59 protein-coding genes and 6 tRNA genes (2 of these 65 cut by a window edge) are annotated in these 57,671 nt (G+C 40.6%); 44 read left to right on the top strand and 21 right to left on the bottom strand.

The annotated features are described in order from the left end of the window. From CYO89_RS07970 to CYO89_RS07945, 5 genes are all read right to left on the bottom strand, one after another. Positions 1–680 carry the 5' end (the start) of a DUF2974 domain-containing protein gene (locus CYO89_RS07970; RefSeq protein WP_103597893.1) on the bottom strand. It extends 2,869 nt beyond the left edge of the window, so 680 of the gene's 3,549 nt are visible here — the first part of the coding sequence; its start codon is at positions 678–680; its stop codon lies beyond the left edge, outside the window. Beyond that, a complete protein-coding gene (locus CYO89_RS07965; protein WP_103597892.1) occupies positions 680–1,300 on the bottom strand; it encodes a tRNA 2-selenouridine synthase in 621 nt (206 codons plus the stop codon). The genes CYO89_RS07970 and CYO89_RS07965 overlap by 1 nt, the downstream gene beginning before the upstream one ends. Positions 1,301–1,536: 236 nt before the next feature. Continuing rightward, on the bottom strand, positions 1,537–2,190 hold the full coding sequence (locus tag CYO89_RS07955; protein ID WP_103597891.1) for a tRNA 2-selenouridine synthase: 654 nt from the start codon (positions 2,188–2,190) through the stop codon (positions 1,537–1,539). Continuing rightward, positions 2,187–2,345, bottom strand: a complete 159-nt coding sequence (locus CYO89_RS07950) for a diadenosine tetraphosphate hydrolase (protein WP_103597890.1) — start codon at positions 2,343–2,345, stop codon at positions 2,187–2,189. Before CYO89_RS07950 ends, CYO89_RS07955 begins: the two co-directional genes overlap by 4 nt. After that, positions 2,345–3,007 carry a tRNA 2-selenouridine synthase gene (locus CYO89_RS07945; protein WP_103597889.1) on the bottom strand — a complete coding sequence of 221 codons (663 nt, stop codon included), beginning with the start codon at positions 3,005–3,007 and terminating at the stop codon, positions 2,345–2,347. The genes CYO89_RS07950 and CYO89_RS07945 overlap by 1 nt, the downstream gene beginning before the upstream one ends. A gap of 316 nt (positions 3,008–3,323) precedes the next feature. On the opposite strand from CYO89_RS07945, the gene CYO89_RS07940 reads away from it, so the two are divergent. Next, entirely contained in the window at positions 3,324–4,514 is a 1,191-nt protein-coding gene (locus CYO89_RS07940) for a NifS family cysteine desulfurase (RefSeq protein WP_103594493.1), read from the top strand. A 16-nt stretch (positions 4,515–4,530) separates the two neighbouring features. Beyond that, positions 4,531–5,523, top strand: a complete 993-nt coding sequence (locus CYO89_RS07935) for an iron-sulfur cluster assembly scaffold protein (RefSeq protein ID WP_103597888.1) — start codon at positions 4,531–4,533, stop codon at positions 5,521–5,523. 87 nt (positions 5,524–5,610) lie between these two features. On the opposite strand, the gene miaA is transcribed toward CYO89_RS07935, so the two are convergent. Beyond that, entirely contained in the window at positions 5,611–6,486 is an 876-nt protein-coding gene (gene miaA / locus CYO89_RS07930) for a tRNA (adenosine(37)-N6)-dimethylallyltransferase MiaA (protein WP_103597887.1), read from the bottom strand. Positions 6,487–6,488: 2 nt separating this feature from the next. Next, a complete protein-coding gene (locus CYO89_RS07925) occupies positions 6,489–7,703 on the bottom strand; it encodes an NAD(P)/FAD-dependent oxidoreductase (protein WP_103597886.1) in 1,215 nt (404 codons plus the stop codon). A gap of 102 nt (positions 7,704–7,805) precedes the next feature. On the opposite strand from CYO89_RS07925, the gene mqnP reads away from it, so the two are divergent. The 24 genes from mqnP to CYO89_RS07805 all read left to right on the top strand — a co-directional run bounded on the left by mqnP (position 7,806) and on the right by CYO89_RS07805 (position 25,748). Next, the gene (gene mqnP, locus CYO89_RS07920; RefSeq protein ID WP_021084022.1) at positions 7,806–8,666 is read left to right on the top strand and encodes a menaquinone biosynthesis prenyltransferase MqnP; all 861 of its coding nucleotides are present in this window, start codon (positions 7,806–7,808) and stop codon (positions 8,664–8,666) included. Next, positions 8,663–9,184, top strand: coding sequence for a hypothetical protein (locus CYO89_RS07915; RefSeq protein WP_103597885.1), 522 nt, complete (start codon positions 8,663–8,665; stop codon positions 9,182–9,184). Before mqnP ends, CYO89_RS07915 begins: the two co-directional genes overlap by 4 nt. Positions 9,185–9,193: 9 nt before the next feature. Next, entirely contained in the window at positions 9,194–9,700 is a 507-nt protein-coding gene (locus CYO89_RS07910; RefSeq protein WP_103597884.1) for a DUF6115 domain-containing protein, read from the top strand. A gap of 135 nt (positions 9,701–9,835) precedes the next feature. Next, entirely contained in the window at positions 9,836–10,804 is a 969-nt protein-coding gene (gene moaA, locus CYO89_RS07905) for a GTP 3',8-cyclase MoaA (protein WP_103597883.1), read from the top strand. Next, on the top strand, positions 10,804–11,559 hold the full coding sequence (locus tag CYO89_RS07900; protein ID WP_103597882.1) for a 7-carboxy-7-deazaguanine synthase QueE: 756 nt from the start codon (positions 10,804–10,806) through the stop codon (positions 11,557–11,559). The genes moaA and CYO89_RS07900 overlap by 1 nt, the downstream gene beginning before the upstream one ends. Then, on the top strand, positions 11,559–12,140 hold the full coding sequence (locus CYO89_RS07895; protein ID WP_103598053.1) for a 6-pyruvoyl trahydropterin synthase family protein: 582 nt from the start codon (positions 11,559–11,561) through the stop codon (positions 12,138–12,140). Before CYO89_RS07900 ends, CYO89_RS07895 begins: the two co-directional genes overlap by 1 nt. Further along, a complete protein-coding gene (locus CYO89_RS07890) occupies positions 12,140–12,343 on the top strand; it encodes a hypothetical protein (protein WP_009295012.1) in 204 nt (67 codons plus the stop codon). Before CYO89_RS07895 ends, CYO89_RS07890 begins: the two co-directional genes overlap by 1 nt. Then, positions 12,340–12,741 (top strand): hypothetical protein, encoded by a 402-nt coding sequence (locus tag CYO89_RS07885; protein ID WP_103597881.1) that lies wholly within the window; start codon positions 12,340–12,342, stop codon positions 12,739–12,741. Before CYO89_RS07890 ends, CYO89_RS07885 begins: the two co-directional genes overlap by 4 nt. After that, positions 12,742–13,398, top strand: a complete 657-nt coding sequence (locus CYO89_RS07880) for a 16S rRNA (uracil(1498)-N(3))-methyltransferase (RefSeq protein WP_103597880.1) — start codon at positions 12,742–12,744, stop codon at positions 13,396–13,398. Positions 13,399–13,479: 81 nt separating this feature from the next. Beyond that, a complete protein-coding gene (rpmE, locus tag CYO89_RS07875) occupies positions 13,480–13,680 on the top strand; it encodes a 50S ribosomal protein L31 (protein ID WP_009295018.1) in 201 nt (66 codons plus the stop codon). 3 nt (positions 13,681–13,683) lie between these two features. Further along, positions 13,684–14,499, top strand: a complete 816-nt coding sequence (rsmI, locus tag CYO89_RS07870) for a 16S rRNA (cytidine(1402)-2'-O)-methyltransferase (protein ID WP_103597879.1) — start codon at positions 13,684–13,686, stop codon at positions 14,497–14,499. Between the two features lie 100 nt (positions 14,500–14,599). Then, complete coding sequence (gene rlmB, locus CYO89_RS07865; protein WP_103597878.1) at positions 14,600–15,280, top strand: 23S rRNA (guanosine(2251)-2'-O)-methyltransferase RlmB; 681 nt, start codon at positions 14,600–14,602, stop codon at positions 15,278–15,280. After that, positions 15,273–16,214 carry a phosphatidylglycerophosphate synthase gene (locus tag CYO89_RS07860; RefSeq protein ID WP_103597877.1) on the top strand — a complete coding sequence of 314 codons (942 nt, stop codon included), beginning with the start codon at positions 15,273–15,275 and terminating at the stop codon, positions 16,212–16,214. The genes rlmB and CYO89_RS07860 overlap by 8 nt, the downstream gene beginning before the upstream one ends. Next, positions 16,208–16,990, top strand: a complete 783-nt coding sequence (locus CYO89_RS07855; protein ID WP_103597876.1) for a hypothetical protein — start codon at positions 16,208–16,210, stop codon at positions 16,988–16,990. Before CYO89_RS07860 ends, CYO89_RS07855 begins: the two co-directional genes overlap by 7 nt. A gap of 9 nt (positions 16,991–16,999) precedes the next feature. Next, a complete protein-coding gene (locus CYO89_RS07850) occupies positions 17,000–18,208 on the top strand; it encodes an LL-diaminopimelate aminotransferase (protein ID WP_103597875.1) in 1,209 nt (402 codons plus the stop codon). Further along, positions 18,205–19,467 carry a homoserine dehydrogenase gene (locus CYO89_RS07845; protein WP_103573262.1) on the top strand — a complete coding sequence of 421 codons (1,263 nt, stop codon included), beginning with the start codon at positions 18,205–18,207 and terminating at the stop codon, positions 19,465–19,467. The genes CYO89_RS07850 and CYO89_RS07845 overlap by 4 nt, the downstream gene beginning before the upstream one ends. 1 nt (position 19,468) lies before the next feature. Next, positions 19,469–19,810, top strand: coding sequence for a YraN family protein (locus CYO89_RS07840; RefSeq protein ID WP_103597874.1), 342 nt, complete (start codon positions 19,469–19,471; stop codon positions 19,808–19,810). Positions 19,811–19,882: 72 nt separating this feature from the next. After that, on the top strand, positions 19,883–20,197 hold the full coding sequence (gene trxA / locus CYO89_RS07835; RefSeq protein ID WP_021092602.1) for a thioredoxin: 315 nt from the start codon (positions 19,883–19,885) through the stop codon (positions 20,195–20,197). Continuing rightward, positions 20,197–20,643: a hypothetical protein gene (locus CYO89_RS07830; RefSeq protein WP_004318021.1), complete on the top strand. Its 447-nt coding sequence runs from the start codon at positions 20,197–20,199 to the stop codon at positions 20,641–20,643. The genes trxA and CYO89_RS07830 overlap by 1 nt, the downstream gene beginning before the upstream one ends. Before the next feature lie 9 nt (positions 20,644–20,652). Next, a complete protein-coding gene (locus CYO89_RS07825; RefSeq protein WP_103597873.1) occupies positions 20,653–21,591 on the top strand; it encodes an NAD(P)/FAD-dependent oxidoreductase in 939 nt (312 codons plus the stop codon). Between the two features lie 334 nt (positions 21,592–21,925). Then, positions 21,926–22,696, top strand: a complete 771-nt coding sequence (dapB, locus tag CYO89_RS07820; RefSeq protein WP_103597872.1) for a 4-hydroxy-tetrahydrodipicolinate reductase — start codon at positions 21,926–21,928, stop codon at positions 22,694–22,696. A 272-nt stretch (positions 22,697–22,968) separates the two neighbouring features. Then, the gene (gene purF / locus CYO89_RS07815) at positions 22,969–24,306 is read left to right on the top strand and encodes an amidophosphoribosyltransferase (RefSeq protein ID WP_103597871.1); all 1,338 of its coding nucleotides are present in this window, start codon (positions 22,969–22,971) and stop codon (positions 24,304–24,306) included. Further along, positions 24,303–24,965 carry a hypothetical protein gene (locus tag CYO89_RS07810; protein ID WP_103597870.1) on the top strand — a complete coding sequence of 221 codons (663 nt, stop codon included), beginning with the start codon at positions 24,303–24,305 and terminating at the stop codon, positions 24,963–24,965. Before purF ends, CYO89_RS07810 begins: the two co-directional genes overlap by 4 nt. A 114-nt stretch (positions 24,966–25,079) precedes the next feature. Further along, positions 25,080–25,748 carry a hypothetical protein gene (locus CYO89_RS07805; protein ID WP_103597869.1) on the top strand — a complete coding sequence of 223 codons (669 nt, stop codon included), beginning with the start codon at positions 25,080–25,082 and terminating at the stop codon, positions 25,746–25,748. 155 nt (positions 25,749–25,903) lie between these two features. On the opposite strand, the gene CYO89_RS07800 is transcribed toward CYO89_RS07805, so the two are convergent. Both CYO89_RS07800 and CYO89_RS07795 read right to left on the bottom strand, forming a co-directional pair. Then, on the bottom strand, positions 25,904–27,061 hold the full coding sequence (locus tag CYO89_RS07800; protein ID WP_103597868.1) for a double-cubane-cluster-containing anaerobic reductase: 1,158 nt from the start codon (positions 27,059–27,061) through the stop codon (positions 25,904–25,906). Continuing rightward, positions 27,048–27,827 (bottom strand): acyl-CoA dehydratase activase, encoded by a 780-nt coding sequence (locus CYO89_RS07795; RefSeq protein WP_103597867.1) that lies wholly within the window; start codon positions 27,825–27,827, stop codon positions 27,048–27,050. The genes CYO89_RS07800 and CYO89_RS07795 overlap by 14 nt, the downstream gene beginning before the upstream one ends. Positions 27,828–27,978: 151 nt before the next feature. Here CYO89_RS07795 and CYO89_RS07790 point away from each other — a divergent pair, with 151 nt between their 5' ends. From CYO89_RS07790 to CYO89_RS07765, 6 genes are read left to right on the top strand one after another with little or no spacing between them, the layout of a single operon-like run. Next, a complete protein-coding gene (locus CYO89_RS07790) occupies positions 27,979–29,331 on the top strand; it encodes an MATE family efflux transporter (protein ID WP_103597866.1) in 1,353 nt (450 codons plus the stop codon). Between the two features lie 44 nt (positions 29,332–29,375). Next, the gene (locus tag CYO89_RS07785; RefSeq protein ID WP_103586454.1) at positions 29,376–30,044 is read left to right on the top strand and encodes a CsgG/HfaB family protein; all 669 of its coding nucleotides are present in this window, start codon (positions 29,376–29,378) and stop codon (positions 30,042–30,044) included. After that, the gene (locus CYO89_RS07780) at positions 30,029–30,433 is read left to right on the top strand and encodes a DUF4810 domain-containing protein (protein ID WP_103597865.1); all 405 of its coding nucleotides are present in this window, start codon (positions 30,029–30,031) and stop codon (positions 30,431–30,433) included. Before CYO89_RS07785 ends, CYO89_RS07780 begins: the two co-directional genes overlap by 16 nt. After that, positions 30,423–31,100, top strand: coding sequence for a DUF799 domain-containing protein (locus CYO89_RS07775; protein WP_103597864.1), 678 nt, complete (start codon positions 30,423–30,425; stop codon positions 31,098–31,100). The genes CYO89_RS07780 and CYO89_RS07775 overlap by 11 nt, the downstream gene beginning before the upstream one ends. 5 nt (positions 31,101–31,105) lie before the next feature. Beyond that, a complete protein-coding gene (locus CYO89_RS07770; protein WP_103597863.1) occupies positions 31,106–32,008 on the top strand; it encodes a DMT family transporter in 903 nt (300 codons plus the stop codon). After that, complete coding sequence (locus CYO89_RS07765; protein WP_021088754.1) at positions 31,986–32,408, top strand: hypothetical protein; 423 nt, start codon at positions 31,986–31,988, stop codon at positions 32,406–32,408. The genes CYO89_RS07770 and CYO89_RS07765 overlap by 23 nt, the downstream gene beginning before the upstream one ends. An 895-nt stretch (positions 32,409–33,303) precedes the next feature. On the opposite strand, the gene typA is transcribed toward CYO89_RS07765, so the two are convergent. Further along, positions 33,304–35,106, bottom strand: coding sequence for a translational GTPase TypA (typA, locus tag CYO89_RS07760; protein ID WP_004317297.1), 1,803 nt, complete (start codon positions 35,104–35,106; stop codon positions 33,304–33,306). Between the two features lie 161 nt (positions 35,107–35,267). Here typA and CYO89_RS07755 point away from each other — a divergent pair, with 161 nt between their 5' ends. The 5 genes from CYO89_RS07755 to CYO89_RS07735 all read left to right on the top strand — a co-directional run bounded on the left by CYO89_RS07755 (position 35,268) and on the right by CYO89_RS07735 (position 42,189). Beyond that, the gene (locus tag CYO89_RS07755; RefSeq protein WP_103597862.1) at positions 35,268–36,668 is read left to right on the top strand and encodes a flagellar hook-length control protein FliK; all 1,401 of its coding nucleotides are present in this window, start codon (positions 35,268–35,270) and stop codon (positions 36,666–36,668) included. An 8-nt stretch (positions 36,669–36,676) separates the two neighbouring features. After that, on the top strand, positions 36,677–37,384 hold the full coding sequence (locus CYO89_RS07750) for a flagellar basal body rod modification protein (RefSeq protein WP_012001036.1): 708 nt from the start codon (positions 36,677–36,679) through the stop codon (positions 37,382–37,384). Between the two features lie 5 nt (positions 37,385–37,389). Beyond that, positions 37,390–38,991, top strand: a complete 1,602-nt coding sequence (locus CYO89_RS07745; protein ID WP_103597861.1) for a flagellar hook-basal body complex protein — start codon at positions 37,390–37,392, stop codon at positions 38,989–38,991. 166 nt (positions 38,992–39,157) lie between these two features. Next, the gene (locus CYO89_RS07740) at positions 39,158–39,727 is read left to right on the top strand and encodes a hypothetical protein (protein ID WP_103597860.1); all 570 of its coding nucleotides are present in this window, start codon (positions 39,158–39,160) and stop codon (positions 39,725–39,727) included. A gap of 20 nt (positions 39,728–39,747) precedes the next feature. Further along, positions 39,748–42,189 (top strand): molybdopterin-dependent oxidoreductase, encoded by a 2,442-nt coding sequence (locus CYO89_RS07735; RefSeq protein WP_103597859.1) that lies wholly within the window; start codon positions 39,748–39,750, stop codon positions 42,187–42,189. A gap of 564 nt (positions 42,190–42,753) precedes the next feature. Here the strand turns inward: CYO89_RS07735 and CYO89_RS07730 are convergent. The 8 genes from CYO89_RS07730 to CYO89_RS07690 all read right to left on the bottom strand — a co-directional run bounded on the left by CYO89_RS07730 (position 42,754) and on the right by CYO89_RS07690 (position 45,510). Further along, the gene (locus CYO89_RS07730; protein ID WP_103597858.1) at positions 42,754–42,951 is read right to left on the bottom strand and encodes a hypothetical protein; all 198 of its coding nucleotides are present in this window, start codon (positions 42,949–42,951) and stop codon (positions 42,754–42,756) included. Between the two features lie 897 nt (positions 42,952–43,848). Further along, positions 43,849–43,933 (bottom strand) — tRNA-Leu (locus CYO89_RS07720). A 14-nt stretch (positions 43,934–43,947) separates the two neighbouring features. Further along, a tRNA-Arg gene (locus CYO89_RS07715) sits at positions 43,948–44,024 on the bottom strand. Between the two features lie 15 nt (positions 44,025–44,039). Next, positions 44,040–44,116 (bottom strand) — tRNA-Arg (locus CYO89_RS07710). A gap of 6 nt (positions 44,117–44,122) precedes the next feature. Next, positions 44,123–44,199: transfer RNA gene (locus CYO89_RS07705), tRNA-His, on the bottom strand. Between the two features lie 9 nt (positions 44,200–44,208). Further along, positions 44,209–44,286: transfer RNA gene (locus CYO89_RS07700), tRNA-Pro, on the bottom strand. A gap of 166 nt (positions 44,287–44,452) precedes the next feature. Beyond that, positions 44,453–44,923 carry a type II secretion system protein gene (locus tag CYO89_RS07695; protein ID WP_103597856.1) on the bottom strand — a complete coding sequence of 157 codons (471 nt, stop codon included), beginning with the start codon at positions 44,921–44,923 and terminating at the stop codon, positions 44,453–44,455. Positions 44,924–45,048: 125 nt separating this feature from the next. Then, complete coding sequence (locus CYO89_RS07690) at positions 45,049–45,510, bottom strand: type II secretion system protein (RefSeq protein ID WP_012001028.1); 462 nt, start codon at positions 45,508–45,510, stop codon at positions 45,049–45,051. Between the two features lie 147 nt (positions 45,511–45,657). On the opposite strand from CYO89_RS07690, the gene CYO89_RS07685 reads away from it, so the two are divergent. Together CYO89_RS07685 and CYO89_RS07680 are read left to right on the top strand one after the other, a co-directional pair. Beyond that, positions 45,658–46,521, top strand: a complete 864-nt coding sequence (locus CYO89_RS07685; protein ID WP_103597855.1) for a cytochrome-c peroxidase — start codon at positions 45,658–45,660, stop codon at positions 46,519–46,521. Then, positions 46,514–48,931 carry a bifunctional diguanylate cyclase/phosphodiesterase gene (locus CYO89_RS07680; RefSeq protein ID WP_103597854.1) on the top strand — a complete coding sequence of 806 codons (2,418 nt, stop codon included), beginning with the start codon at positions 46,514–46,516 and terminating at the stop codon, positions 48,929–48,931. Before CYO89_RS07685 ends, CYO89_RS07680 begins: the two co-directional genes overlap by 8 nt. Before the next feature lie 212 nt (positions 48,932–49,143). Here CYO89_RS07680 and CYO89_RS07675 read toward each other — a convergent pair. Continuing rightward, positions 49,144–49,218, bottom strand: a tRNA-Glu gene (locus CYO89_RS07675). Positions 49,219–49,283: 65 nt separating this feature from the next. On the opposite strand from CYO89_RS07675, the gene CYO89_RS07670 reads away from it, so the two are divergent. From CYO89_RS07670 to CYO89_RS07650, 5 genes are read left to right on the top strand one after another with little or no spacing between them, the layout of a single operon-like run. Further along, positions 49,284–49,754 carry a hypothetical protein gene (locus CYO89_RS07670; protein ID WP_103568727.1) on the top strand — a complete coding sequence of 157 codons (471 nt, stop codon included), beginning with the start codon at positions 49,284–49,286 and terminating at the stop codon, positions 49,752–49,754. After that, positions 49,751–50,602, top strand: coding sequence for a deoxyribonuclease IV (nfo, locus tag CYO89_RS07665; protein WP_103597853.1), 852 nt, complete (start codon positions 49,751–49,753; stop codon positions 50,600–50,602). Before CYO89_RS07670 ends, nfo begins: the two co-directional genes overlap by 4 nt. Then, positions 50,599–51,852: an OmpP1/FadL family transporter gene (locus CYO89_RS07660; protein WP_103597852.1), complete on the top strand. Its 1,254-nt coding sequence runs from the start codon at positions 50,599–50,601 to the stop codon at positions 51,850–51,852. Before nfo ends, CYO89_RS07660 begins: the two co-directional genes overlap by 4 nt. Before the next feature lie 8 nt (positions 51,853–51,860). Further along, positions 51,861–53,528 carry a fatty acid--CoA ligase gene (locus CYO89_RS07655; protein ID WP_103597851.1) on the top strand — a complete coding sequence of 556 codons (1,668 nt, stop codon included), beginning with the start codon at positions 51,861–51,863 and terminating at the stop codon, positions 53,526–53,528. Continuing rightward, positions 53,528–55,261, top strand: coding sequence for an ATP-binding protein (locus tag CYO89_RS07650; RefSeq protein WP_103597850.1), 1,734 nt, complete (start codon positions 53,528–53,530; stop codon positions 55,259–55,261). Before CYO89_RS07655 ends, CYO89_RS07650 begins: the two co-directional genes overlap by 1 nt. Before the next feature lie 1,054 nt (positions 55,262–56,315). Here the strand turns inward: CYO89_RS07650 and fliI are convergent. Together fliI and folE are read right to left on the bottom strand one after the other, a co-directional pair. Continuing rightward, positions 56,316–57,623, bottom strand: a complete 1,308-nt coding sequence (gene fliI / locus CYO89_RS07645; protein WP_004317323.1) for a flagellar protein export ATPase FliI — start codon at positions 57,621–57,623, stop codon at positions 56,316–56,318. After that, positions 57,620–57,671 carry the end of a GTP cyclohydrolase I FolE gene (gene folE / locus CYO89_RS07640; protein WP_004317386.1) on the bottom strand. Its footprint extends 521 nt past the window's final position, so 52 of the gene's 573 nt are visible here — the last part of the coding sequence; the start codon falls outside the window, past its right edge — the gene reads right to left on this strand; it ends in the stop codon at positions 57,620–57,622. Before folE ends, fliI begins: the two co-directional genes overlap by 4 nt.

Raw genomic sequence — 57,671 nt, 5'->3', positions numbered from 1 at the left:
AGTGCAGATATCTGCATAATAGCCCTAGAGGTAATAGCCATGAAACCATCATCTATAAGGTCGTTCGCCTTCATCTCCGTTCCTCTAAAGCCTATGATATAGTTTGACTTAGCACTATCATAAAACACTGTCGAGCTAAAGCCTGATTTTTGGTTTGGTATATGTTTTACTAGCTCGTAGCGATTGACAAAGAGCTTTGTGCGAGGGGAGAGGTCTTCTTTTTTGTAAAAAATGTAAGGATCTCCAACCACTTGTCCATTTTCATCTACTGGAAAGTCTATAAAATTACTTATATCATTATCCAAAGTAACATCTTTTTTACTATCTGGCTTAGTTATTTTTTTATCTTGCATAAATCTTGCTTCTATTGCTAAAGCATAAGCGGTAGGGTCACCAAATTTTTTACCGTTATTCTTTGCTTTTTCAGATAGCTCTTCTATTGCATCACCTTTAACAATATCGTCTGCATATCTCCAAACAGGATTATCAATTTCTTCTTTTTTGCACGAATTTATTGTATTTTCTGACAAATTTTCTAATCCATGCTTTTTTGATAATCTATCTAGCTCTCCTTCTTCATTCTCAAAAATGTTATGTAAAAGAGCATAAGATGCATCAGCTATATCCACATAGTCTTTAAAACAATTTATTAGCTCTTTGCTTGATTTTTTAGGTTGCATTATTTGTCCTTGCTTGCTCTTTCAAATTTGCCATTTATTATGTGAAATTCACTTCTGCTTGTCCTAGTGACAAAGTTTTGTTTGCTAAGTTTAACACCACGTCCTTCATCACCAAATAAGCCATATTTTGTTTTTACGTATGTGTAAGAAGCCCTTACTGTTATAGGTATAGCTATCCCATTGTCTTCATATAGATAAAACATTAATAACTCTGGTTTTTGCTTATTAAAATCATCCCCTATAAATTCTTTTATTTTATTTATATAAATTTCAGGGATTTCAGCTTTTTTGCCAGTTTGGTTTTCATAGTCTATCCAGCGTGTATAGTATTTTTTGCCGTTTGAGAGAGTTTGAGGGAGCTTTTTATCCATGATAGCTAGATCATCTCTTTTAAAATTTCTTTTATTATTCTTAAAGAAATCATCCATGTAATCACTTCTTTCTTTTTCACGTCTATCTATCTCCTCAACAAATGTTTGATTAAATACATAAACTCCACCATATTTAATAGCTAAATTCTCTAGCTCAGAGTTACTTATCTTATTGCTTGCTTGATTTGCAGAGCAAGCTATTAAAAATATGCTTGTTAGTAGTAGAAGTATAATGCCTATAAATTTCATCCTATATCCTTTTAGAAAATTTATTTTGCTTATTTTATTGTCTTTGAAATTATAATATTATTAATTTATTATGTTTTATTTGTAGATTGTTAAATTTTTTATTGATTAAAGCTATTGTTTAGTTTATTTCTTTTATTCTCAAAAAATATTATGTAAAAGAGCATAAGATGCATCAGCTATATCCACATAGTCTTTAAAACAATTTATTAGCTCTTTGCTTGATTTTTTAGGTTGCATTATTTGTCCTTGCTTGCTCTTTCAAATTTGCCATTTATTATGTGAAATTCACTTCTGCTTGTCCTAGTGACAAAGTTTTGTTTGCTAAGTTTAACACCACGTCCTTCATCACCAAATAAGCCATATTTTGTTTTTACGTATGTGTAAGAAGCCCTTACTGTTATAGGTATAGCTATCCCATTGTCTTCATATAGATAAAACATTAGTAACTCTGGTTTTTGTTTATTAAAATCATCCCCTATAAATTCTTTGATTTTATTTATATAAGTTTCAGGGATTTCAGCTTTTTTGCCAGTCTGGTTTTCATAGTCTATCCAGCGTGTATAGTATTTTTTACCGTTTGAGAGAATTTGATCCATATTTGGATTATTGTAAAACTCGAGCTTTAAAATTTCTCTCATTTTTTTATTTCTCTCATTTTTGTTAGGTATTGTCTTTATTCTTTCTAAAATTTCTTTTCTCTTACTATCCCTTATTTGCTCTTGCTTGTCTATCTCTTGAGCAAATTTCTCATTAAACACATAAACTCCACCATATTTACTAGCTAAATTCTCTAGTTCAGAGTTACTTATCTTATTGCTTGCTTGATTTGCAGAGCAAGCTATTAAAAATATGCTTGTTAGTAGTAGAAGTATAATTGCAACAAATTTCATCCTATATCCTTTTTATTTGGTTTATCATTTAGATCATCTAGCCCATTTCTTTCATTCTCAAATACATTATGTAAAAGAGTATAACTTGCATCAGCAATGTCAATGTAATCTTTAAAACAATTTATCAGCTCTTTGCTTGATTTTTTAGTTTGCATTACTTATCCTTGCTTACTCTTTCAAATTTGCCGTTTATTAGTATAAATTTGTTACCGCCACGTATAAAAATTTGTTCTTCGTCTTTAAATCTAATACCATGCCCCTCATCACCGAATAAGCCATATTTAGTTCTATAGTATGTGTAAGACATAGATAATTTTATAGGTGTTATTTCGTCATTATTATCAACATAAAACATTACTAAGATAGGTAAATTTGGAGATTTATTATAGTTTTCATCTCCCATAAATTCTTTTATTTTATTTATATAAACTTCAGGAATTTCAGCTTTTTTGCCAGTTTGGTTTTCATAGTCTATCCAGCGTGTATAGTATTTTTTACCGTTTGAGAGGGTTTGAGGAAATTGTTTATTGATTAAAGTCATATCAACATCATATATTGTTATAAATTTATCGCCTTGTTTTATTTTTCTAGGATTTGACCTTATCTTATCACCGAGTGCTTTGCTTAGTTCTTTTCTCTCTGCTTCCCTTTTCTCTATCTCTTCAACAAATTTTTGATTAAATATATAAACCCCACCATATTTACTAGCTAAATTCTCTAGTTCAGAGTTACTTATCTTATTGCTTGCTTGATTTGCAGAGCAAGCTATTAAAAATATACTTGTTAGTAGTAGAAGTATAATTGCAACAAATTTCATCCTATATCCTTTTAGAAATTTTATTTTGCTTATTTTATTGTCGATATATTTACGTTACTATTAATTATCTCGCGTTTAAATTTTAATCCTTAAGAAAAAGAATTAATATTAAGAGTAAAATAGGCTTTTTTAGGCGAAATTTCGCAAATGGCGTATCTGACAAATATTGATAAAGAATTTCAATATTTTTTACTATCAAAATGAACCAAATATTGAAAAAACTAAAGCATTTTTTTAAACTTGCTTTTAACTTTTTTGTTATAATATCCCATCAAAAATAAAAGGGATATTTTTTATCCGAATTAAGGTTTTAAATTTGAGAGTATATTTAGACAATAACGCCACAACGATGGTTGATCCAGAAGCTTTTGAACTTATGAAGCCGTTTTTTTGCGAAAAATACGGCAATCCAAACTCACTTCACAAATTTGGCTCAGAAACCCACCCAGCACTAAGAACAGCGCTCGATCAACTCTATGCCGGACTAAATGCAAAAGATAGCGATGACATCGTCGTTACCTCATGCGCAACCGAGAGCAACAACTGGGTTGTAAAAGGCATCTACTTTGACAAAATAGCAACTGGCGAGAAAAAACGCATCATCACAACTGCAGTCGAGCATCCAGCCATTTTGGCAACTTGTAAATTTCTAGAAAAATATGGCGTGGATCTTACGGTCTTAGACGTAAATAGCGACGGCATCGTCACTCCAGATCAGCTAAGGGCTGTCATGGACGAAAACGTCGCGCTTGTCGCCATAATGAGCGCAAACAACGAAACTGGCATGATCTTTCCTATAAAAGAGCTTGCCAAAGTTGCCCACGAATACGGCGCTTTATTTCACACTGATGCCGTGCAAGCAGTCGGCAAGATAAAGATAGATGTTCAAGACTTAGACGTTGATTTTTTAAGCTTTTCAGCGCATAAATTTCACGGACCAAAGGGCGTTGGAGCGTTATTTATAAAAAATAGCATGCCACTAAGCAGCTTGCTTCACGGCGGAGAGCACATGGGCGGACGCAGAAGCGGCACACTTGATGTACCAGGCATCGTTGGCATGGGCAAGGCGCTTGAGCTAGCAAATAAATTTATGGATTACGAGCATTCGCACGTTCGTCGTTTGCGTGACAAACTTGAAGACGCGCTATTACAAATTCCTGACGTTAGCGTCGTTGGCAAAAAAGATCAGCGCGTGCCAAACACCATCCTAGCTTCTATCAAAGGTGTCGAGGGCGAAGCGATGCTTTGGGATCTAAATAGAGCTGGCATAGCGGCCTCTACTGGCTCTGCCTGTGCAAGTGAGACGCTTGAGAGCAATCCTATCATGGAGGCGATCGGAGCTGACAAAGAGCTAGCTCACACCGCACTTAGACTATCTCTTTCAAGGTTTAACACAGAAGAAGAGATCGACTACGCGATCGAGCAGATAACAAAGGCTGTAAATAGACTAAGAGGCATCTCAAGCACATTTGCATACGCCCCAGAGTGGCATAAGAGTGGATTATAAAATTTAAAGGAAAAACATGGCAAAAAATAACTTAATCGGCGGCTCTATCTGGGATGAATACTCAAAGGTAGTGCAAGATAGGATGAATAATCCTAAATTCATGGGCGAACTAACCGAAGAGGACGCCAAAAAAGCAAACGCAAAACTTATCATCGCTGACTTTGGCGCAGAGAGCTGCGGCGATGCGGTCAGGCTTTATTGGCTCGTTGATGAGAAGACTGACAAGATAATAGACGCTAAATTTAAAAGCTTTGGCTGTGGTACGGCGATAGCTAGCTCTGATACGATGGCTGAGCTTTGCATCGGCAAAACAGTCGATGAGGCAGTCAAGATAACAAATTTAGATGTCGAAAGAGCTATGCGTGACAACCCAGACACCCCAGCCGTCCCACCTCAAAAGATGCACTGCTCGGTTATGGCGTATGACGTTATCAAGGCAGCTGCTGCAAGCTACAAGGGCATAGACCCAGAGCACTTTGAAGATGAGATCATCGTTTGCGAGTGCGCTAGAGTAAGCCTTGGTACGATCAAAGAGGTGATAAGACTAAACGACCTTCACACGGTTGAAGAGATCACGCAATACACCAAGGCTGGCGCATTTTGCAAATCATGCGTTAGACCTGGCGGACATGAGAAAAAAGACTACTATTTGGTTGATATCTTGCGCGATACTAGGGCTGAAATGGAGCAAGAAAGGCTAGAAGCTCAGGCCAACGCTCAAGCAAACAACACCCTAAGCGACGTTAGCTTTGAGAACATGACGATGGTTGGCCAGCTAAAAGCGGTCGAGGCGATCATCGATAAAGAGATCCGCCCTATGCTTATGATGGATGGCGGAAATTTAGAAATTTTAGACATCAGAAACGACAACGGCGAAAATATCGACATCTACATCCGCTATCTTGGCGCTTGCTCAGGCTGTTCAAGCGGCTCGACTGGCACGCTTTATGCGATAGAAAATGTCTTACAAGAGAGCCTAAGCCCAAAAATCAGGGTTATGCCTATATAAATTTATCGAACGGCTTCTTTTGGAGCTGTTCGCCTCTACTAAATTAAATTTACCACCTAGACAATCTGAATTTAGCCAAGCTCAAATTTAGCCTTTTAAAAATTTCAAAATTTCACTTCTAGTCTGCGTCAAGTCACCCACAAATTTCTTCTCAAACTGCGAGCGGTTAAATGTTCGCTGACGCTTGGCAAGCTGGGCTGTGTGCGTGGCGATAAGCGTTTCTAGCTCGCTTTTTGAAATTTCACCCTGCAAAAACTGCTTGCACTCTTTTAGACCTATCGATTTTAGTGGCTTTGGCTCGCTTTTATACTTGTCAAATAAAAACTTCGCCTCATCTATCAAGCCCTCATCTAGCATATTTTTCGTCCTCTTTGCGATGCGAGCTCTAAGCTCATCTTTGTCCCACAAAATTTCAAATATCGCAAGCTCTTTTATGACGCTCTCTTTGGTGTTTTGCTTTAGCCAAATGCTTGGGATTTGCCCGCTAAATTTATAAATTTGATACCATTTTTCGAGGCGATAAGAGTCGTTTTGGCTAAATTTACTTGCAAAATCAGGGTCGTTTTGTAAAGCTAGCTCGTAAATTTCTTCGTTGCTTAAATTTAGCTCGCATTTTGGCACGTCTGGCGCAAGACCGCTAAGCATCGCCTTTAGATAAAAGCCACTGCCTCCTGTGATGATGAGCAAGCAGCCTTGCGAGCGCGCAAATTCCTTTGCATTTTTATAAATTTCAAAAAACGCTCCAACGCTAAATTCCTCATCAGGGTAAATTTCATCCACCCCAAAGTGCCTCACAGCCTCCAGCTGCCAGGGCTTTGGCTTTGCGCTGGCGATATCTATCTCTTTATAAAGCGCAAGCGAGTCAAGGCTTAAGATGACGCCATTAAACTCCTTTGCTAGCTCAAAGGCTAGGTCGCTCTTGCCGCTTGCCGTGGTGCCAATTAGTGCTAGCTCGCAAAACAAGCTTAGCCCTCGTAAGATGAGCTAAATAGCAAAATTTCATCGCTTTGCTCGTTGCTTTTGCCCTCTTTTAAAAGATCAGCCAAAACGCCTGCAAAGTGCGGTGCAAAGCTTAGTTCGTTTAGCCCGTACGCTTGGTTGTAGAGTAAATTTTGATATGTCTCGTCGCGTCCGATCGCTGGCTTGTCGTTTGAGCTAAGAAGGACGAAATTTGCCCTAAAACTAGGCTCTTTTAGCTCGCTTATGCCAAGGTGTCTTTTTAGCTCGTTTAAAAATGCGTTGATCTTCTCTGTTTTAACGAGCGTATCGATCGCGCCCACTTGTAAATTTGTGATGATCGTGACGCCATTTTTGGTTGGATAAATTTTGGCAAACATATCATTTAAAATGATCGGCTTTTTAGGGATCTGACCCTCGTTTAGCACAAGATCGATCGTGTAAAATTTAGCCAAAATGGCACTTAAATTTGTCCCAAGCTTGCTTGAAAGCCCCAAATTTCTACTAGCCACGACAAAGCTATCAGCCTCGTACTCGCCAGCACTGCCAACAGCCTTTTGCACGGTTTGCCCCTGCGTTTTTAGCTCACAAATTTCATCGTTTATAAACTGCACTCCAAGCTCATTTAGCTCGCTAACAAGCGCCTTTTTTAGCTCAGCTGTATCGATACTTGCGTTTTTGCTTAAATTTAGCGCCCCTTTTATGTTTTTATTTATCAGGCCAAAATTTGCAAGCTCACTATCCACGCTTAAAATTTCTTGCTCGCTATCAGCAACCTTCATTTCATCAAGCCTCTTTTTAAAGCTCTCATCCTCGCTAAAGATAAGATAAACGCCACTCTCATCAAAATTTATCTGCGGATATTTTTCGCTTAGCTCTTTTAAAATTTCAAAGCTCTTTTGTCCAAATTTCTTAAACAAAACTCTCATCTTTTTATCGTGAGCCTTTGTTGATTTAAGCGTGAAATTCGCCATCCAAGCTCTAAAATTTTCATTTAGGCAAAGCGCTATATCAAGCTCGCTTTTTTTACTAACAAGCCCCAAAAATGAGCTAGATATCGCTCCATCTCTTGCAAGCGCTGGGGTGTTAAATGGGGTTAAAATTCCGCTTTCAAACTCATCTTTTTGGTTACTAATAACTAAAATTTCCTCACCCTTTTTAGCTAGCTCAAGCGCCGTAAATAACGCACTAAAACCATCTCCGATAATCGCTATTTTACTCATCATAACCCTTCATTTTAAATTACTCTCGCAATGATAATATAAATTTAGATTTAAAGCAAAATGGTGTAAAATCAGACACTTTTTAAAAAGATGGAAATTTATATGATCAAAAAGCTAAAAGATATCGCAGAACTCATCGTTTTTAAGCACTCGGTCTTTGCCCTGCCCTTTATCTTTGTGGCGATGATAGTTGCGAGCAAGATAGAAAATGGCTCGGCTTGGTTTGGCTTTAAACTGCTTATTTTAGGCACTCTTTGTGCGGTTAGCGCTAGAAATTTCGCCATGGCGTTTAACAGATACCAAGACGAGGACATCGACAAGCTAAACCCGCGCACCGCAAGCCGTCCAAGCGTAGATGGACGCATCGGCAAGGGCAATATGCAGCTTTTCATCGTAGCAAACGCGCTTATCTTTATCATCTGCGCCTATTTTGTAAATTCGCTCGCATTTTGGCTAAGCTTCCCCATACTTGCCGTACTTGGCGGATACTCGCTGTTTAAGAGATTTAGCGAGCTAGCACACTTAGTGCTAGGCCTTAGTCTTGGACTTGCTCCGATCGCTGGCGTGGTCGCAGTAAGTGCTGCCATACCGCTTTGGAGCGTGCTACTTTGCCTTGGTGTGACATTTTGGGTGGCTGGATTTGACCTGCTTTACTCGCTTCAAGATATTAAATTTGACCAAGAAAACAAGCTCTTTAGCATACCAGCGATATATGGCGACAAGGCGACACTATTTTTATCAGCCATTTTTCACGCTCTAGCCTTTATACTTTGGCTACTTTTTGCTTGGGCGGCTGGGCTTGGAGCGATGGCATTTTTTGGCATTGTGGTAAGCGGCGTGATATTATTTTTCGAGCACAGGATCGTAAGGCGCGACTTTAGCAAGATAGATAGGGCGTTTTTCACGCTAAATGGCTACTTGGGAATTTTATTTTTCATCTTTGTTTGGATCAGTGTATTATGAGCGAAGTAAGGCTTTTTAAAGCGCCTCTTAGCATGGTTTATGAGTGCGACAGAAGCGGGGATGAGAAATTTTTAAGAGAATTTAACTCTATCTTACCAGGCGACGAAGATGCGCTTGGAGCGTGGCTAAAGCGTGCAAAATCACGCGGCGAGACCAAAGAGAGCGACCAAGTCTTGCTAACGCTTGTCATTGAGCTTCATAGAAAGATCGATGCGCTTAGTGATTATATAAAAAACGAGCACAAGCAATACTTGCCACTAAAAGAGAGCGCAGATATCGATGAGATCGGCTTTACGCATATAAAAATAAGCGAAGATAAATTTAAAAAAGATGAAATTTACTACGCAAGGATTATGATGCCTATCTTTCCAAAGAGAAATTTGAGCCTTTATCTAAGGGCGCAGGATGAGAGGCTAGCAAAGATAGAGAACATGCACGAAGAGGACGAGGCCGACTGGAACGCTTACGTGACGGCTAGAGAGCGTGTGATGATAAGAGAGCTTAGAGCGAATTCGTAAAGGAAAAATATGGAAATTTACATTTTTTTAGGTTTTGGTATCGTTTTAGCGATAATAATAGCTTTGATATTTATAAAAGATAGCGAGACAAATAAGAAATTTGCAAGGTACGAGCGTGCCATAGAGAGCACCATACAAGAAAACTACAATCTCAAAAAACAGCTAGCCGCACTTGCTAGCTTTAAGCCTGATGATGACGAGCAGCTAAAAGACGTAAAAGATGAGCTAAAAGAGCAGATAAACGAACAGATAAACGAAAAGATCGTGCCGATAATCCGCGCTATAAAGAGTATCGAGCGAGTGATAGATGACTTTGCAAACGAGCAAAAAGATAGGATGTTTAACCTTGAGGAGCGAACAAGAGATATCAACAAAATCGCCCCAAGCGTTATCAACGAAGAAGAGCAAATTCTAAAGATGTTTAAGGACGGAAAGAGCGCAGCCATGATCGCAAAAGACCTTCACGTGGGTATGGGGCGAGTTGAGTTTGTGCTGAAATTTCACAAACTAGCCTAAATTTCACAGGCTTTTTAAAAAGACAAAACTACTCTTAAACTACAAAAATTAGCTTAAATTTTTATTTAGATTTAAATCTTTTAACATATAATTGAAAATTAAAAAAGCTCTAACCAAGCTTAAAAAAGGTGCTTTATGCTAATAGATAAATATGGTCGGGTTGTTGATTATTTGAGAATTTCCGTGACGCAGCGGTGCAATTTTAGATGTAGATATTGCATGCCTACGACGCCATTTAGTTGGACACCAAAAGAGAATTTACTGACATTTGAAGAGCTATTTTTGTTTATCAAAGTGGCTATCGACGAAGGCGTGACAAAGATCAGGATCACAGGCGGCGAACCGCTCGTACGCAAGGATCTGGACGTCTTTATAAAGATGATAAGCGATTATAAGCCAGACATCGATCTAGCGCTTACGACAAATGGCTTTATGCTGCCACACTTTGCCAAAAGGCTAAAGGACGCTGGTCTAAAGCGCATAAATATGTCGCTTGATACGCTAAATGAGCAAAAGGCTAAATTTATCGCTCAAAAGAGCGTCTTGCACGAGGTTTTGGCTGGCTTTGAGGCAGCACTTGACGCTGGACTAAAGGTGAAGATAAACACAGTCGCACTAAAAGGCTTTAACGACGATGAGCTTGTAAATTTGCTTGAGTTTGCCAAATTTAGAAACTCTCAGATCAGATTTATCGAATATATGGAAAATTCGCACGCCAAAGATGATCTAAAAGGGCTAAAAAGCGATGAAATTTTAAATATCATCTCGCAAAAATACAACGTCACAAAAGATGAAAAGTTGCCAAACGCACCTGCGTCTATTTATAGACTTGATGACGGCTATAAATTTGGCATCATCGACCCTCATAAACACGACTTTTGCGAGAGTTGCAACCGCATTAGGCTAAGTGCTGAAGGGCTTTTGATACCATGCCTTTACTTTGAAGACGCGCTAAGTATCAAAAAAGCGGTTGAAAAGGGCGATATCGTCGCAGCAAGCGAAATTTTAAGGCAGGTACTTGCAAACAAGCCAAAAGAGAACAAATGGGCCATTGGAGCTAGCAACGAGACCTCTTCAAGGGCCTTTTACCAAACTGGTGGTTGATGAGCAAAGAGCTAGAACTAGTTGAGGCATTTTTAAGTATCCAAGGCGAGGGCGCTTATCAGGGCAGGCTCGCCATATTTTTACGCTTTTTGGGCTGCAACCTAAACTGCTCTGGCTTTGGCGTAAAGACAAGGTCTTTAAAAACAGGCGAAGAGCTTTTGGGCTGTGATAGCATAAGGGCCGTTTTTAAGGGCCATTTTCACCACAAAAGATATAACGTAGATGAAATTTTAAGCCTAGTTGATGGGCTTTGTAAAGGCTTAGAGCAAAAGCCTATCATCGTTTTAACAGGCGGCGAGCCACTCATCTGGCACGAAAATGAAAATTTCATAAATTTGGTAAAAAATTTGCTTATAAACTACGAGGTGCACTTTGAGACAAATGGCACGATCTTGGTTGATTTTGCTAAATTTGAAATTTATAAAAACTGCCATTTCGCACTTGGCGTAAAGCTAGCAAATAGCGGAGTTAGCGAGCAAAAACGCATAAATTTAGATGCCATTTTAGCTATCAAAGATAACGCAAAAAGCAGCTTTTTAAAATTTGTCCTCTCGCGCTTTGACAAAAGCGAGCTGGATGAAATTTTATATATAAAAAATAGAGCAAATTTGCCAGTTTGGTGCATGGCGATGGGCGCAAATGAGGACGAGCTAAACAAAAATGCTCTAAAAACAGCGCAATTTGCCATAAAGCATGGATTTAACTACTCAGAGCGTATCCACATCAGGCTTTGGGGCGACAAAGAGGGTGTTTGATGATTATTAGAAAACTTTTTAGATTTGAAAATGCGCATATCGTGAGATTTTGTAGCTCAAAGCGCTGCAGGACGAGCATCCACGGACACAGCTACGTAGCAGAAATTTTACTTAGCTCAAATTTTCTTGATAACGCTGGCATGGTCTATGACTTTGGGCTGATGAAGCAAAACATAAAAACGATCATCGATAGCTTTGATCACGCTACGACCATATTTTCAGGCGATAGTGACGAATACAAAAACGACCTTAAAAAGCACTCTGCAAGGTGGATCGAGATCCCGCTAAATCCCAGCGCAGAGCAGTTTTGCCGTATATTTTTTGTAATGATCGAAAGGCTGCTTGAGCTTAGCGTGATGAACAACGGCGAGCGCGAAGTGAAGCTTCATAGCGTCATCGTGCATGAGACCGATACTGGCTATGCGCAGTGTTTCAAAGAGGACGCGACAAATACGCAAATGGGCGAGATAAGGCTTAGTGATATCAAATTTTCAAAGGCGATTATGGACGAGTGGGAAGATAAAAATTTGCTTGAAAAGATGATAAATAAGATAAAAATAGAAAATCCAAAGGACGTTTAATGAAAAAATTTATAACCTCTTTTTTGCTTATAGCTGGTGTATTTTTGGGATGTGGAGATAAAGAAGAGGCCAAAAGTGACGTTAGCGAGCCAGTCCCTAGTGATGTTACGATAGCTCAGCCTGATGCGAATGTAACTATCGACGAGCAGCTCCCACCTGAGCCAGTAGTCGAAGAAAATGAGCCTCCTAAAGAGAAGAAATGAACGAACACTTAAGCTCGCTTTATGCTTATACTTTGCCATTTCACGTGACATTTTTTTACGCACTTCTTGCCTTGGCGGTACTTTATCTAGCGCTTACTCAGTTTGGAGTGAGAAGCAAAAACTACGTGCTTCGCATAAGATATTTTTTGCCTATTTATCATATGCTACTTAGCTTTTTGGTGCTAACTGGGCTTATTTTATGGGCATATTATAACTACGAGCCAAAATTTAACGCCATAAAAATGCTTCTTATCTTGATAGTTTTGATCGCACTTAGCGCAGTTGGATATAAAAGGCTAAAAAGATATGCCATTGCTGGCGAGCTAGAGAAATTTAAAAAATTTGCCCTTGTTAAAGGCATTTGTGACATTATTTTGATCATCATTGCAGGAATTTAGATGAAATTTTTATATGATAAAAACGCTGGCGAAGAGCGCTTAAAGATAGTAAATGATGCGTTTTTGCACCTAAAAGCTAGAAGGGTTGAAGCAGGAGAGCGCATAAGTGTTAGAAATTTATGCGACGGCAAAGAGTACATCTATGAGATCGATGAGATAGAGCGCAGAAGTGCAAATTTAAGTCTTGTCTTTGCCAGCCTAAACTGCGAGCATAAATTTGACTTTACCATCGCTTGGGCGGTCGTTGATCCAAAGACGATCGAAAAGGCACTGCCATTTTTAAATGAGCTTGGCGTTGGCAAGATCGCCTTTGTCTATACTAAATTTTCTCAAGCAAATTTCAAGATTGACCTTGAAAAGCTAAACTACATAAACGCACTTTCATGCGAGCAGTGCGGACGAACGTCGCTAATGGAGTTTGAAATTTATAAAAATTTAGACGAGCTAATGAACGTTTATAAAAATGTCTCGGCCATAAATTTTGGTGGTAAAAATTTAAATGAAAAAAGAGATGATGAGATATTAATAATCGGTCCAGAGGGTGGATTTAGCGAGGATGAGACGACTAAATTTAAAAATATCTACGGCCTAAATACAAAAAATATCTTAAGATCGCAGACCGCAGTCATATCTGTGGCGGCAAAATTTCTTGCTTGATTTATTTGATTTTTAGATTAGTTTTTATATAATCAGCAACTTTTAAGGTAACAAATAGCCCAAAATAATAAAGGAAAGATGATGAAAAAAGAGATCCATCCAGAGTATGTAGATTGCACCGTAACTTGCGCGTGTGGCAACACTTTTAAGACAAAGTCAAACAAAAGCGAAATCAGAATTGACATTTGCGACAAGTGCCACCCATTTTTCACAGGCAGCGAAAAGATAGTTGATAGCGCTGGCCGTGTTGAGAAATTTAAGAAAAAATACGCTCAAAAATAAGCCTTGCTCTACTTTGTTCCTACTCCAATAGGAAATTTAGAAGATATCTCGCTTCGTGCGATCAAAATTTTGCGTGAATGCGAGATAGCTATCTGCGAAGATACAAGAGTTTGCAAAAGCCTTGTAAATCTGCTAAACGAACGCTTTGATGCAAATATAAATATCTCAAATTTTATCCCGCTTCACACCCACAACGAAGATGAATTTTTTGCAAATTTAAATGATGAAATTTTGAGCAAAAACATAGCTTACATGAGCGATGCTGGCATGCCAGGCATAAGCGATCCAGGCGTTAGCCTAGTAAGATACGCTCAAAAAAATGATATCAAATACGAAATTTTAAGCGGAGCAAATGCTGCACTTTTAAGCGTAGTCGCAAGCGGACTTTGCGATAAAGAGTTTGTTTTTTTAGGATTTTTACCAAATACTGGCAGAGATAGGGCTTTAGCCATACAAAACGCTCTAAGCTTAGCCTATCCAGCCGTGATCTATGAAAGCCCAAAACGCATATTAAGCTTAGTGCAAAGCATCGCACATTTAGAGCCAGAGAGAGAAATTTTTGCCATAAAAGAGGCCACCAAAAAATTTGAGACTAAATTTAAGGGGGCAGCCAAAAATTTAGCCCAAATTTTAGAAAAAGCAAATTTAAACGGCGAGTGGGCCGTGGTCATCTCAAAAAGTGCTAACATAGCCACTCAAAATATCACAAAAGATGAGATCATCTCGCTTGACATCGCCCCAAAAGCAAAGGCAAAACTACTTAGCAAAATAACTGGCAAGGACGTCAAAAAGATATACGACGAGCTAATAAAAGCATAAATTTAAAAGCTCAAATTACCTCAAAAAGTTTCAAAAATTCACTCAAATTTAGAAGCAAAATAAGTTAAATTTTACTTGATTTTAGCTACCATAAGCCACTATGATAATATACGGAAAACAGCTATTTTTACATATTTTGAACAAGCGCCCGCAGATCCTAGAAGAGATCTATCTCTCAAAAGAGTGTGATAAAAAACTCTTCTCAAAAATTTGTGGCACTGGCAAGAAGATCATCCGCGTGGATAATCAAAAGGCGCAGTCGATGGCGCATGGCGGCAACCATCAAGGCTTCTTAGCAAGCGTTAGTGAGTTTGAGTTTTCAAACTTTAGCGAGCTAAAAAAGCTAAATTTCATCGCCGTGCTTTATGGCATAAGTGACGTCGGAAATATCGGCGCCATCGCTAGAAGTGCTTATGCTCTAGGCTGCGAAGGGCTAGTTATTGTTACAAAAAGTGTAAATATGCAAGGCGTTTTAAGGTCAAGTAGCGGTGCTGCTTACGAGATACCAATAGCCATTTTTGAAGACGGACTTAGCCTGCTAAATGAGCTAAAACAGTGTGGTTTTAGGCTCTATGCTACGGCAAGCAACGGCAAAAATATAAAAGAGATGAAATTTGCTGGCAAAAGGGCTTTGGTGATGGGCTCAGAGGGCGAAGGCATACCGCAAAAAGCTCTAGCAAAGTGCGATGAGTGCGTCGGTATCAAGCTAAAAGACGGCTGGGACTCCCTAAATGTAAGTGCAGCTTTTGCGATAATTTGTGATAGGATGATAGATGAATGAACTAGAAAATTTAAAAGAGATAGGCATAAAGGAAATTTCGCGTAAAACGCACATTGAACCCACATTTTTACAATACATTTTTGACAAAAATTTTGAAAAATTATCACGCTTAAACATGAGAGGCTATGCCAAAATTTTACAGCGTGAGTACGGCGTCGATCTTAGCGAACTTCTTGCTGAATACGACGCTTTCATGCAAGAAAATATGCCCGATGAGAGCAAAAAAACAAAAGTTAGCCCAAAAATTTCTTCTTACACACCTGAAGATGTCTCGATCCAAAGGCAAAGTAGCAGTGGCGGGGCTGGATTTTTCTTTTGGATCATCATTTTAGCTATCATCGCTGGCGGTGCTTACTACTTTGACGCTTATAAATACGTCCAAAATTTCATCGCAAGCTTAAATGAAGACAACACAAGCGTGAGCTACTCGCAATCAAGCATCGTCAATGAAGTGAAGAAAAATATAATCGACACAAATGTAACGATCTCTCAAAACACTCCAAAGATCGATGCAAACGCTACAAGCGTGAAAATTTCAGCTCCAGCTGAGCAAAACGTGACTGTAAGTCCTGCTAGCGTTGATCAAAATGCCCTAAAGCCTAGCATGGCAGCCCAGCCAGCTCCAAAAGTAGAGCAAAACGTGACAAAACCACTAAATGAAGCGATCATCACACCAAAACAACGCGTTTGGATAGGCATCATCAACCTTGAAAATGGTCAAAAAACATCAAGCGACACAAGCAAAAGTGTAAATATAAATTTAGACCAAAGACAGCTAGTCGTTTGCGGAAATGGCAACATCGAGCTTAAGATCGGCGATAAAGTAACAAAATATAATCCAAGCCGTCCAGCTAGATTTTTAGTAGAAAATGGCGATATGAAATTTTTAACTTATGACGAGTTTGTCGAGATGAATAAGGGCAAATCTTGGTAAAAAAACTAGCCATATTTCTTCTTTTTAGCGTTTTTTCATACGCTTTTGATCTAAATAGCAGCGCAAACGCACTAAGTAGCGGAAAAGATCTGCAAATTTCTTTAGAAAATTTAGACACTAACGGCTCGCTAAACGTTGGCGAGCTAGTCTCAAGGCTAAAGCAAAGCTCAAACTACGATGCTCTCTCTTTTAGCTCAAATAGCTTAAATTTAAAATTTATAAGCACGCAAAAAGCTCCCTCAGCACTATTTGTAAAATCGATAAATTTAGCTCTTGAAGATGCAAACATAAGCGTGGCAAGGGTAAATTCTCTAAAAAATGGCAATGAAATTTCTTATGGGATTTTAGCCCTAAAAAGTGGCGGCATAGATCCAAATTTACTAAATTTCACGCTTAGTAAAAGCGGCTTTAAGATCATGGGATTTGATAGGCTTGATGGAAATTTAGCGCTTTATTTGGATGCTAAAAATATGAGCCTTGATGCGTCAAAAGCAAATTTTAACGAAGAGACCCCACTTGTAAAAAGCGGTGGCGTCTATATCGTAGATGTAGCAGGTGCAAGTAGCCTAAATATCATCTCAAACGAGCCAAACAAATGGGTGCCACTTGTTAGAATTTATGATAAAAATTTAAACCAAATCGATCTAAAAAGAGAAAACGAGATAAAAACTAACTACACCATAAATTTAGCTAACGACGCAAAATATGCGTTAATTAGCGACAATAACGACATAACTAATATTAAAAACGAGATAATTATCAAGCTTATAAAATAGGAGCAAACAGTGTTTGATGAGATAAGATTTAATACAATTGAGCGTTTGCCAAACTACGTTTTTGCCGAAGTAAATGCTATAAAAATGGCAGCACGCAGAGCTGGCGAGGACATCATCGACTTTTCTATGGGCAACCCAGAGGGCAGAACACCGCAACATATCGTCGATAAACTATGCGAAAGCGCGCAAAAAGACAAGACCCACGGCTACTCAGCCAGCGCTGGAATTTACAAGCTCCGCCTTGCCATTTGCAACTGGTACAAGAGAAAATACGGCGTAAATTTAGACCCAGAGACCGAAGCGGTCGCCACAATGGGCAGCAAAGAGGGCTTTGTCCACCTAGCCCAAGCCGTGATAAACCCGGGCGACGTGGCTATCGTGCCTGATCCTGCATATCCGATACACACGCAGGCGTTTTTGTTTGCTGGCGGAAGTGTCGCAAAGATGCCACTTCACTACAACGATAAATTTGAACTAGATGAGAATAAATTTTTTGAAAATTTGACCCAGACGATACACGCAAGCTCACCAAGGCCAAAATATGTAGTTGTAAATTTCCCGCACAATCCAACGACCGTGACCGTGCAAAAGAGCTTTTACGAGCGCCTTGTAAGCGTTGCAAAGCAAGAGAGATTTTACATCATCTCAGATATCGCCTACGCTGATCTTACCTTTGATGGCTACAAAACTCCAAGCATCTTTGAAGTTGAAGGCGCAAAAGACGTTGCAGTCGAGTGCTACACTCTTTCAAAAAGCTACAACATGGCTGGCTGGAGAGTTGGCTTCATGTGCGGGAACAAGAGACTTTGCGCCGCTCTTAAAAAGATAAAATCATGGGTTGATTACGGCATGTTTACGCCTATTCAAGTCTCAGCCACGGTCGCACTTGACGGCGATCAAAGCTGCGTTGAAGAGATACGCCAAATTTATGAAAAAAGAAGAGATGTGATGATAGAGGCCTTTGCTCAGGCTGGTTGGGAGCTTAAAAAGCCAAATGCTAGCATGTTTATCTGGGCGAAACTTCCACCAAAGGTTAGCCACTTAGGCAGTCTTGAGTTTTCAAAGCAGCTTCTTACAAAGGCTTCAGTTGCAGTTAGTCCGGGCATTGGTTTTGGCGAGGGCGGAAACGACTACGTGCGCTTGGCTCTTATCGAAAACGAAAATAGGATAAGACAAGCGGCCAGAAATATAAAAAAATATTTGAAAGAATTTGAATGAATGTAGCGATATTGGGCGTTGGAACCGTTGGTGAGTCGGTTGCAAAGATTTTACTAAAAAACAAAAAACTAATCGCAGCAAGATGTGGCGAAGAGATAGTGCCAGTCATCGGTGTGGTTAGAAATTTAAATAAAAAAAGAGACGCTGGCATTCCTTTGACTGACGATATAAATAGCGTCATAAACCGCGATGATATCGACGTTTTTGTCGAGCTTATGGGCGGCGTTGAAGAGCCTTTTAGAGTGGTGAGCGAAATTTTAAAGCGCAAAAAAGCGGTCGTCACTGCAAACAAGGCACTTCTTGCCTATCATAGATATGCTTTGCAAAATTTAGCCAAAAACACGCCATTTGGCTTTGAAGCAAGCGTGGCTGGTGGCATACCGATCATCAGAGCCTTAAGAGAGGGGCTTAGCGCCAACCACATCTTAAGCATAAATGGCATACTAAACGGCACCAGCAACTATATCCTAACCTCGATGATGAATGAGGGTTCAAATTTCAAAGACGCGCTTAAAAAGGCGCAGGAGCTCGGATATGCCGAGGCTGACCCTACCTTTGACGTGGGTGGCTTTGACACAGCTCACAAGCTTCTCATCCTTGCAAGCATCGCATACGGCGTGCACGGAGATCCAGAGGACATCTTGATCGAGGGGATACAAGGCATCACGCCAGAGGATATATTTTTCGCAAAAGATTTTGAATACTCAATAAAACTTCTAGCCATCGCTAAAAAAAGCGAGGGCAAGGTCGAGCTACGCGTGCATCCAGCGCTTGTACCGCAAAATAAAATGATAGCAAAGGCAAGCGGCGTAACAAATGCGATAAGCGTCGTTGGCGAGGTCGTTGGCGAGACTATGTACTATGGGCCTGGAGCTGGCGGCGATGCGACAGCAAGTGCGGTAATTAGCGATCTCATCGACATCGCAAGAGATAGCAAGTCGCCGATGCTTGGATACAAAGCGCCATTTGAGCTAAACACCTTAGAGCTTCTTGACCGCGACAGGATAAAGACAAAATACTACTTTAGGCTAAAAGTCGAAGACAAAATGGGCGTGCTAGCAAAGATAACAAATTTAATGAGCGAAAACAACCTTTCAATCGATAGCTTACTGCAAAAGCCAAAAGATGAGAGCGAGTATGCCGTGCTATTTTTCACGACGCACACGAGCTTAGAGGCTGATGCGAAGCGAACGATGGAGCTTTTAAAAGAGCAAGAGTATATAAAAGAAGAGCCATTTATGATGAGGATCGAGGAGTAGCTTGGGGCTAAAAGAATACCTCTTTGGTAAGAGCTCTGAAGATAGGGCTTGCGAGTTTTTGCGTAAGCTTGGTTTTGTCATTTTAGAGAGAAATTTTCACTCTAAATTTGGCGAGATCGACATCATCGCGCTAAGTAGCGATAAAATTTTGCATTTTATTGAAGTAAAAGCAACTGGTGGAGAGTATGAGGCTCAGTACCGCCTAAACAAGGCGAAATATATGAAAATTTTAAAAACGATAAATTTTTATATGATGAAAAATGAGCCAAATAGAGACTTTCAGCTTGATCTGCTTGTTGTAAAAAATGAAAATTTTGAGCTGATAGAAAATATTAGTTTATAATAAAATTTATTATTTATCTAAAATTTAAATTTGATTTTGTATAATTGCCACATCTTAAAATAAGGAGAACAAATGGGAAAATACATCGAACTCACAAAAGAAAATTTTGATGTAACAAAAGAAGGCGTTGCTCTAGTAGATTTCTGGGCTCCATGGTGCGGACCTTGCCGTATGCTAGCTCCAGTGATCGAAGAGCTTGCTGAAGACTTCGAGGGCAAAGCGAAAATTTGCAAGGTAAATACTGATGAAGTGCAAGATCTTGCAGTTGAGTTTGGCATCAGATCGATCCCAACATTGCTATTTTTCAAAAATGGCGAGCTAGTTGAGCAAATGGTCGGTGCGCAGTCAAAACAAGCCCTAACTGACAAACTAAATTCGCTTCTTTAATGAGCGAAAAAAGAAGAGGAAGCCTGCTTCCTCTTACCTATATATTTGGTTCATTTTTTGGTGCAGCTATGATAGCGGCTGCATTTGCGTATAGCAACTATCGTTTTTCACAATATAAATTTGTTGATTTTGCGAAGCTAGTTTTTTACGAAAAAAGCGAAATTTTCACTCCAAAAGAGCCAAAATACACGCTTTTAATCTTCAGTTCAAATCAATCAAAATTAGACGAAATTTTACCAACCAAAAATGAAACAGTTGTGGCAATCGATATCTTTCAAAAAAGATATGAGTCAAACTCAACACTAAAATATATAAGCTCAGATATAAATACAGTCCTAGAGCTTATGCGAAATTTAAGCATCACGAAGCTTCCTAGCAGTGTTGAGATAGTTCATCAAAGGGGCGAAATTTATAAACAAAATTCGTCCATAAATGTTTTAGAATAAAGGAAATTTATGCTTGATTTAGCGATCATCGGAGGCGGTCCAGCAGGACTAAGCGCCGGACTTTACGCCACTAGAGGCGGATTAAAAAATGTTGTAATGTTTGAAAAAGGCGAGCCTGGCGGTCAGATCACCTCTAGCTCAGAGATAGAAAACTACCCAGGCCAAAAAGCCCCTGGCGAGAGCGGCTTTGACTTTATGAGCACTTGGTGGAAGCAGTGCAGTGCATTTGGACTAGTTCATAAGTGGGCAAACGTCGTTGGCGTTAGAAAAAATAGCGACGGCAGCTTTGAAATTTTACTTGAAGGCGGCAAGAGTGAGCAGGCAAAGGCTGTCATCGTAGCGACTGGCTCAACCCCAAGACGTGCTGGCTTTAAAGGCGAGGACGAGTTCTTTGGCAAAGGCGTTAGCACGTGCGCAACATGCGATGGCTTCTTTTACAAAAACAAAGAGGTAGCCGTTCTTGGCGGTGGCGACACAGCTGTTGAAGAGGCACTTTATCTAGCAAATATCTGCTCAAAAGTCTATCTTGTGCATAGACGTGACGAGTTTAGAGCAGCGCCAACAACCGTTGAAAAAGCTAGAAAAAATGAGAAGATCGAGTTTATAACAAGTGCAACTGTAAAAGAGGCGCTTGGTGATAAAATGGGTCTAACAAAGATCGTGCTTGATACCAAAAATGGCGAGCGCGTGCTTGATGTGCCAGGCATTTTCACATTTGTCGGACTAAATGTAAATAACGGAATTTTAAAAGATGAAAACGGCAAATTTATCTGCGAAATGGCTGATGGCGGACAGGTCAAGACAAATCTCAAGATGCAAACTAGCCTAAAAGGGCTCTTTGTAGCAGGCGACATCAGAGAGGATGCTCCAAAACAAGTCATCGTAGCAGCAGGCGATGGCGCAGTGGCTGCACTTAGCGCTATGAGCTACATAGAAAGCTTACATTAATACTCAAATTTAGCCAAATTTTTGGCTAAATTTCTTTTTCAAAATAAACCTTTTAGCAAAAATTTACATTTTAAAAGTGCTTGATTTTTAGGCTTATCAGAACATTTTTTTAAAAATTGCGTTAATAAAATAAATCTAAAACGTAGTGTAGTCGCATTTTTGGCACAAAGTGATAAAGATATGGCACATAAGCCATTTTTCTTATCATGGCAATTATCACAATGCTAATTTTTAATTAAATCCCAGCCTCAAATAGCTATTTTTAAAAGCCATTTCGTAATCTCTCTATAATAAATTTTATGTTAAATTTCAACCAAAAATCAAAGGATAAATTTTGGTAAAAATAGGACTTTACGGCGCTAGCGGCAAGATGGCTCAAAGCATCATCTCTTGTTTAAAAGATGAAAAAAACGCCACTTTAAGCGTCACTTTTAGCCAAAAAAATGAGGTTGAAAATTTAAGTAGCGAACTTTTGACAAACGACTTTGCTAAATTTTTTGAAGCGTGCGACGTTATCATCGACTTTAGCCAAAAAGAGGCGACCGTAGCACTGCTAAACTACGCTAGAACCAACCCAAAACCACTAGTCATCGGCACGACTGGACTAAACGACGACGAGAAAAATTTGCTTCACCTAGCATCAGGCACTATGCCAATACTCTACGCAACAAACATGAGTCTAGGCGTAGCAGTGTTAAATAAAATTGCAAGGATAGCTTCGAAAGTTTTAAGAGAATTTGATATAGAGATCGTCGAGCAGCACCACAGACACAAAAAGGACGCTCCAAGCGGCACTGCGATGACCTTAGCAGGCTGCGTGGCAGAGGCAAGGGATCTAAATTTAAAAGATGTTTTAGTAACTGGCAGAGCTGGCATGGTGGGCGCAAGAAGTAAAGACGAGATCGCGGTTATGGCGCTTCGTGGCGGTGACGTGGTCGGTCGTCACACGGTTGGCTTTTATAATGACGGCGAATTTATCGAGCTAAACCACACCGCAACTAGTAGAGCGACCTTTTCAAAAGGTGCCATTAAGGCTGCCATCTGGCTAAAAGATCAGAGCAGCGGTCTTTACTCGATAGACGATAGTTTGGGGCTTGATGATTAAATTTAGTCTTGATGATATAAAGAGCTACAAGCTAGAATTTGTCGATAAATTCTACCTGTCAGAGCGCGAAAGCGTCAAAATTTAAGAGCTAATGAGTTTGATCTGAGATGATGAAATTTAGTTTTAGCGCATGTGGATTGTTATAAATGGTGCAAATAGTGGCGAATATATCGGCACTTTGGATAAAAAGCCACTTATAAAATGGTGCTTAGGCGTTGGCTATGAAATTTAACTACAAAGATGAAATTTAAAAGATGAAAAGAGGATAAAAGATGTGTGCGATAGTTGGTATCATAAATTCTAAAGATGCGGCGAAAACGGCGTATTATGCGTTATTTTCTATGCAGCATCGTGGTCAAGAGGCAAGCGGTATCAGCGTTTGCGACGATGGCGAGATCTCTACCCACAAGGGCAACGGCCTAGTCACCGAGGTCTTTAACGAGGAGGTTTTGAGCTCACTAAAAGGCGACATGGCGATCGGTCACAACCGCTACGCAACAGCTGGCAAAAACTCAGGCCGTGACGCTCAGCCAATAGCCGCCAACTACGCCCTAGGTCAAATCTCGATCGTTCACAACGGAAATTTGGTCAATAAAGACGAGGTTAGAGACGAGCTCATCAAAGATGGCGCGATATTTCAGACAAATATGGACACAGAAAACATCATCCACCTCATCGCAAGAAACCACGACGAACACCTACAAGATCGCATCATCGCAGCACTTGATAAGATAAAAGGCGCTTACTGCTTGCTCGTGCAGTCACGTCACAAGACCTTTGCCATAAGAGACCGCTGGGGCGTTAGGCCGCTAAGCCTTGGCAGGCTAAAAGATGGCGGATACATCGTAGCTAGCGAGACTTGCGCGTTTGACCTTGTGGGAGCGACATTTATAAGAGATGTTAGACCTGGCGAGATGATAGTTTTTGAGCACGGCAAGAGCGAGTTTCAAAGCTTGCAAATCTTCGAGCCAGATCCTAGAATTTGCGCCTTTGAATACATCTACTTTGCGCGCCCAGATAGCGTCATAGAGGGCAAAAGCGTCTATGAAGTGAGAAAAAAGATGGGTGAAGTGCTAGCTAGAAAGAGCAAGGTAAAGGCTGACTTTGTAGTGCCTGTGCCAGATAGTGGCGTGCCAGCAGCGCTTGGATACGCAAACGAGAGCAAAATTCCATTTGAGCTAGCCATCACCAGAAATCACTATGTGGGCAGAACCTTTATCGAGCCAAGCCAAGAGATGAGAAATTTAAAGGTTAAGCTAAAACTTAACCCAATGTCAAGCGTGCTAGCTGGTAAAAGTATCGTCGTGATCGACGATAGCATCGTTCGTGGCACCACTTCTAAAAAGGTGGTCGATCTCTTAAGACACGCAGGGGCAAAAGAAATTCACTTCAGAGTTGCGTGCCCTGAGCTCAAGTATCCTGAGCGATACGGCATCGACACACCAAGCTTTGAGGAGCTAATAAGCGCTAAAAAAAGCATCGAAGAGGTCAGAGAGTACATAGGAGCCGATAGCCTAGAGTTTTTAAGCATTGAGGAGCTTAAAGAAAGCATCGGCAACGAGAGAAAATACTCGCTTGTAAGCTTTGATGGTGATTACTTCATAAAATGAGAAATTTAGTAGTTTTGCTGCTTGGGGCACTCTTTTTTGCTGGCTGCTCGCAAAAGACGCCTAGCAAAAAAGATGAAATTTCCATCATGGTGAGCTATTTTGAGCTAAATGGCAAAAAGCAGCAGCTACTAATAAAAAGCATGCCAAGCTTAGCTGATAAAAATGCCAGCGTGCCATTTTTTGGCATGATAAATTTCCTCGATCAAAATAAAACTACAAGTGCCTACTCTCTCGTAAGTGGCGTTATAAACGTCATTGAAGCTGATAATGCCTCTATAAATTTAAACAAAACTAGTGACGTTTTAGCCCTTAAAAAATCTAGCGAGATAAGGTTTTATGAGATAAGGCCTGATGTGGTTGAGAGTGTTAAATTTAGATCACCAAACGGCGTTTGCGCTGAGTTTTTGGCTCAAAAGCCAGTTTTTGTAAATGCGGCCACCAACTACTACTTAAGAGATGATAGCTTTTTTGCAAGTTTAATTGATGCAAAATTTGTCTATAAAAAGGGCGCAAAGATACTAAAAAAGGAGTTTGCTTATAGTATTTTAGAGCCCAAAATCCTAGAAGAGGCTAAAGAATTTACACAAAAATTAAACCAGCTTTTCTTAAACGATATGCAAAAGCTTGGCAGACTGCTTGACATACTCTGCACATTTTAGCGAGCACTTACACACTAAATTTATACTTTTTCATGGGGCTGCACCCTTTTAAAATTTATTTTAAGTACGGGGGGGGGGTAGAATGCCTTTTTAAATCAAAAAGGAGATATCAAGATGAAAAAGCAAATTTTAGCTTCTATTTTAGTTGGTGCGCTTGCTGTAAGTAGTGCTCCTGCATGGAGTTTATTTGGCAGCGATAGAGAAAAACCAAATTATGATTATAGCGCTGATAAAAAGCTTATAGAAATAAATACTAGACCAATTAGCACTGACAATGCAAAATATTGGTGTTTTGACAAAGGTAATGATTTAGGTTGTCTTTCGCTAGAAAAATTAGAAGCTTTAGAGAGTAAAGACCTTAAAAAAGTTGTAAAATTCTACGAAAAAACCATTCCAGAATACTGCTACGATAAAAAATTTGCTCCAGCTTGCAATATACCAGCTATTGATTTAATTCAACAAAAATTATCATACTATGTTAGAAATGATATTGATAATAAAACTATAGAAACTTTTTATTCTGATTATGCAAAAGCACTTTCTGAGTCAAAAGCAGATGTAAAAATGCTTGAATATGGCTGCAATGAACTAAAAAGTGCCTATATATGTAGAGATCTACGCGATATGTATAAATACTTAGGAGATAAAGATAAAACGAAAGAGTATAACGACAAAATGAAAAATGGTGATGAGAAGTGGAATTCGGTTCTTTATGATTATAAGCACATGCGATATATCCACGGTGGTTATTCAAGCTGGTGGCTTTTAGAAAAGATAAAATAATTAAATAAAGTATTTTCATTCGCTTTAGCTGACTTGCAAAATTTAGTAAATTTCACTGCATTTCAAGTCAGCTATTTTAAATTTCAAGCTAAATTTAGCCCCCCTGCTCTTTTAAATTTAGCGCTCACCTCAAAAAGCCAGACGCCAAATTTATTCTAAAGCATCTCTATAAATGCCTCGAGCCTTGTCTTGATCTGTCCAGCGTCGCTTGTAGAAAAGTCCGTCTCAAGCGCCATATAAGGCGTATCCACATCGTTGCACGCTCTTTTCATATTGGCAGTTTCTACATTGTAGGTGTGACAGGCTTGCAGCACAACGTCGATCACGCCGTCCGCCTTATACTCTTTTATCATCTCTTGTAGCACCTTTTCTCTCTCTTTATTTGGCGACATGATAGAGCAAGGTATCGCCATGTAGCGCTTTGCTATGGCATTTATAGGATCATCATTTTCATCGATTAAGTTGCTAAAATTTTTAGTTCCAGTGCAGTTTTCGTAAGCTACCACGACGCCGCCCGCCTCTTCTATGGCTGGTACGATCTTGTCATAGACCCCTCCACTTGGACAGCCTGTGATGATGATGCGTTTGGCGTCCTTATGCACGGGTGAAATTTTATCTCTCACGCACTCTTTTAGCTTCTCAATGATGATCTCAAGGTCGCTTATCTGCTCCTCTTTGTCAAAGATAAAGCCATTTCCATATAGCAGTGCGTGCAGCTCTTTGCCGTTCATCGGTGGCGGCGTTAGCTTCATGAAATTTTGAATTTCTCCCATCAGCTCGCGCTCTTTGTTAAATAGCCTGATAGAGTTTCTAAGCTCCTCATCGCTCACGCTCACGCCAAATTTAGCCTCCAGGCGCTTTTTTAGCTCCCTGACCTCATCTTGCCAAATCTCCAGGCTCTTTTGACTCTTGAAATGTGGCAAATGCATGACGTGCACATCTTTAAATTCGCCCATTAGCTCATACATCTTCTTCTTGCCGTCGCACGTCGTCTCGCCGATAACGATATCAGAGTTTCGCACAAACGGGCACTTGTTCGCTTTTGCAAAGCCGTAGCTTGCTTTTATGAGCGGACAGAGGTTTTTAGGCAGGTACTTTTCACCCTCAACGACCGCGTTATCGCCAGTTGCGCAGACACTCACGCTGTAAGCATTTGCCGCGTGGATGATCTCCCTTGGCGTATAGGTGCAAAAGATAGCAGCGATCTTTTGGCCGCTATTTTTGACTGCTTCGACGTTTTGGGCTAAATTTTTCTTAGCGCCATCATAGGTAGCGAAAATTTCGCTCAAACTCATACTCTCATTTATCGCCATTTTCTCTCCTTAAATTTCTTATCCCTGCAAGGCTAGCGCCTATCGCACCGCAGTAGATCGCATCTTTGTGCGTGGTGACGCTAGCTTGCAAGCACACTTCTAAATTTTCTCTCACATACTCACTCTTACTAAAGCCACCGCTTAAGAAGTAGCTCGTATTTGCCTGTTTTTTGACCAAATTTGAAATTTTATTTATAGCTGAGACTATCACCGCTTTTGCGATATTTTCTCGTGAGATATTTTGAGCGATGAGACTTATGATCTCAGATTCCGCAAAGACCGTACACATCGAGCTTATGGATATATCTTTGTCGCTATTTTTAGCAAGGCGCGTAAGCTCATCAAACCTAACTCCAAGGCGGTTTGACATCACTTCAAGAAATTTACCAGTGCCAGCTGAGCATTTATCATTCATCGTAAAATCCGTCACTGAGCCATTTTCAAGCTTGATAGCCTTCGTATCTTGTCCGCCCACGTCTATAACTGTGCAGTCGCTTTTGCAAAAGTAGTGCGCCCCAAGCGCGTGGCAAGTGATCTCTGTAAGGGTTTTGTCAGCGTATGGCACCGAAACTCTGCCGTAACCTGTCGCAGTAAAATATAGCTCGCCAAGGTTTAAGCCTAAAACTCGCTCTTTTATAAGCATAGCCGTATCTGCGCTGCTCCAGCCAGTTGGGAGTAAAAATAGCTCCTTTATCTCGCCGCTACTTGCCTCTATGATCGCGACTTTTGCAGAAGTTGAGCCTATATCAATACCGATTGAGTGCATTTTGTATCCAAAAAAGGTCTTTCTAAAACTTAGAACTGGCGTGATTTTACTCACTTTAAGACAAATTTGTCAATAAATAAGACCCAAAATTTATAGCCTTTTCACCTTTTAAAATTTATAATTTACCCACACTTTACAAAGGGGATGAAATTTGAAAAATTTGACAAACGAGCAGAGATTTTTCTCAAATGCCGACCTTGCAAGGCTCTTTTTCCCTATCGCCGTAGAGCAGTTTTTAGAGTATAGCCTAGGCCTTGCAAACTCGCTAATGGCAGCAAGCGTTAGCGAAAGTGCGGTGAGTGCGGTGAGCCTTGTGGAGTTTGTCATGGCGCTATTTATTAGCATATTTACTGCCATAGCCACTGGTGGCTCGGTGGTCGCTAGCCAGTATCTAGGCAGCAAACAAAGCGGCAACGCCAGAAATACCGCCGATCAGCTAGTTTGGTTTAGTCTAATTTTTGCCATCTTTATAGCCCTTGCCATCATAGTTTTAAAAGATCTCATCTTAGACAAAGTCTTTGGCGATATCGGCGAACAAGTGAGGCGCGATGCTAGCCACTACCTCGTTTTCTCCGCCATTTCAGCGCCATTTTTAGCCCTCTATGCAGCAGCTGCGGCGATCTTTCGCACGATGTCAAACGCAAAGCTACCTATGTATATCATGGCGGCTGCAAATTTACTAAATGTGCTGCTAACTGCCATTAGCATCTACACATTTCACACAGGGGTGCTTGGCATCGCCATTAGCACGCTCATAGCAAGAGCGATTGCTTGCTTTGTCATAGTTTATCTACTACTTGATATCAAGCTAAAACTTCACATAAGAAAGAGCCTTATCTATAAATTTGACTACGAGATCATCAAGAAAATTTTAAATATCGGCGTGCCTTATGGCTTTGAAAATTCGATGTTTTACGTGGGTCGCATCATCGTTTTGAGCCTTGTTTCGCTCTTTGGCACGGCAAGCATCGCTGCAAATGCCGTGGGCGGGACGATCGTGATGTTTCAAGTGCTCCCTGGCATGGCGATAGGCACAGGTCTAAGCGTCGTCGTGGCTAGATGCATCGGCGCAAATGACTTTAATCAGGCTAAATTTTACGTAAGAAAATCGATGCTAAGCATCTACATCGTGCAGCTTTTTAGCACGGCTGCCGTATTACTGCTTCTTGAGCTGCTACTTCGCGTTTATAATCTCTCAAGCGAGGCCATAAATTTAACAAGGCAGATCGTCTGGTATCACGGCATCGCGATGTGCCTCATCTGGCCGCTTGCCTACACCTATCCGACCGTTTTTCGTGCTGCTGGGGACGCAAAATACCCGATGATAGTAAATTTAGCCTGCATGTTTGCCTGCAGGATCGTGCTAGCTTATATCTTTGCGCTCACCTTTGATCTTGGTATGATAGGCACTTGGTTTGCGATGTTTGCCGACTGGGCGGTAAAGGCGGTGCTCTTTGTGCGCAGATACGCAAATGGCACGTGGATGAAATTTCGAGCCATTTAAAAAAAAGTAGTAATATACACACGATTTTGTCACAAAGGATAAAGATGAAAAATGTTTTAAAATTTAGTGCAGCTCTAGTGATAGCAGCGCTTTTTGCAGGGTGCGCAAGTGAGAGTTCAAGAGTGGTAGAAACCCCAAAAGTAGCAAGCTATGGCTCAGTCTATAACGGCAAAAAGGTCTCAGTTTCCATTGGTCGCTTTAATAACCAATCAGCCTATCAAAATGGCGCCTTTAGCGACGGCGAGGATAGACTTGGCAACCAAGCTCAAAGCATCCTAATCACAAATTTACAGCAAAGCGGTAGATTTTCGGTGCTTGAGCGATCAAATATGTCAGTCCTCAAACAAGAGAGCGAGCTAAGCAAAGAGGCTCAAAATTTAAAAGGCTCAAGATACGTCATAACTGGCGATGTGACCGAATTTGGTCGCAAGACAACAGGCGATCACCAGCTATTTGGCATACTTGGCAAAGGCAAAAAGCAAACCGCCTACTCAAAGGTAAATTTAAACGTTGTCGATACCAAAACGGCTGAGGTCGTCTATTCAGTTAGCGGCGCTGGCGAATACACCCTTTCAAACCGAGAGATCATCGGCTTTGGCGGCACTGCAGGATACGACTCTACGCTAAATGGCAAGGTGCTAAGCCTAGCGATAGTTGAAGCGGTAAATAACCTAGTAAATGGCATAGAAAGCGGAGCATGGCAAGTAAAATAGGGCTTGCCTGCCTTGGCGCTCTTGCGCTCGTGCTAGCAGGATGTAGCAACGCAAGTGGCCCAAGGTCGCTTTACTACTGGGACGGCACATATAGCAGCTCGCTATATAGCTATCTAAACGAAGATGGCGACGCAACCGAGCAAATTTCACGCTTAGAAAATTTAGTGCAAAACTCAACCCAAAGAGGCTACAAGGTTGCGCCAGGGCTTTATGCGCACCTTGGACTTTTATACTTAAATAATGGGAATTTAGGCGCTGCAAATGCAAATTTTGACAAAGAGGTGCAAAATTTCCCAGAGTCAAAAGAATTTATAAATTTCATCAAAGGCTCTAAAAATTTAACCCCAAAAAAGCAGAGCAAAAAAGAGGGAGCGAAAGATGAAAAATAGCCTGAAATTTATAGCTGTGACGCTTCTTGCGATATTTTTTGCGGGTTGTTCTTTCAAAGAGCCTGAGCCATACGACTACTCAGCCTTTTTGCAAAAAAAGCCACGCTCCATCCTAGTACTCATGCCAACAAACGATAGCACCGAGGTTGCTGGCTCAGCAGCGGTTTTGGCTAACTCAGTAGCCCCACTTAGCGAGGCTGGATACTATGTATTTCCGGTGGCTCTTGTAAATGATACGTTTAAGCAAAATGGCATAACCGAGCCAAGCGAGATCGCAGCCGTGCCACTAAATAAGCTTGATAAAATTTTCCACGCCGATAGCGTGCTTTACATAAACATCAAAGACTACGGCACGAGCTACGTCATAGTCTCTAGCTCGACAAAGGTAGTGCTTGAAGCAAAGCTAGTTGATATAAAAAGTGGCGCGACGCTCTGGCAGGGCGAGGCAGCAGCTGCAGAGGATAGCGGTAATGGACAAAACAGCCTGCTTGGCATGCTAGTCTCAGCTGTCATCACGCAGGTGGCAAACACTATCTCAGATAGATCATACGACCTAGCAGTAAGGGCTGATGCCTACCTATTTTCTAGAAACTGCCACGACTGCATACTTTATGGGCCATATTCGCCTCACTACGGCAAAGACGCCCAGCTACATAAAGATAGATAAATTTAATGTCTAGCCATCAACTTGGAGTGCTTCTTACGCTAGTTGGTGGCGTTCTTTGGGGATTTAGCGGAGTTTGCGGGCAGTATCTCTTCTCGCAAGGCATTAGCGCTGATTTTCTAGTGCCTTATAGGCTCTTGCTAGCTGGTGCTTTTATCGTGCTCTACTACGCTTTTAAGGCTCCAAAGGCCGTTTTTGCGCCAGTTACTGACGTAAAACTGATGGCTGAGCTTCTCACATACGCCCTACTTGGACTTATGATGACGCAGTATGCCTACTTTTACTCGATCGAGCTCTCAAACGCCGCAGTTGCAACCGTCATTCAATACACCGCTCCAGTCCTCATCCTAGCCGTCATCTGCCTAAAAGAAAAGCGAGCGCCAAGACCGCTTGAAATTTTAGCCCTACTTTGCGCGATGCTTGGCGTCTTTTTTCTTGCTACGCACGCGCAAATTTCAGCCCTTGTCATCTCGCCAGAAGCGCTATTTTGGTGCTTAGCAAGCGCCGTTTGCGTCTGCGTTTACAACCTAGCTCCCGCAAGGCTAAATGCCAAATACTCAGTCACGCTCACGCTTGGCTGGGGCATGGCGATAGGCGGCGTGGTGCTTTGCCTTTATATGAGAGTGTGGGAGTTTGCGGGGCTTAGTGGCACGGCACAGTGGCTGGCATTTCTCGGCGTCATCACGCTTGGCACGATATTTGCATTTAGCTTTTATATGACTGGAGTTAAGCTCATAGGCGCCTCAAAGGCCAGCATGATAGCCTGCATAGAGCCACTAAGTGCCGCGTTTTTTGGCTACTTTTGGCTTGGGACGAAGTTCGTCTTTTGGGACTTTTTGGGCTTTGCTCTCATCATATCATGCATATTTTTACTTTCAAAGAAGAGAGATGATATACCTAGCGCAAACTGACACGACAGCTGGCTTTTTAAGCAAGGACTACAAGGAGATAAACCACGCCAAAATGCGAAGTGAGGGCAAACCCTGCCTTATCACGACGGCTAAATTTAGCGTTTTACGTGAGCTTGCTAGAGCGCCAAAAAAGTATAAAAATTTCATCCGTCGCTCGAGAAAGACGACATTTTTATATCCAAATTTAAAGGCGATCAGGGTCGTAAAAGAGTGCGAACATGAGAAATTTTTAACCAAATTTGACTGGCTTTACTCAAGTAGCGCAAACAAAAATGGTATGAAATTTGACGAAGTTTGGGCTAGAAGCGTGGCTGATGAAGTTGTTGATGAACGATTTTTTGAAGATACGCCATCAAAAATTTATAAAATTTCAAAGTCAAAACTAAAAAAGATCCGCTAGTTAAATTTACGCCCTGCATTTTTTAAATTTAGGTAGTTTTATTGTAGTTTGAGATGATAAATTTGCTAAATTTCACAGCTTGCAAGAGCGATTTTAAAAGCTAGTTTTTTAGACAAGGTCTAAATTTAATCTACTAATTAGATAAATTTACAAATATCCAAACTAAATTTAGCCCTTCACTTGCTATAAACCTCGCTCCAGACTATATTTTGAAATTTAAAGTCTGCCAGATGCTTTAGCCAAGCACTGGCTGATATAAATTTGCGCCAACATCTAAAATCGCCCACCATAGCCAAAATTTAGATCACTCAAACTCTACTAACTCACATAAATTTACAAATTTAGAGCAAGAAAAGACTAAATCTAGCTCCTTTGTACGGATAAAGTAGCTATTCATCACAACGCCATTACAACCACGCAAGCAAAATCAGTCAAGCCACAAATTTAAAATTTTAGCCACTACTAAAATTTGGATACAGAGATAGTCAAATAAGTAAATTTAACAGCTCTTAAAGTCCAAATTTAACCCTTACGTAAATTCAAAAAAACAAATTCACTAACCACAGCTAGTTGCGTTTTCACGTGCAAAAATAGTCTTTGTAAAACACAAACTACTCTATAAATTTCTCGTGACGGCATCAGATCAGACAAATTTACTTATCAAGCATAAATTTACAAATTTGAAGCGCCAGAACCAAAAAAACAAAAAATAGCCTTTATAAATTTACATCAGCCAAAACCCAAATTTGACTAAATTTAGCCAGCTCCATTTGGCACGAGCAGATAAATTTACAAAGCAATTTTCTTGCTAGATTATTAAATTTGCTTTTGGAGATTAAATTTCACTTGCTAGCCCTTTGGCTGGCACCAAAGGGAATTTGCTAGCAAATTTGGATTATAATTTTGCTTTTCTTTTGCGCTCTGTTGGGTCTAGATAGCGCTTACGAACGCGGATATTTATAGGCGTAACCTCGACTAGCTCGTCATCTTCTATCCACTCTAGCGCGCGCTCAAGACTTAGCTTTCTAGGTGGCACAAGTTTGATCGCATCGTCACTGCCGCTTGCACGCACGTTTGTTAGGTTTTTGCCCTTGATAGGATTTACATCAAGGTCGTTTGGACGGCTGTGCTCGCCGATGATCATGCCCACATAGACCTTTGCTTGCGGATCAAGAAATAGCACGCCACGATCTTGCAAGTTAAATAGCGAATAAGCAAGCGTTACGCCGTTTTCCATAGAAACTAGCGCGCCGTTTGTTCTGTGCTCGACGGTACCGCTTAGCGGTCTAAACTCCAAAAAGCTGTGGTTCATAACGCCCTCGCCTTTTGTATCAGTCAAGAACTGGCTTCTAAAGCCGATAAGGCCGCGCGCTGGGATCTCAAATTCGATCCTTGTTTGACCGTCGCCTGTTGGGTTCATAGAGACCATTTCGGCCTTTCTTTTGCCTAGTTTTTCGATGACTGTGCCTGTCGTATCATCAGGCGCGTCGATGACTAAAAGCTCGTATGGCTCACATTTTACGCCGTTTATCTCTTTTACGATGACCTCAGGTCTGCCAAGTAAAAACTCATAGCCCTCGCGGCGCATATTTTCAGCCAAAATGGTGATCTGAAGCTCGCCACGGCCGCTTACTTTAAATTTGCCCTCGCCGATGTTTTCATACTTCATCGCGATATTTGTCTTCATCTCATTTGCAAGGCGCTCATCAATCTTATTTGATGTGACATGTTTGCCCTCAGTGCCTGCTAGTGGGCCGTCATTTACAGAAAATACAACGCTAAGGGTTGGTTCTTCGATATGGAGCGGATCAAGCGGATGTGGGTTGTTTGGATCAACGACGCTATCGCCAACGTCAAGCGCGTCAAAGCCAGCGATCGCTACGATGTCGCCAGTGCCAGCCTCGTTTATATCGATCCTATCAAGTCCCATAAAGCCGATAAGCTTTGAAATTCTACCAGTTGTTTTTGTGCCATCAGCCTTTGCAAGCATGACGTTTTGGTTTTTAGCTATCTTGCCGTTAAAAATCCTCGCGATGCCGATCTTGCCGACGTAGTTGTCATAATCAAGCGTGAAAACTTGAAGCTGAAGTGGGTTCTCGTCGCTGCCGCTTGGAGCTGGTACGTGAGCCAAGATAGTCTCAAAAAGTGGCTGCATATCTTTGTTTTCATCGCTTAGTTTTAGCTTTGCATAGCCATTTTTAGCAGCGGCATAAACGACTGGAAATTCTAACTGCTCATCGTTTGCATCAAGTGCTACGAAAAGGTCAAAAATTTCATTTATAACGCGGTCTGGATCGCCTGCAGGTTTGTCTATCTTATTTACGACGACGATTGGGCGAAGTCCAAGTGAAAGCGCCTTTTTGACGACAAATTTAGTTTGTGGCATAACGCCCTCTTGCGCATCGACAAGTAGTAAAACGCCATCAACCATCTTAAGAACACGCTCTACCTCGCCACCAAAGTCGGCGTGGCCTGGGGTGTCGATGATGTTGATCTTTGTATCTTTGTAGCGAATGGCAGTATTTTTAGAAAGGATCGTGATGCCACGCTCTCTTTCGATGTCGTTGCTATCCATTACGCGCTCGCCAAGGTTTTGATGCTCGTTAAATGTTCCTGACTGCTTCAAAAGCTCATCAACCATTGTTGTCTTACCGTGGTCGACGTGCGCGATGACGGCTATATTTCGTATCTTTTCCAAATGTTTCTCCGTTTATTAGTTTGATATTTTTCGCTTTATCAGTTTTAAAATAGGGGCAGATTATAGCCAAATTTTTATAAATTTTAAGCTGATATCAAGAAATTAATTTTTGGAATAGATTTTGCATGTAAGCGTTAAGTTTTTAAATTTAAAGGGATTAAATGCAAGCTTACACAGCGAAAAACAACGTAGATTTGCTAGCTCCTGCGGCTACCAAAAAGCCTGCAGCTGCGAAGAAGTCTCAAAACAACGGCGAGTTTTTGTCGATGGTTTTGGATGCGGCTGCGAGCAAGGCAAATAGCGGTCAAAAGATCACCGAAAAGGATGTCAAAGAGATAGTAAAAACTGTTGATATCCAAAAAGAGACGATAGAAAAGGCGCAAAACGAAAGCGTGGCAAAAATTTCAGCCGCACTTGAAGAAAATTTGGACGAAGATACAAAAAATGAGCTCTATGAAAATGCAAATTTCATGCAGCTTTTGCAAGTTTTAGAGATACTAAATGGCAATGAAAAAGTAAGCAAATTTCCAAATTTCAGCGACAAAATAGCAAATTTCTTAAGTGTGCCCCAAAACGTCGAAGAGCTTAGCAACGTTAAAAGCGTTAGCGATCTTATCGACCTTGCTAAGAAATTTGACCTTGGCCTTGAAAATATAGAAATTTCAAACGAAGATGTGCCAAAACTAAACGAGATGTTTAAAAATTTAGGCAAGCAGGAATTTTTCACGCCGATAAAGACTGAGGACAAGCCTTTTTACCTAAAAGAGCTAAAAAACGAGGTCGAGCAAACTATCATCAAAAACGAGCCAAAAGAGGTCGTAAAGCTTGATACTTTGCTAAAAGAGGTGGTGGCAAATCCAGTCAGCGAAGTTAAAAATTTAGTCAAAGAAGAGCCTAAAAAGCTAGATGATAGTGAAGTAAAGCTTGATGATGAGATAGTGGATGTTGAGCCAGATGAGCAGCCAAAAGAGCCAAAAGTAAAGGTAAATTTACACGAGCAAAAGGCGCAAAAAGCACCAACTCTTGAGTCGCTACTCTTTCCTGAAAGAGAGCAGATGAGCGAGGCTGAGCCAAGCGAGGAGACCTTTAGTAGCGATAACAAATCAGAGCTAAATCAAATGGTAAAAGATATCGCAAATAGCGCTAAACACCAGCTTCAAACAAAGGCGGAGATAAAAGAGACACTTAGCAACTTCTCTTCTACGCTAACAGAGCAGGTGCAAAACTACAAAGCGCCAATCACTCGCTTTAACATCACGCTTAACCCGCTAAATTTAGGCGAGGTCGAGATCACGATGGTTAATCGCGGCAATAATTTGCATGTAAATTTTAGCTCAACCACAGCGACGATGAACCTCTTTTTACAAAACCAGGCTGAGTTTAAAAACAGCCTTGTAAATATGGGATTTACCGAGCTTGAGATGAATTTCTCAGACCAAAACCAAAGACAAGAAAAAAGAGAACAAGCAAAGAATAAATACAGCTCAAATCAAAGCGACGAGAGCGAAAACGCTCAAGCGGAACAAAGCTTGCTTGAGCTAGTAATACCAAGATATATTTAGGAGAGATTATGGCTTCAGTTTCAGATATAACTACACAAACAACGCAGCAAAAAAATGCCGAGAAAAAGGCTAACTCTAGAATAGACGCGGCAAAAGGCACAGGCACAAACCCAAATTCACAGCTTGACAAAGATGCATTTATGAAGCTACTTTTAACAGAGCTTCAGCACCAAGACCCAACAAGCCCTATGGATACTGAAAAGATGCTAACGCAAACTAGCCAGCTAGCATCAGTCGAGATGCAAGAAAATACAAACAAAGCGATGAAAGAGCTAGTAAATCAGCTAAAATCAAACGCAAATGCCTACGCTATCTCAGCCCTTGGCAAGATGGTTTCAACTGGCTCAAATGCAGTCACACTAACAGATGAGAAAAAAGATGCAAAATTTGCGCTTTACTTTAAGACAGATCTTGCAAATGGCAAAATCGAGGTCAAAAATGCAAATGGTCAAGTCGTAAGAACAACTGATCTAAATGAGACAAATGCAGGCGTTCATAACCTAGCTTGGGACGGCAAAGACGCGTCTGGCAACCAAGTGCCAAATGGCTCATACACTATCTCAGCGACCTACACTGGTAAAGATGGCAAAGAGTATAAAACGCAAGTAGGCAACTACCCAGTCGAGGCGGTGAAATTTGTAGATGGCAAGGCTATGATGAAGGTAGCTGGCGAATACGTTTCAATGGATAAAGTATCTGAATATTATGAGGGCTAAAAGCCATGATGAGAGGTTTTTACAACGGGGTTAGCGGCATCAAGACGCAAAGCTTTGGCATGGATGTTTGGTCAAACAACATCTCAAATATAAACAATGTCGGTTTCAAAGCTTCAATCCCTGAGTTTAAAAATTTAATCAACCAAAACCTAGTCTCAGCTGGCAGTGGCCCAACTAGCGATCAAGTGGGACTTGGAGCTACTAAGCAAACGACCGCGCTTGACATGTCAAATGGTAGCTTTCAAAGCACTGATAACAACTTTGACCTTGCTATAGGCGGAGATGGCTTCTTTGGCGTTGTCGATAAAACAGGCAAAAACTACTACACAAGAACAGGCACTTTTGACATAGATGCGGCTGGAAATTTAGTAGATACTAGGGGAAATTTACTCCTTGGCACGCTTGCAAATTTCACTCCAACCACGCCAAGTGCGAGCGCCCTTAAAAAATATGGTCAAACCTCAAGCGCGCCACAAGCTTACACAGTCTCGCAAGAGGAGCTAAGTCTGGGCGATCCTGGCTCGCAAAAGGGCATAACCCTGCCTCATTTTTTATTTATGCCAGCTGAGGCTACTACAAACATCAGCCTAAAAGGCAACCTAAACTCAACCCGCATAACAGATAAAAAGACAACAGCCCTTGAGGCTAGCCAATACGCCTACACACTTGATAATACAAACAAGACGATCTCGCTAAACGGACAGATCCCGCTAAGCACCACATCTCTTGGCGCAAAAGCTGGCGACAGCGTGGTCGTAAAAGTAAAAGACGGCGATGGTAAATTTAGCGAGTTTTCAACCACGCTTGAGGGTGACGGCGCTTGGCAGATAAACGACAAGAGCCTTAAATTTATGGATTTTGCAAATTTAGAGGTAAATGCTGAAGTCACCTCGCTCGTTGAAGTGCCAAACAAAGAGAAACTAACCTCCGATATCTACAACGCAGACGGCACAAAGAGCTTGGTCACTATAAATTTAACCAAGCAGATCCCACAAGCTGGCGACCAGACTATCTGGGACGCGGTGGCAACGATAACTGATGCTAGCGGAGCCGTGCAAAATACCGCAATGGGCTCGCTTACATTTAATGGCAGTGGCAGGCTTGTGGCAAATACACTAACAAGCGTTGGCGGCGTAAATTTAAACTTCGAGGGCGACGGCGATGCGGACGTTTATAACGGTATTACAAGCTCAGCAAACGCCAGAAAAGACTTTAATATAAAAAGAGATGGCTACGCTGAGGGGTTACTTTCAAAATATAGCGTCGATGACCGTGGCAACATCATGGCAAATTTCGACAACACTCGAGCATTCCCCGTGGCAAAAGTAGCCCTTTATCACTTTATAAATGACCAAGGCGTGGCAAAGGTTGGCGACAATCTTTATGAAGCCACAGCCAACTCTGGCGAGCCATTTTTTTACAAAAACAAAGCTGGCGAGACTGTCTATGGGGCGCAAATTTTAGCAAACAAGCTTGAGATGAGTAACGTCGATCTTGGTCAAGCACTAAGCGAGGTAATCGTCACGCAAAAGGCCTACGAAGCGAGCGCAAAAAGCATCACGACAAGTGATGAGATGATACAAACTGCTATCCAGATGAAGAAATAATCCTTAAAGTAAATTTGGGCGAGCAATCGCCCTATTTTTATAACTTTAAATTTACTTTAGCCCTTTCAAATCCCCTAAAATACTTACTTTTCTCTAAATAAAGCAATATAATTTTAAGCGTGTCGGTTATAAAATTCATTTAATTTCTTTTTTTAAGGATTGTCAAATGAAAATGCTATTTTTAGCCCCAGTGCTAGCATGTAGTCTTGCCTTTGGTGCTGATGTGATCGCAAAAGATGCAAACATAACACTTGATGGCAAGATGATCGGTAAGATCGAGGTTTTAACGCCAGTTGAAGTCGTCGAAAAAGGCGATAAAACGAGCAAGATCAAGGTTAGTGGCGTCGTGTCGGCAAACTACTTAGCCCAGCTTCAAAGAAGCGTAGAAGACCCTGAAGTCTTTGTAGCTTTTGATAACGAGAGCGAGGCAAATTTCAAAAAAGTAAAAGAGCTTGAAGATGACTACGGCGAGGTTTGGTACCAAGTTGATGGGCTTTATGAAGTGCCAAATGACGCGCTTGGTGGCAACCAAAAAGAGCTTTACGCAAAGGCAAAGAAAATTTACGAAGAGACCTGCTCAGCATGTCACAGGCTGCATGAGCCAAACAGCTTTACAGCTGCTCAGTGGCCAGCAAATTTATCTGGTATGGTCGATGCGAAATTTGTTGCACTTGATGAAACTGACCTAAATTTAGTGCTTAAATACCTACAACACAATGCCAAAAAAGTAAAATAAATTTTCATAAGGGAGAAAATATGAAAAGGCGAGATTTTATAAAATTTTCTGCACTTGCTGCCACAGCGGCGCAGGCAAACAAGATAGAGGGCGTGACAAAGACCATCTTTGATCAAAGCAAGACCTTTGGCGCAAATAGATTTGGTCTATTTTGGGCAAATACCAACTCAAACCAAATCGTCTCCGTCGATCCATTTGAGGGCGATAAATTCCCAAATACCATGAACAACAGCTTGCCAGACCTCATCCAAAACGAAAGCCGCGTGCTCTATCCATACGTAAGAAAGAGCTACCTAAAGGCAAAAGGCGCAGCAAAGAGCGAGCTTCGTGGCAAAGAGGAATTTGTGCGTGTTAGCTGGGAGACAGCCCTTGATCTAGCAGCAAAAGCCTTAAAAGAAAATTTTGACAAATATGGCCCTGAGAGCATCTACGGCGAGTGCTACTGGTGGGGCGGCAGCGGCAAGATCAGCTGGGGCAGGACTGTTGGTCACAGGATGCTAAAAGTGCTTGGCGGATACGTAGAAGAGAGTGGCGACTACTCAACGGGAGCTGGCCTTGTCATCATGCCTCACGTCCTAGGCAACAGCGCCGTTTATGACGCTCCGACAAAGTGGGAGGCCATCGCTAAAAACGCTAAAAACGTTGTATTTTGGGGCACTGACCCGCTTGTAACTGGTCAAATTTCATGGCAACCACCAACACATGATGGCTATCTTGGCATCAAAAAGATAAAAGAGGCAGGCATAAAAACTTATAGCGTTTGCGTCTTTAAAAACGACACCACAAGATACCTTGGCTCTGAAGCTATCATCGTTCGTCCAAATACCGACGTAGCAATGATGCTTGGCATGTGCCACTATCTATATGAAAACAAGCTTTATGACGAAGAATTTATCAAAAAATACACAGTCGGCTTTAATAAATTTAAAGACTACCTACTTGGCACAACCGACAAAGTGGTCAAAGATATCAACTGGGCGAGCAAAATTTGTGGCGTAAAAGCCGAAGATATCGCTAAATTTGCAACAGCACTTGCAAAAGAGCCAAGCGTCATCATCGCAGGCAGATCACTTCAAAGACAAGATCACGGCGAGATGGGCTTTTGGGGCATCGTAACACTTAGCGCTATGCTAGGTCAGATAGGCAAAGAGGGTCTTGGATTTGAGTTTAACCTCTACTACGCAAATGGCGCTACAGACAAGATCGCTCCGTCGCTAAAAGGCATCAGCACTAGCATCAGCGAGAAATACGACAACGTAGATGGCGCTCCTTGGAAGAAATTTAAAAACGTCACCATCCCATCTTCAAGATCGATCGAGGCTTTGCAAAACCCTGGCAAAGAGATAGACTATGACGGCTCAAAGATCAAGCTACCACACATGAGAGTGGCTTACATGGCGTCTGGATCGATGTTTACAAGGCATCAGGATGTAAATAACGCCGTAAAAGCGTGGCGTAAATTTGACACTGTAATAACTGCTGAGCCATTTTGGACAAGCACAGCAAAACTAAGCGACATCGTCTTGCCAGTAGCACTCGAAGTCGAGAGAAACGACATCAATCAAAGCGTGCCTACAAACGAATACATCGTGGCTTACAAGCCTGTCGTAGAGCCTATGGGCGAGAGCAGGAGCGATTACTGGATCTGCTCACAAATCTGCAAACGCTGGGGCAGAGAAGAGGTCTTTACAGAGGGCAAAGATGAGCTTGGCTGGGCGAAAGAATTTTACGCAGACGCAGCCGAGCAAGCCAAAGGCATAAATGTCAAGATGCCAAGCTTTGATGAGTTTTGGAAAGAGGGATATGTTAGATTTGAGCAAGATGACGAAGCGAGCAGATACTACACAAGGCTTAGTGCTTTTAGAGAAAATCCTCACAAAAACCGTCTAGGCACGCCATCTGGCAAGATAGAGCTCTACTCTCCAACTATCGCTAAATTTGGCTACAAAGACTTTGCGCCGCACGTTGCTTGGATCGAGCCATTTGAGTGGCTTGGCAGCGAAAAAGCCAAAAAGTATCCATTTAGCGTCACAACACCACACTCAAGATACCGCCTCCACTCACAGCTAAATAACTCAATAATCAGAAACTACGCTGAAGTATGCGCACGCGAGCCAATGCTCATAAACGTAAATGACGCCAAAGCAAAAGGCATCGCAACTGGCGACGTGGTGAGAGTATTTAACGATAGGGGCGAAATTTTAGTTGGTGCGCTTGTCACTGACATCATCCCAGAGCACGTCATCGCCATCTGCGAAGGTGCGTGGTACGATCCTGAAGTGCTAGGAGAAAAGAGCCTTTGCAAACACGGCTGCGTCAATGTCCTAACTCGCGACAAAGGCACATCTAGCATCGCTCAAAGTAACTGCGGACACACGATCCTTGTAAATTTAGAAAAATATAAAGGCGAGATCAAACCGATCACTGCGTTTTCTAAACCAAAAATTTTACAATCTTTGTAGAATTTATATAAATTTAGCCCTCGCTTGGGGGCTAAATTTGATCCTTTGCTACTTTTAATCAAAATATCTTGTAGCTTAAATTTGATCCATAGCTAGTCAATCAACCTGCCCTAAGGCGCTAAATATCACTTATTGAAAACAACTGGCACTAGAATTTATCTATAAAAACCAAAATGATCGCTACTAAAATTTATTTTCGTAAATTTAGGCACGCTTTATCGCCTAATCAAAAAGCTAAAAGCAAACAAATTTCTATATCTTTAAAAAGGCAAATGCTACCTAGATGTGCTTTTGGATCAAGATGATTGCAGAGTAAATTTAAGCATAAATTTCTAGTCAAATTTAATTAGAGCAGACTAGTCATAGCTAACTGCATTGTCACTAGTTCTTAAAACACTGCAAGCGACACAAGGAAACCATTTTCTACTAGCGTAAATTCACAATCCACCCTGTTTTACTCTTTAAATTTAGCTCAAGATACAAATTTACTAGCAGAATTTGGCTCCTGAGATAGTTAAATTTGGTCGTAAATTCTATGCTATTAAAAATTTTGATGAGAATACATTAACTATAATCAACTGCGTTGTCGATAACCACAAGCAATGCCCCCGCACATAATATCAGCATTTTCTTATTACTTCTTTTTGTAAATTTACCCTGTTTTATCTTTTTAAATTTAGCTCCCGAAATGGTTAAATTTAGACGTAAATTTCTATTTATAGTCAAATTCAGTAAGCGCATATCAACCGCAGCTATCCCCAATTATCACGAGCCATTAGGACATTGCTAGAACACAAACCATAAAAAAGCATCTTTTTCTGGTAGCTCAAATTTAGCGCTTTCGTTGTAAATTTGGTCTCTTTTTTAAGTATCGCAGCTTCAAAATTTAAGCCACAACAAACAAATTTAGCCATAAATTTTTATCTCATTTGGTTTTGTAGTTAAATTTAGTGGGCATATCAAACGCAACCAATTCGCTACATTTGATAAACCTTGCCTTCATGCAACCTACAAAAGCCGTTTTTACCAGATAAATTTATCGCCCACATTTCAAATTTGACTTATTTTATTATTTGAACTCACAGCGTCCAAATTTTTAAATTTAAACCCAAAAAACTAGATTTAGTCCTAAAATTTTATGTTTTTAGAATTTACGACTAATTGCCACAAACCGCACAAAAATATGTTTGTCTAATGGTTCAAATTGACTGCCTCTATTGTTTTTTAAGCATCACAGCCTTAACGTTTTTAAATTTACGCCCAAAATGACTAAATTTAACCTCTAGATTTTTAAAATTTGCACTCAAATTTTAGAGTAGTGCTTCATCTGCAACCAGCCGATCTTTCTGCCAGCACTGATCGATCTTGTTTGAAGCAAAAGTGCGTTGTTAAACTCACCAAAAATGGCTCAAAATAGCTCATCAAGCCAAACAGTGCGTCTTTAAGCGTTACTAAAAGCGACAGCCAGCAACGCTACTACACTCGCTTCTAAATTTTTATTACCAAAAGTGTAAATTTAAGAATTTGATCTATAAATTTTACAAATTTAATGCGGATCATTTGATAAATAAAATTTTTGCTAAATTTTGAATAAATAAATTTAATAAAATCAAATGAAAATCGAGTTTCTGAAAGTTTTAAAATGGAGTTTAAAAAAGATGGTGCGGATGAGAGGACTTGAACCTCCACGCCGTGGGGCACCAGATCCTAAGTCTGGCGTGTCTGCCAATTTCACCACATCCGCACAACAATAATAAGTGGTACGCCCATCAGGATTCGAACCTGAGGCCTACGGCTTAGAAGGCCGTTGCTCTATCCAGCTGAGCTATGAGCGCATAAAGTCTTTAAAGTGGCGCGCCCGATAGGAGTCGAACCCATAACCTACAGATCCGAAGTCTGTCGCTCTATCCAATTGAGCTACGAGCGCCCAAAATGGGGTGAGTGATGGGAATCGAACCCACGACCCTCAGGACCACAATCTGATGCTCTAACCGACTGAGCTACACTCACCGTTTAACATGGTCGGGGTGAAAGGATTCGAACCTTCGGCCCTCTGGTCCCAAACCAGATGCGCTAACCAGACTGCGCTACACCCCGCCTGAGTCGTGTTTGTAAGTTTATGCCACTACCTCATTAAAAAGTCGCATTCTATCTAAAAATGTTATTGTTGTCAAGAAAAAATTAGTTTTGGACTTTATTTTTATAAAATTTCAAGAATTAAGTGTAAATTTCAGACTTTAAAACTTTTAATAAAAATATCTAGCTAAAAAACGATGCGAACAGCACTAAAGCTGATATGAGCTGGCAATGCTCCTTGTGCTGGCTTTATCATGGTCTGGCTAAAGCGCTTAAATTCTGGAGCTTCCCAAAGTTTTTTACATAAGCCTTGCTCGCTGATATCTACTCCTAAGCAGCTTTGGTCTGCAGCAAAGAATTTTAATGAAATGCACTTTTCATTTTTGGCAAAAAAGCCAAGATCGCCAGAGCTATCCACAACCCCAGCATTTGTCATCTCTTTAAATTTAACTTTATTGTTTGTAGTATCAAGAGCTAGTTTGCCTTGTGATATATAGTAGGCATTTATCTCTTCGATAGCGGTTCTAATCTCCGCCATACTCTTTACTAAGACCGCATCATCTCTTGTAGCACTGATCCTTGGGATAGCAATAGCTGCTAATACGCCAATAACAACTATTACAAAGATGAGCTCTATCATAGTAAAAGCTTTTTTCATTACTTCATCCTTGAATTTGAAGTTGCGAGATTATAACTAGAATTTTTATAAATGAAAGATAAATTTTAAAATTAAGTTAAAGAAGAGTGGCAAGGAATTTCTCCTTGCCAAAAAGTTATATATTTTTAGTATTTTATACCCATGCCACCAAATTTAAGTGTATCTACTGTCTTGTTATTAGCAGTACTTTTTATAATTGATTCAACATTTGTTAAACCTGGTAATGTCCAAACTTGCGCACAAAGACCAGATTTGCCTATAGTTGCGGTGATCTCACCATCGGTCTTTATAGCTCCTATTGTTAAACAATCATCACTTTTAGCTTTAACAGGATTTGAAACATTAGTCATTTTTGCTATATCTGGAGTAGTAGAAGCAGCAGAACCAGTACCGCTAGTGGCAGCAAAACTACCCTGTGAAGTATAGTAAGAGCCTAGGTCAGAAACAAGCGTTTGTATATTTGCAGCAGTTTTAGCTATCTCTGCATCGTCCCTTGTTGCAGCTAGTCTTGGTATAGCAACCGCAGCTAATATACCTAAAATCACGATCACGAAGATCAACTCGATCATTGTAAAACCTTTTTTCATGGTTTCCTCCTTGAAATTAAAAATTTGGCGGATTATACAACATTTTTTTCAAAATGCAAATAAAAACTAAATTTTTTACAATTTAGCCGATTTGGTAGTTATGAAAAAGAATTCCGCTATAATGACGCTCAAGAATATGGAGATTTTATGAAAAAAGTTTTATTTTGGATGGTAGTATCTTTTTGCATTTTGAGCGCAAATTCATCATTTGAGCCAGTGCTTTCATCAAAATATAACGAAAAACAAGCCTACATCGGTAAGAAGCTCTTTTTTGACAAAAGACTAAGCACCACTGAAAACTACTCATGCGAAACTTGCCACAACTTATACTGGAATTTAAGCGGCACAAACTCATCTTATACCAGCCAAAAGGGCGTTATAAACCCACCTAGCGTGCTAAATTCGGCTTTAAATTTTCTATTTTTTACCGATGGCAGGGTAAGAAGCTTAAAAGATCAAGTAAAAGAGTCGATAAATTCTAGAAATGAGCTAAATTCAAACAAAGATGAGATAGTAAAAAAAGTAAAAAGTATAGGCGAGTATGGGATTTTATTTAATGATGCATATAGTGATGGCATAAACTATGAAAATATAGTAGGTGCTTTGGCAGAATTTGAAAAGGCTATTTTAAGCATAGATTCGCCATTTGATGAGTATCTAGCTGGCAATGACGACTCCATAAACACTGAGGCAAAAAAAGGCTTTGAGCTCTTTAATAAAGTAGGCTGTGTGGCATGCCACAATGGTAGAAATTTAGGTGGGAATTTGATGCAAAACGTGGGCTTAAAGGATGCAGGTGAGAGCAGACGCCTTATGCGTGTGCCTTCGCTTAGAAATGTAGCAAGAACGGCTCCATATCTAAGCAGTGGCGAAATGAGCGATCTAAAAGAGGTCATAGGCTTTGTGAGCTATCATCAGCTGATCCACACACTAAATAGCGAAGAGCTGGAGCAAATTTATAAATTTTTGCTAACACTAAATGGACGCAGACCTAGGATACTAAATGAATAAAAGACAAGCAAATATCATCTTAATCGTCCTAGCGATCGTCTTTTTCTTTAGCTCAGCTTACATCTATATGGCAAATAGAGCAGTTACTGCTGTTAGTAAATTTAACGATACGATCTTAAGCCTTATCTTGCTAGATAACGAGCTAAGCTTTAGCTTAGAAAATAACGTACTTCGTCTAAACTACGACGATGTAAATAAAAATTTAAAAAGTTTTGATCAAAATTTGACCAGACTTGATGAGCTAAACGAGATCATACATGTCTTTTACCAAGAGAAAAATGCCAAAACTTTAAAGGTCATAAACGACGACTTTTTAAAAAAACAAAGGCTTGTAGATAGGTCAAACTACGCTAGCTCGTCAATGGCTGCTTATATCTTATCAGGTGAGTTTGAAATAGCATCAGAGAAGAAGCTAGATGCGCTCAATGTGATATTTCACGCGATAAAAAGCTCAGCCATAATTAGCCCTGAGACGCTAAATCAAACAAAAGAGCAGATACAAAAGTATAAAGATACCTACAAAAACGACGCAAAGGCGATCTTGGTGCTAAATAAGGCAACTTACGCGCTTGAATTTGCAAAAAACCTAAGTGCCGTAGCTCAAGACTCTGTTGATCTAAAACTTGGAGAAACACTAAGAAAATTTAGAGATGACACCCTAGCCTCTTACAAAATAATGATACGAAATATAGTAATAATGCAAGTGCTTTGCTTTATCAGCTTTGTGTTATTTTGCGCTTTAACTTTTTATCAAGCAAGGGTACTAGCTAAGCAGTTAAAACAGATAAAACTTCTAAAAACGACAGTGGATGCGGGACACAGCTCTATAGTCTTTTGTGACAATAACAATAAAATTTTATATGCAAATAAAACCTTTGAGGCAAAAACTGGTTATAAACTAAAAGACGTTATCGGAAAAAGCCCTAAAATTTTAAAATCAAACATGCACCCAGAGAGCTTTTACGCTGAGATAAGAAATGCTATAAATAAGCACATCTCATGGGAGAGCGACGAACTAATAAGCAGGACAAAAAGCGGCAAGCTGCTCTATGAGAAGGTGCGTTTTGCGCCATTTTTCTTTGAGGGCAAGCTAGAGGGCTACATGGCTATAAAGCTTGATAGGACAAAAGAGCTTAGCATGCTTAAAGAGCTAACTCAAAAAAATGAGCAGATAAAAATTCAATCCTCAATCGACAAACTAACTGGCTTTGGAAACTATTTTGCTCTGACTGAGATGATAGAGGCGAAAAAAGATGGAATTGTGATCAGCATAAGCATCAAAAACTACAAGATGCTAAGATTTTTCTACCAGACAAAGGTTATTGACGCTATGTTAAAAGCGGTGGCAAATACACTAAAACTCTGCGTTGATACCTACTCTATAAATGCTGAGCTATTTAGGTTTCAAGATGATGCGTTTTACATCTGGTATCAAGGCGATGACATCGTTAGAGATATCGGCTTTATAAAAGAGTATTTTAACTTTAGCAGGATGAATATCGAGATAGACGGTAAATTTGAAAATCTACCTGGCATCAAGATAACTCTTGGTGTATCTTTATCAAATGACACACCGCAAACAAACCGCCTAATGCAGTCAATCCTAGCTAATCAACAAGCAAGCGATAGCGGCAACGAGATCTACTACTACCTAGAAAACGATGCGATCGAGATGAGATACTATAAAAACCAACTCATAACCGAACTCATCGAGTACGCCCTAGAAAACGACAAGGTGATAGTCGAGTGTCAGGGAATTTTTAACGTGCATGAAAATGAAACAGAGGCAAAATACTACGAAGTTTTGGTGCGCATAGTCGATCAAAATGGCAAGATCCGCTACCCAGGCGAATTTTTAGAGATCGCGATGAAAACGCAACTTTATCTTCAGATAACAAAAAAAGTGATCGCTCTAGCCTTTGATCTAGTTAAAAAATATCCAGACTATACATTTTCTATCAACCTTTCAAGCTCGGATCTAACAGATCCTGGTGTTAGAGAAATTTTAGATGAAAAGCTAGAGAGCTGCCCAGATCCTAGTAGAGTTTGCTTTGAGATGCTAGAGAGCGAAGAGCTTAGCGACTACGGAATGGCAAATGAATTTATAAAAAGAGCTAAAAAATATGGATGTAAAATCTCAATCGATGACTTTGGCTCTGGCTACTCTAACTACTACCGAATTTTAGAGCTTGATATCGATAACATCAAGATAGATGGCTCGATCATCAAAAAGCTACCAACCGATGAAAACGCAAGGGTTTTGGTTGAGACTATCGTGAGCTTTGCTAGAAGACAAGGCTATAAGATAGTGGCTGAGTTTGTGAGCAACGAAGAAATTTTAGAATATATAAAGAAATTTGGAATTTCGTATGCGCAGGGATTTTTACTAGGTAAGCCACATCAGATGTAAATTTAAGCAGTTAATTTAGAGCCTTTTAAAGGGCTAAATTTAACTGCTTTTTGCTTTTATGCTCGCGCGAAACCTCTTTTTTAAATTTTACTAGACGTGAAATTTGATCTCTCTTTACAAAACGAAAATTTAAGAATTTGTTTTTAGAAAGCTTGAAATTTGGATTAACTAGATTTTAAAGCTTATGTGGATAAGATTTTGTCTTTTAGAAGTGGTGACCCATACGAGACTCGAACTCGTGTTACCGCCGTGAAAGGGCGATGTCCTAACCGCTAGACGAATGGGCCACGGTCGGTTATGAAGTTGGGATTATATTACTTTTTAACTTAAATTTACATAAAAGGACAAATCGTTGAAGAAATTCTCACTTGTTTTATTATCTGCTCTCATTTTTTCAGGCTGTGTTGCGACTAAAACACCGCAAAGCTCACAAGCCTTTCAGGTCACTTTATTTTCTCCGATGATAAAGATAAATGATGTTGGATTTTTTCACATTTATAAAAATGATCTAAATTTACAAATTTATAGCTCTGGCGTAAATACGGCAAATATCAACATAAAGGACAAAATTTGCGTAAATAGCGCTTGTTTTAAAAAGACTGAATTTAACGAGAAATTTTTTCTAGCGCCGCATTATGAGAGCCTTTTTGAAGAGATTTTACAAAGGCAAAAAATTTATGACGGCAAAGGTCTAAGCACCACAGAGTGCGGCTTTAGACAAGATCTAAGTTCTTATTTTATAAAATACGAAGTTTGCGATAACTACGTCAAATTTATCGACAGCAAAAATAAAATAAAAGTGATAATAAAAGAGTTAAAATGAGATACATTGGAGCTCACGTAAGTGCGGCTGGAGGCGTCTTTAACGCACCGATAAATGCTGCAAAAATAGGAGCAAATGCCTTTGCGCTTTTTACAAAAAATCAGCGCCAATGGAGCGCAAAAGAGCTAAGTGAGGGTGAGATAGAGCAGTTTAAAGCAAATTTAAAAGCCTCTGGCATAAGCGCCGATCACGTCTTGCCACACGCAAGCTACCTCATAAATTTAGGCCATCCAGAAAAAGAGGCAAGAGCTAAGTCCCTTGAAGCCTTTATCGACGAGATAGAGCGAGCTAGCAAGCTTGGACTAAAGCTTTTAAATTTCCACCCAGGCTCGCACCTAAAGCAGATAAGCCAAAATGAGTGCCTAGATAACATCGCTGGCTGCATAAACGCAGCGCTAAAACGCACAAGCGACGTAAAGCTTGTCATCGAAAACACAGCCGCACAAGGCTCAAATTTAGGCTTTGACTTTGCGCAGCTGGCGTATCTGATCGAGCGAGCAGACGATGAGAGCAGAGTTGGCGTTTGCATCGACACTTGCCACGCATTTGCCGCTGGGTACGATCTAAGAAGCAAAGAGGCTTACGCTAAGACGATGGGCGAATTTGATGCGATCATCGGCTATAAATTTCTATCTGGCATGCACCTAAATGACGCTAAATTTGGGCTTGGCTCAAAAAAAGATAGGCATGAGAGCCTTGGCAAGGGCGAGCTTGGGCTTGGCGCTTTTGAAAATATAATAAATGATGATAAAATAGGCGAAATTCCCTTGATTTTAGAGACGATTGACGAGAGTATTTGGGAAGATGAGATCAAAATTCTAAGAAACCTAGAAAAGGAAAAGCTATGAAAAGAGTGCTTTTAAGCATTGTTGCGACGTGTTCTTTATTAAATGCTGGGGGTTACAAGGTCCCTGAGCAAAGTACTGATTCTTTGGGGCTTGCTGCTAGTAACGTAGCCTTTAGTTTTGGGGCTGATGCGGCTTATTTTAACCCTGCAAATATGATGTTTTTAGACGGGCTTCACCATTTTGAAAGCACGCTTGGTTGGTTTCATATAAATTCCATCGACTTTAAAAGCGATGATGGCAAGAGCTACAGCTCAAAGAAATTTGACTCACTAGCTGGCACATTTAGCTTTGTAACGCCAGAAATTTATGAAAACTGGAGATTTGGACTAGCCCTTGCTGTGCCTGCTGCTGTTGGCATCTCGTGGGAGGATCCAGAGACTGCTTTTACTGGCAAGAGGTTTAAACTACAAGTTGTCGAGCTAAATCCAACTGTAGCTTACCGCATAAATGACAAACTTGCCATTGCTCTGGGCGCTAGAGGCGTTTATAGCAAGGGCAAGATAGCAAGTGACTTTGGACGTTTTGGCTACAGAGAGATACAAGGCGATGGCATAAACTACGGCTACAACGTCGCTCTTACATATAGACCTACCGAGGAGCTTAGCTTTGCAGTGACTTACCGCTCGAAGGTAAATTTAGAGCTTAAAGGTAGCGCTGATGCTGATTTTAACGGGCAGCTAGCACCTATAAGCTATCATGGCAAAACAAGAGTTGAGATCCCTCTACCTGCTCAGCTAGTGCTTGCGACTGGATATAAATTTAGCGACTTTACCCTTTTGCTAGCTTTTGAGAGGACTTACTGGTCTAAATTTAAAGATTATGACTTTGAATATGATGATAAGACAGCAGCTCATTCACACCCTATTCTAGGTAGATACTTTAAGGCATTTATGGACGATCCAGTCGTTAAAAACGCAAAAGATACAAACACATATAGGATAGGCCTTGCTTACGATGTAAATGAGAAGCTTAGACTAATGGCTGGCTTTTCATACGATGAGGATATAACTAGTAGCGAACACACTGGCTTAGAGCTTCCAAACACCACCTCTCAGGCATATTCGTTTGGGGCAAACTATAAATTTACGCCAAATTTAGAGCTAGGGCTAGGCTATCTCTATCAGCACCGAGACAAAAAACGTGCGACAGGTATAAAAAATGGTACTCGCAATGGCACTGGCACAATGTCTGGCGAATTTGACGCGAGTAGCGTCCAGATAGCTGCAATGACATTTAAATACTCTTTCTAGGGCTAAAAATGCAATACTCTTATAATAATTTTTATGAAATTTTGACCAAAGTAGCAAAGCAGAGTCCAAACCAGATAGCGATCTTTGATGAAAAAGAGAAGCTAAAATACCACGAAATAAAGCAAAACGTCGATAAAGTGGCAGCTTACTTGCAGCTTTGCGGAGTAAATTTTGGCGACAAAGTGGCTATGGCGGTGGCAAATTCAAAAGAATTTATCATCTCATACCTTGCTATCACGGCTATCGGAGCGGTCGCAGTGCCGATGAATACCTTTTTAAAAACAAATGAGTTTGAGTATATCTTAAACGATTGCGGCGCAAGGGTGCTCTTTGCTTCCAGCTCGCTTGCAAAGGAGCTAATAGCACTAAGCGAGCTTGAAATTTTAAGAAAGATCATCTGGATCGGTCAAACGCCAAAAAAACTTCAAAGCGCCTCAAAAGACGACTATGTAAGCGTTGATGAGGAGTATGGCGAGAGTGCTTATCTATCTTCTACACCACAAATTTCAAAAGAGGATATGAGCAAGGACTATGAAAATAACGGCGTTGTAAAAAATGTAAATTTCAGCGAAGCGCTAAATCACAAATACACTCTAAGCATCACAAAATACCCTAAGATAGACGATCTCATGCACATCATCTACACCTCAGGCACTACAGGCAAGCCAAAGGGTGCTATGATAAGCTATAAAAATATCTTCTCAAACGTCATCGGCGCTCATGAGCGTTTTAAGGTTAAAAAAAGCGATAGATTTATCGTATTTTTGCCGATGTTTCATAGCTTTACGCTCACAGCGATGGTGCTTTTACCGATATATGCAGGCGCTTCGATGGTGCTTGTAAGATCGGTCTTTCCATTTTCAAATGTGCTAAAACAGACGCTACTTAAAAGAGTTACTGTATTTTTGGGTATCCCAGCCATATATACAGCCATCGGCAAGGCAAAAATTCCTTGGTATTTTAGATGGTTTAACCGCATAAGGCTATTTGTAAGTGGCGCTGCTCCGCTCGCTAAGCAAACGATCGATGATTTTAGAGTGAAATTCCCGCGCGCGACGCTCGTTGAAGGATACGGCCTTAGCGAATGCTCGCCAGTCGTAGCGGCAAATTTATTTGACAAGCAAAAGCTTCTAAGCGTGGGCCCTGCGCTAAATGGCTATGAGGTCAAGATCGTAGATGATGAGATGATGGAGCTTCCAGTTGGCCAGATCGGCGAGATCATCGTAAAAGGCGACTGCGTCATGCAAGGCTACTACGGCATGCCAGGCGTGACAGATGAGACCATCATAAATGGCTGGCTAAAGACTGGAGATCTTGGCAAGATCGATGAAGATGGCTTTATCTATATCGTTGATCGCAAAAAAGACCTCATCATATCAAAGGGCATAAACATCTATCCACGCGAGATCGAAGAGGTGATCTATAAACTTGAAGCCGTCGAAGCTGCAGCAGTGATTGGCGTAAAAGACGTGCACGCAGACGAAGAGGTCGTCGCTTTCATACAGGTAAAAGATGGTATGGATCTTGATGAAAAGACGGTTAGAGAGCATCTAAAGAAAAATTTAGCAAATTTCAAAATTCCAAAAAGCATTTATTTTGCCGAGGAGCTGCCTAGAAACGCAACTGGAAAGGTGCTAAAACGCGTGCTAAAAGAGCAGATAAAGGATAAAATTTAGTGAAATATTTGCTTGATTTTCTAAACCAAGATCTCAAAAAAAGTAAAATTTACGAGCTTATAAAGTGCGGAGATGAAGAGGGAGAAATTTTAAAATATCTAAGCAAAGCCTACGTGCAAGGAACGGCTAGCATGAGCGTTTATGAGCTGCTTGGAGCTGTTTTTGGCACACAAAATGACAAGCAGCTTTTATACCTTAAATTTATAAAAAATTTGCTAGATAGTGGCTGGATAGTGCAAAACTACGGCCTTTTTAAAATGCCAGAGAGCCCGCAAAAAAGCTCAAACCAAGGGCTACTCTCGCTACTTCACTCTGAAATTTCACTCTCAAGCACGTTTTTAAAGATACTTGAAGATGGCAACGCTGATATAAGCTTACCAGAGCTTGCACCTTATGAAGATCATTTGGAGTATTTAAAAGATCAGTTTTTAAAGATAGAGCTTTACTCAAAGGCTGCGATATTTGAAGGTGGCTCAAATGACGCTAAAAAGCGCATAAATGAGCAAATTTCTGAGCTTACAAAGCGGATAAACGAGCGCGTAAAACTAAGCAAGATTAGCCTAAAAATAGAGCAAATTTTTAAAGAAAATTCACTTGATGAAAAAGAGCAGATCATATTTTTAGCCCTTTTAAAAGAGGAGTACGCGGGCGACTTTGAAAACGGCCGCGACCTAAACACGCTAGTTGGGCTAATAAGCAAAGATGAGCTTGAACGCATCAAAAATCGCACTCTTTTAGAGGACGGCTCAAGGCTCATAGAGGGCGCACTTATCGACTACGACGAGGTTTTAAACGCTTATGGCAACGTTAGCAAAAGCTTTTTTATAAACGAAGAAATTTTGCAAAGCATAATGCACCCAAAAAATGACAAAAACAGCAAGAAAATCAAGATCGAAAGTCTGGTAAAAGAGCAAGAAATTTTTGAGCTAATAGAGCCAGTAACGAGCCTAGAAGACGTCGTGCTAAATGAAAAGACAAAGCAGCTTTTAAGCACGATACTAAAGCAAGTCGATAAAAAAGTGCTTGCTAGACTTAGCAGCTGGGGCATAAAAACTAGGAAAAATATAGACGCTAAGATCATCTTTTACGGCGAGCCTGGCACTGGCAAGACCATGAGCGCAGTTGGGCTTGCAAAGAGCCTAAAGAAGCAAATTCTAAGCTTTGACTGCTCAAAAATTTTAAGCAAATATGTCGGCGAGAGCGAGCAAAATGTAAGAAAAATTTTTGACACTTACAAAGAAATTTGCAAAAAAAGTGGCAGCGAGCCGGTGCTCTTGCTAAACGAAGCCGATCAGTTTTTAAGCATGAGAGTGGAGAGCTCGAGCGGGGCTGAAAAGATGCATAATCAAATGCAAAATATCTTCTTAGAGCAGATCGAGCGCTTTGAGGGCGTGCTCATAGCTACGACAAATTTCTTGCAAAGCCTTGACGTGGCGTTTTCAAGGAGATTTGACTACAAAATCGAGTTTAAAAAGCCTGATTATAACGGTAGGCTTGCCATTTGGCGTAAAATTTTGCCTGAAAATGCGAGCTTTGAAGACGGCTTTAGCGTAGAAAGGCTGGCTGAGTTTAACCTAAGTGGCGCCCAGATCGTCCTTGCGCTAAAAAATACCGCCTTAAAAGTGGCGATAAAAGATGATGGGATCTTTACCTTTGAGGACTTCAAAACCACGATAGAGCGCGAGTTAAGCTCAAGCTTTGGCGAGGATAAAAAGATGGGATTTGGCTCTTAGGTCTTATCTTATTTTATAAATTTGACTTTGCGCTGCAACAAAGCTACTGGTATTTATGAAAAATTTGTTTTCACTCAATAAAATTTAGACAAGTTTCGCCGATAAAATCATGGAAAATACGAGTTAAATTTAAGCTTTGGCGATAAAAAATGCATATAAGTGCCGAGGGTGTGAAATTTTGTTTTTATATGGAGCATGCCCCTAAAAGACATAGAGATCATAAAATAAATTCAAGCTCTGACGATGAAAAAATAGGTTTTATTCTTGTGCTTTTTAAAGCTATCTTGCAATGTTTGCGCTGCAACAAAGACCAAAGACGGATATCAAATTTGTTTTTATAGTCAAATTTACACAAAGCCTACCACTAAAAATTTATAGAAAATGCGAAACAAATTTGATCTTTAGCGTAATTCTCTTATGCTTTTTTAAATATACGCTTTGCGTCACGAGGTAAAGCCTAAAGTATCGGTACTTGCCAAACTAAACGTGAATTTTTTACAATTAATTTTTGGCAAAAGCTACGATAGGATAGACACTCGCCCATAGGCTTTTTGCATAAATTTAACTAGCTCGCTTGCTTTAAATTTTGAAATTTATCCGCTCTGCAACTCCCGTTTAGGCGGATAAATTTTTACATAAGCTATTTTATCTATTGCGGACTTTTTACATTATCAACGATTGCTGATCTAAGTGTGAAATTTTGCTTTTTTATTAAATTTAAACTCAAAACTACAGCTTGGCAGAAGGCACTAGCATAAATTTACTACCACGTTTTTACAAACAAGCATTTTTAACAAAAATCCCAAAAATTTTAAATTTATCTTCCGTTTGAAGCGTGGGCGTGAGTGCTTTTTTAAAACACTTTATCATTTTTCCTAACACAAAAGTCGCTCACTCCATGAAATTTAACCCCAAAAAACCCAGTAAATTTCAAACACACTTCCGCGACTTTTATAACATCACTTTTCGCACCAAAAAATGCAAAATTTACCGATCTTTTTAATAATAAATTTAAAAGGCTATGAAATTTTAGTAGTCAAATTTATATAGAAATTTACTGATTGATCTTATCAAGCAGCTCTTCGACCTCTTCAAGCGCAAATGCCTCTTCTGAGCTTTGTTTTAAGAAGCTCTCCATAAACTCTTTCTTCGAGATCGCAAGGTCAAGCTCCTTGTCGCTGCCTTTTTGATATGCTCCGATGCGAAGCAAGACCTCATTTTCTTTTAAAAGCGAGTAGAGGCGCTTAAATTTCATCGCATTTAGCTTGTGTTCTTTGCCGATCACGTCGCCCATGACACGCGAGGCTGAGTTTTGGATATTGATAGGTGGGTAGATGCCAAAGTCCGTTAGCTCGCGGCTTAGCACGATGTGGCCGTCTAGGATAGAGCGGCTTTGGTCAGCTATCGGATCGCTCATATCATCGCCCTCGACTAGCACGGTGAAAAATGCCGTGATACTGCCCTTGCCCTCCTCTTTGCCGGCGCGCTCCATCAGCTGTGGTAAGAGTGTAAGCGAGCTTGGCGGATAGCCCTTTGAGGTCGGTGGCTCGCCAAGCGCAAGGCCGATCTCACGCTGTGCCATCGCAAAACGCGTCACGCTATCCATGATGAAAAGCACGTCGTTGCCCTGCTGTTTGAAGTATTCAGCCACGCTCATCGCGCAAAAGGCGCCGTACTTTCGCATGAGCGAGCTGTCATCACTGGTCGCTACAATGATGACCGTACCCTCCAGGTCGCCACCTAGGTTTTTTTCAATAAATTCAGGCACCTCACGGCCACGCTCGCCTATTAGCGCGACTACTTTTATGGGGGCTAGCGTATTTTTTACGATCATACCCATGAGGGTTGATTTGCCCACGCCTGAACCTGCAAAAATCCCTAGCTTTTGCCCCTTGCCGCAGGTAAGCAGCCCATCTATCGTCTTTATCCCAACACTAAAAGGCTCGTTTATAAGCCCCCTTTTCATCGCATCTATGGGCGCTCTCATGATCGGCATATATTCAGTCGTATCAATCGCCCCTTTGCCGTCAATGGGCTTCATAAACGGATCGACCACGCGACCAAGTAAATTTGGCCCCACTGGTATGCTCATGCCCTGATCGCTCTCATAGACAAAGTCGCCTATCCTAAAGCCCTCGACAAAGCCAAATGGGCTAATATAAGCGCCATCTGTCTTTATCTGCGTGACCATGCCAAGGCCGTTTTTGCTCTTGTCTTTTGCCACTATGCGTACGATGTCACCGATACTTGGTCGAAGTCCGGTGATCTCTATCGTAGTAGCTGTGATCTTTGTGATGACGCCAAAAGTATTTGAGAGCTTCACACCCTCTTTAAGCCTTGAATTTATACGCTCTAAGCTCAAAAATGCGTTTCCCTAGGCGAATTTATCAGCGAGAAAAACTCTCGCCTT

It is taken from the genome of Campylobacter concisus, from assembly GCF_002913765.1.
GTDB lineage: Bacteria > Campylobacterota > Campylobacteria > Campylobacterales > Campylobacteraceae > Campylobacter_A > Campylobacter_A concisus_BB.
This window is presented reverse-complemented; position numbering and strand designations above follow the sequence as displayed.

Coding starts and splice junctions, on each gene's coding strand:
- CYO89_RS07965 (WP_103597892.1), bottom strand. CDS start 1,300: ATGAAATTTATAGGCATTATACTTCTACTACTAACAAGCATATTTTTA.
- CYO89_RS07955 (WP_103597891.1), bottom strand. CDS start 2,190: ATGAAATTTGTTGCAATTATACTTCTACTACTAACAAGCATATTTTTA.
- CYO89_RS07950 (WP_103597890.1), bottom strand. CDS start 2,345: ATGCAAACTAAAAAATCAAGCAAAGAGCTGATAAATTGTTTTAAAGAT.
- CYO89_RS07945 (WP_103597889.1), bottom strand. CDS start 3,007: ATGAAATTTGTTGCAATTATACTTCTACTACTAACAAGTATATTTTTA.
- CYO89_RS07935 (WP_103597888.1), top strand. CDS start 4,531: ATGGCAAAAAATAACTTAATCGGCGGCTCTATCTGGGATGAATACTCA.
- CYO89_RS07925 (WP_103597886.1), bottom strand. CDS start 7,703: ATGAGTAAAATAGCGATTATCGGAGATGGTTTTAGTGCGTTATTTACG.
- mqnP (WP_021084022.1), top strand. CDS start 7,806: ATGATCAAAAAGCTAAAAGATATCGCAGAACTCATCGTTTTTAAGCAC.
- CYO89_RS07915 (WP_103597885.1), top strand. CDS start 8,663: ATGAGCGAAGTAAGGCTTTTTAAAGCGCCTCTTAGCATGGTTTATGAG.
- CYO89_RS07910 (WP_103597884.1), top strand. CDS start 9,194: ATGGAAATTTACATTTTTTTAGGTTTTGGTATCGTTTTAGCGATAATA.
- moaA (WP_103597883.1), top strand. CDS start 9,836: ATGCTAATAGATAAATATGGTCGGGTTGTTGATTATTTGAGAATTTCC.
- CYO89_RS07900 (WP_103597882.1), top strand. CDS start 10,804: ATGAGCAAAGAGCTAGAACTAGTTGAGGCATTTTTAAGTATCCAAGGC.
- CYO89_RS07895 (WP_103598053.1), top strand. CDS start 11,559: ATGATTATTAGAAAACTTTTTAGATTTGAAAATGCGCATATCGTGAGA.
- CYO89_RS07890 (WP_009295012.1), top strand. CDS start 12,140: ATGAAAAAATTTATAACCTCTTTTTTGCTTATAGCTGGTGTATTTTTG.
- CYO89_RS07885 (WP_103597881.1), top strand. CDS start 12,340: ATGAACGAACACTTAAGCTCGCTTTATGCTTATACTTTGCCATTTCAC.
- CYO89_RS07880 (WP_103597880.1), top strand. CDS start 12,742: ATGAAATTTTTATATGATAAAAACGCTGGCGAAGAGCGCTTAAAGATA.
- rpmE (WP_009295018.1), top strand. CDS start 13,480: ATGAAAAAAGAGATCCATCCAGAGTATGTAGATTGCACCGTAACTTGC.
- rlmB (WP_103597878.1), top strand. CDS start 14,600: ATGATAATATACGGAAAACAGCTATTTTTACATATTTTGAACAAGCGC.
- CYO89_RS07860 (WP_103597877.1), top strand. CDS start 15,273: ATGAATGAACTAGAAAATTTAAAAGAGATAGGCATAAAGGAAATTTCG.
- CYO89_RS07845 (WP_103573262.1), top strand. CDS start 18,205: ATGAATGTAGCGATATTGGGCGTTGGAACCGTTGGTGAGTCGGTTGCA.
- trxA (WP_021092602.1), top strand. CDS start 19,883: ATGGGAAAATACATCGAACTCACAAAAGAAAATTTTGATGTAACAAAA.
- CYO89_RS07830 (WP_004318021.1), top strand. CDS start 20,197: ATGAGCGAAAAAAGAAGAGGAAGCCTGCTTCCTCTTACCTATATATTT.
- CYO89_RS07825 (WP_103597873.1), top strand. CDS start 20,653: ATGCTTGATTTAGCGATCATCGGAGGCGGTCCAGCAGGACTAAGCGCC.
- purF (WP_103597871.1), top strand. CDS start 22,969: ATGTGTGCGATAGTTGGTATCATAAATTCTAAAGATGCGGCGAAAACG.
- CYO89_RS07810 (WP_103597870.1), top strand. CDS start 24,303: ATGAGAAATTTAGTAGTTTTGCTGCTTGGGGCACTCTTTTTTGCTGGC.
- CYO89_RS07805 (WP_103597869.1), top strand. CDS start 25,080: ATGAAAAAGCAAATTTTAGCTTCTATTTTAGTTGGTGCGCTTGCTGTA.
- CYO89_RS07800 (WP_103597868.1), bottom strand. CDS start 27,061: ATGGCGATAAATGAGAGTATGAGTTTGAGCGAAATTTTCGCTACCTAT.
- CYO89_RS07795 (WP_103597867.1), bottom strand. CDS start 27,827: ATGCACTCAATCGGTATTGATATAGGCTCAACTTCTGCAAAAGTCGCG.
- CYO89_RS07785 (WP_103586454.1), top strand. CDS start 29,376: ATGAAAAATGTTTTAAAATTTAGTGCAGCTCTAGTGATAGCAGCGCTT.
- CYO89_RS07780 (WP_103597865.1), top strand. CDS start 30,029: ATGGCAAGTAAAATAGGGCTTGCCTGCCTTGGCGCTCTTGCGCTCGTG.
- CYO89_RS07775 (WP_103597864.1), top strand. CDS start 30,423: ATGAAAAATAGCCTGAAATTTATAGCTGTGACGCTTCTTGCGATATTT.
- CYO89_RS07770 (WP_103597863.1), top strand. CDS start 31,106: ATGTCTAGCCATCAACTTGGAGTGCTTCTTACGCTAGTTGGTGGCGTT.
- CYO89_RS07765 (WP_021088754.1), top strand. CDS start 31,986: ATGATATACCTAGCGCAAACTGACACGACAGCTGGCTTTTTAAGCAAG.
- CYO89_RS07755 (WP_103597862.1), top strand. CDS start 35,268: ATGCAAGCTTACACAGCGAAAAACAACGTAGATTTGCTAGCTCCTGCG.
- CYO89_RS07750 (WP_012001036.1), top strand. CDS start 36,677: ATGGCTTCAGTTTCAGATATAACTACACAAACAACGCAGCAAAAAAAT.
- CYO89_RS07745 (WP_103597861.1), top strand. CDS start 37,390: ATGATGAGAGGTTTTTACAACGGGGTTAGCGGCATCAAGACGCAAAGC.
- CYO89_RS07740 (WP_103597860.1), top strand. CDS start 39,158: ATGAAAATGCTATTTTTAGCCCCAGTGCTAGCATGTAGTCTTGCCTTT.
- CYO89_RS07735 (WP_103597859.1), top strand. CDS start 39,748: ATGAAAAGGCGAGATTTTATAAAATTTTCTGCACTTGCTGCCACAGCG.
- CYO89_RS07695 (WP_103597856.1), bottom strand. CDS start 44,923: ATGAAAAAAGCTTTTACTATGATAGAGCTCATCTTTGTAATAGTTGTT.
- CYO89_RS07690 (WP_012001028.1), bottom strand. CDS start 45,510: ATGAAAAAAGGTTTTACAATGATCGAGTTGATCTTCGTGATCGTGATT.
- CYO89_RS07685 (WP_103597855.1), top strand. CDS start 45,658: ATGAAAAAAGTTTTATTTTGGATGGTAGTATCTTTTTGCATTTTGAGC.
- CYO89_RS07680 (WP_103597854.1), top strand. CDS start 46,514: ATGAATAAAAGACAAGCAAATATCATCTTAATCGTCCTAGCGATCGTC.
- nfo (WP_103597853.1), top strand. CDS start 49,751: ATGAGATACATTGGAGCTCACGTAAGTGCGGCTGGAGGCGTCTTTAAC.
- CYO89_RS07660 (WP_103597852.1), top strand. CDS start 50,599: ATGAAAAGAGTGCTTTTAAGCATTGTTGCGACGTGTTCTTTATTAAAT.
- CYO89_RS07655 (WP_103597851.1), top strand. CDS start 51,861: ATGCAATACTCTTATAATAATTTTTATGAAATTTTGACCAAAGTAGCA.